50 protein-coding genes and 1 pseudogene (1 of these 51 running past the window's edge) are annotated in these 57671 nt (G+C 37.5%); 10 read left to right on the top strand and 41 right to left on the bottom strand.

Annotated features, from left to right (window positions below):
- Positions 1-445, top strand: the 3' portion of a protein-coding gene (locus E6139_RS18940; protein ID WP_316405096.1) for a Fic family protein. Its footprint begins 605 nt before the window's first position; only the last 445 of its 1050 coding nucleotides appear in the window; the start codon falls outside the window, past its left edge; it ends in the stop codon at positions 443-445.
- 139 nt (positions 446-584) lie between these two features.
- Here E6139_RS18940 and E6139_RS18935 read toward each other — a convergent pair whose 3' ends face one another.
- The 6 genes from E6139_RS18935 to E6139_RS18910 all read right to left on the bottom strand — a co-directional run bounded on the left by E6139_RS18935 (position 585) and on the right by E6139_RS18910 (position 6145).
- Entirely contained in the window at positions 585-890 is a 306-nt protein-coding gene (locus E6139_RS18935; protein ID WP_316405095.1) for a hypothetical protein, read from the bottom strand.
- 24 nt (positions 891-914) lie between these two features.
- Complete coding sequence (locus tag E6139_RS18930) at positions 915-1175, bottom strand: hypothetical protein (RefSeq protein ID WP_316405094.1); 261 nt, start codon at positions 1173-1175, stop codon at positions 915-917.
- A gap of 247 nt (positions 1176-1422) precedes the next feature.
- Entirely contained in the window at positions 1423-1701 is a 279-nt protein-coding gene (locus E6139_RS18925) for a type II toxin-antitoxin system RelE/ParE family toxin (protein ID WP_316405093.1), read from the bottom strand.
- A 4-nt stretch (positions 1702-1705) separates the two neighbouring features.
- Positions 1706-1927 carry a type II toxin-antitoxin system RelB family antitoxin gene (gene relB, locus E6139_RS18920; RefSeq protein ID WP_316405092.1) on the bottom strand — a complete coding sequence of 74 codons (222 nt, stop codon included), beginning with the start codon at positions 1925-1927 and terminating at the stop codon, positions 1706-1708.
- A 386-nt stretch (positions 1928-2313) separates the two neighbouring features.
- Complete coding sequence (locus E6139_RS18915) at positions 2314-4953, bottom strand: glycosyl hydrolase (protein ID WP_316405091.1); 2640 nt, start codon at positions 4951-4953, stop codon at positions 2314-2316.
- Positions 4954-4957: 4 nt separating this feature from the next.
- Complete coding sequence (locus tag E6139_RS18910) at positions 4958-6145, bottom strand: MFS transporter (RefSeq protein ID WP_316405090.1); 1188 nt, start codon at positions 6143-6145, stop codon at positions 4958-4960.
- A gap of 121 nt (positions 6146-6266) precedes the next feature.
- Between E6139_RS18910 and E6139_RS18905 the strand changes: the two genes are divergently transcribed.
- Entirely contained in the window at positions 6267-7241 is a 975-nt protein-coding gene (locus E6139_RS18905; protein WP_316405089.1) for an AraC family transcriptional regulator, read from the top strand.
- A 285-nt stretch (positions 7242-7526) separates the two neighbouring features.
- On the opposite strand, the gene E6139_RS18900 is transcribed toward E6139_RS18905, so the two are convergent.
- The gene (locus tag E6139_RS18900; RefSeq protein ID WP_316405088.1) at positions 7527-8162 is read right to left on the bottom strand and encodes a YczE/YyaS/YitT family protein; all 636 of its coding nucleotides are present in this window, start codon (positions 8160-8162) and stop codon (positions 7527-7529) included.
- The gene (gene melB / locus E6139_RS18895) at positions 8143-9552 is read right to left on the bottom strand and encodes a melibiose:sodium transporter MelB (protein WP_316405087.1); all 1410 of its coding nucleotides are present in this window, start codon (positions 9550-9552) and stop codon (positions 8143-8145) included. Before melB ends, E6139_RS18900 begins: the two co-directional genes overlap by 20 nt.
- Before the next feature lie 119 nt (positions 9553-9671).
- Between melB and E6139_RS18890 the strand changes: the two genes are divergently transcribed.
- Positions 9672-10541: an AraC family transcriptional regulator gene (locus tag E6139_RS18890; protein ID WP_316405086.1), complete on the top strand. Its 870-nt coding sequence runs from the start codon at positions 9672-9674 to the stop codon at positions 10539-10541.
- A gap of 90 nt (positions 10542-10631) precedes the next feature.
- Here E6139_RS18890 and E6139_RS18885 read toward each other — a convergent pair whose 3' ends face one another.
- Positions 10632-12854, bottom strand: a complete 2223-nt coding sequence (locus tag E6139_RS18885) for an alpha-galactosidase (RefSeq protein ID WP_316405103.1) — start codon at positions 12852-12854, stop codon at positions 10632-10634.
- Positions 12855-13180: 326 nt separating this feature from the next.
- Between E6139_RS18885 and E6139_RS18880 the strand changes: the two genes are divergently transcribed.
- On the top strand, positions 13181-14059 hold the full coding sequence (locus E6139_RS18880; protein WP_316405085.1) for an Rpn family recombination-promoting nuclease/putative transposase: 879 nt from the start codon (positions 13181-13183) through the stop codon (positions 14057-14059).
- 187 nt (positions 14060-14246) lie between these two features.
- On the opposite strand, the gene E6139_RS22890 is transcribed toward E6139_RS18880, so the two are convergent.
- The 21 genes and pseudogenes from E6139_RS22890 to E6139_RS18780 all read right to left on the bottom strand — a co-directional run bounded on the left by E6139_RS22890 (position 14247) and on the right by E6139_RS18780 (position 40625).
- The gene (locus E6139_RS22890; RefSeq protein WP_410470553.1) at positions 14247-15473 is read right to left on the bottom strand and encodes an acyltransferase family protein; all 1227 of its coding nucleotides are present in this window, start codon (positions 15471-15473) and stop codon (positions 14247-14249) included.
- Between the two features lie 320 nt (positions 15474-15793).
- Positions 15794-15973 carry a hypothetical protein gene (locus E6139_RS18875; protein ID WP_316405084.1) on the bottom strand — a complete coding sequence of 60 codons (180 nt, stop codon included), beginning with the start codon at positions 15971-15973 and terminating at the stop codon, positions 15794-15796.
- A 189-nt stretch (positions 15974-16162) separates the two neighbouring features.
- The gene (locus E6139_RS18870) at positions 16163-16963 is read right to left on the bottom strand and encodes a HAMP domain-containing sensor histidine kinase (protein WP_316405083.1); all 801 of its coding nucleotides are present in this window, start codon (positions 16961-16963) and stop codon (positions 16163-16165) included.
- Positions 16964-17040: 77 nt separating this feature from the next.
- Complete coding sequence (locus tag E6139_RS18865) at positions 17041-17811, bottom strand: ABC transporter permease subunit (RefSeq protein WP_316405082.1); 771 nt, start codon at positions 17809-17811, stop codon at positions 17041-17043.
- Positions 17808-18728: an ABC transporter ATP-binding protein gene (locus tag E6139_RS18860; RefSeq protein ID WP_316405081.1), complete on the bottom strand. Its 921-nt coding sequence runs from the start codon at positions 18726-18728 to the stop codon at positions 17808-17810. Before E6139_RS18860 ends, E6139_RS18865 begins: the two co-directional genes overlap by 4 nt.
- 102 nt (positions 18729-18830) lie before the next feature.
- A complete protein-coding gene (locus tag E6139_RS18855) occupies positions 18831-19511 on the bottom strand; it encodes a response regulator transcription factor (protein ID WP_316405080.1) in 681 nt (226 codons plus the stop codon).
- 660 nt (positions 19512-20171) lie between these two features.
- Positions 20172-20315, bottom strand: a complete 144-nt coding sequence (locus E6139_RS18850; RefSeq protein WP_316405079.1) for a DUF960 family protein — start codon at positions 20313-20315, stop codon at positions 20172-20174.
- 112 nt (positions 20316-20427) lie between these two features.
- Positions 20428-21072, bottom strand: a complete 645-nt coding sequence (gene pgmB / locus E6139_RS18845; RefSeq protein WP_316405078.1) for a beta-phosphoglucomutase — start codon at positions 21070-21072, stop codon at positions 20428-20430.
- Positions 21050-23608, bottom strand: a complete 2559-nt coding sequence (locus E6139_RS18840; protein WP_316405077.1) for an alpha-L-rhamnosidase — start codon at positions 23606-23608, stop codon at positions 21050-21052. Before E6139_RS18840 ends, pgmB begins: the two co-directional genes overlap by 23 nt.
- Positions 23595-25247: a glycoside hydrolase family 3 protein gene (locus E6139_RS18835; protein ID WP_316405076.1), complete on the bottom strand. Its 1653-nt coding sequence runs from the start codon at positions 25245-25247 to the stop codon at positions 23595-23597. The genes E6139_RS18840 and E6139_RS18835 overlap by 14 nt, the downstream gene beginning before the upstream one ends.
- 40 nt (positions 25248-25287) lie before the next feature.
- Positions 25288-26280: an ABC transporter permease subunit gene (locus tag E6139_RS18830; protein ID WP_316405075.1), complete on the bottom strand. Its 993-nt coding sequence runs from the start codon at positions 26278-26280 to the stop codon at positions 25288-25290.
- 18 nt (positions 26281-26298) lie between these two features.
- A complete protein-coding gene (locus E6139_RS18825; RefSeq protein ID WP_316405074.1) occupies positions 26299-27522 on the bottom strand; it encodes a hypothetical protein in 1224 nt (407 codons plus the stop codon).
- Between the two features lie 14 nt (positions 27523-27536).
- Positions 27537-28517: an ABC transporter permease gene (locus E6139_RS18820; RefSeq protein WP_316405073.1), complete on the bottom strand. Its 981-nt coding sequence runs from the start codon at positions 28515-28517 to the stop codon at positions 27537-27539.
- 16 nt (positions 28518-28533) lie between these two features.
- Positions 28534-30039, bottom strand: a complete 1506-nt coding sequence (locus E6139_RS18815) for a sugar ABC transporter ATP-binding protein (RefSeq protein WP_316405072.1) — start codon at positions 30037-30039, stop codon at positions 28534-28536.
- Between the two features lie 158 nt (positions 30040-30197).
- Entirely contained in the window at positions 30198-31346 is a 1149-nt protein-coding gene (locus tag E6139_RS18810; RefSeq protein WP_316405071.1) for an ABC transporter substrate-binding protein, read from the bottom strand.
- Complete coding sequence (locus tag E6139_RS18805; protein WP_316405070.1) at positions 31333-32823, bottom strand: response regulator; 1491 nt, start codon at positions 32821-32823, stop codon at positions 31333-31335. Before E6139_RS18805 ends, E6139_RS18810 begins: the two co-directional genes overlap by 14 nt.
- Positions 32820-34583, bottom strand: coding sequence for a sensor histidine kinase (locus E6139_RS18800; RefSeq protein ID WP_316405069.1), 1764 nt, complete (start codon positions 34581-34583; stop codon positions 32820-32822). The genes E6139_RS18805 and E6139_RS18800 overlap by 4 nt, the downstream gene beginning before the upstream one ends.
- A 905-nt stretch (positions 34584-35488) precedes the next feature.
- Positions 35489-35617 (bottom strand): annotated as a pseudogene (locus E6139_RS18795) (type II toxin-antitoxin system RelE family toxin); the annotation flags it as partial.
- A gap of 267 nt (positions 35618-35884) precedes the next feature.
- On the bottom strand, positions 35885-36370 hold the full coding sequence (locus E6139_RS18790) for a PTS glucose transporter subunit IIA (protein ID WP_316405068.1): 486 nt from the start codon (positions 36368-36370) through the stop codon (positions 35885-35887).
- A gap of 39 nt (positions 36371-36409) precedes the next feature.
- On the bottom strand, positions 36410-39220 hold the full coding sequence (locus tag E6139_RS18785) for an alpha-L-rhamnosidase (protein WP_316405067.1): 2811 nt from the start codon (positions 39218-39220) through the stop codon (positions 36410-36412).
- A 1-nt stretch (position 39221) separates the two neighbouring features.
- Complete coding sequence (locus E6139_RS18780) at positions 39222-40625, bottom strand: PTS transporter subunit EIIC (protein ID WP_316405066.1); 1404 nt, start codon at positions 40623-40625, stop codon at positions 39222-39224.
- A 232-nt stretch (positions 40626-40857) separates the two neighbouring features.
- Between E6139_RS18780 and E6139_RS18775 the strand changes: the two genes are divergently transcribed.
- A complete protein-coding gene (locus E6139_RS18775; protein WP_316405065.1) occupies positions 40858-41733 on the top strand; it encodes an AraC family transcriptional regulator in 876 nt (291 codons plus the stop codon).
- A gap of 98 nt (positions 41734-41831) precedes the next feature.
- Here E6139_RS18775 and E6139_RS18770 read toward each other — a convergent pair whose 3' ends face one another.
- Positions 41832-42659 carry an AraC family transcriptional regulator gene (locus tag E6139_RS18770; RefSeq protein WP_316405064.1) on the bottom strand — a complete coding sequence of 276 codons (828 nt, stop codon included), beginning with the start codon at positions 42657-42659 and terminating at the stop codon, positions 41832-41834.
- Between the two features lie 379 nt (positions 42660-43038).
- Here E6139_RS18770 and E6139_RS18765 point away from each other — a divergent pair, with 379 nt between their 5' ends.
- Complete coding sequence (locus tag E6139_RS18765; protein WP_316405063.1) at positions 43039-44325, top strand: PTS sugar transporter subunit IIC; 1287 nt, start codon at positions 43039-43041, stop codon at positions 44323-44325.
- 20 nt (positions 44326-44345) lie between these two features.
- On the top strand, positions 44346-44666 hold the full coding sequence (locus E6139_RS18760) for a family 1 glycosylhydrolase (RefSeq protein ID WP_316405062.1): 321 nt from the start codon (positions 44346-44348) through the stop codon (positions 44664-44666).
- A 55-nt stretch (positions 44667-44721) separates the two neighbouring features.
- Here E6139_RS18760 and E6139_RS18755 read toward each other — a convergent pair whose 3' ends face one another.
- From E6139_RS18755 to E6139_RS18710, 10 genes are all read right to left on the bottom strand, one after another.
- Positions 44722-45708, bottom strand: a complete 987-nt coding sequence (locus E6139_RS18755; RefSeq protein ID WP_316405061.1) for an aromatic acid exporter family protein — start codon at positions 45706-45708, stop codon at positions 44722-44724.
- Positions 45709-45934: 226 nt separating this feature from the next.
- Complete coding sequence (locus E6139_RS18750; protein WP_316405060.1) at positions 45935-47065, bottom strand: sodium ion-translocating decarboxylase subunit beta; 1131 nt, start codon at positions 47063-47065, stop codon at positions 45935-45937.
- A 15-nt stretch (positions 47066-47080) separates the two neighbouring features.
- Positions 47081-47425 (bottom strand): biotin/lipoyl-containing protein, encoded by a 345-nt coding sequence (locus tag E6139_RS18745; RefSeq protein WP_316405059.1) that lies wholly within the window; start codon positions 47423-47425, stop codon positions 47081-47083.
- 12 nt (positions 47426-47437) lie between these two features.
- Entirely contained in the window at positions 47438-47728 is a 291-nt protein-coding gene (locus E6139_RS18740) for an OadG family protein (RefSeq protein WP_316405058.1), read from the bottom strand.
- Positions 47729-47736: 8 nt separating this feature from the next.
- A complete protein-coding gene (locus E6139_RS18735) occupies positions 47737-49134 on the bottom strand; it encodes a pyruvate carboxylase subunit B (protein ID WP_316405057.1) in 1398 nt (465 codons plus the stop codon).
- Between the two features lie 72 nt (positions 49135-49206).
- A complete protein-coding gene (locus tag E6139_RS18730; RefSeq protein WP_316405056.1) occupies positions 49207-50475 on the bottom strand; it encodes an SLC13 family permease in 1269 nt (422 codons plus the stop codon).
- Positions 50476-50531: 56 nt separating this feature from the next.
- A complete protein-coding gene (gene ttdB, locus E6139_RS18725) occupies positions 50532-51143 on the bottom strand; it encodes a L(+)-tartrate dehydratase subunit beta (RefSeq protein WP_316405055.1) in 612 nt (203 codons plus the stop codon).
- A complete protein-coding gene (gene ttdA / locus E6139_RS18720) occupies positions 51140-52063 on the bottom strand; it encodes a L(+)-tartrate dehydratase subunit alpha (RefSeq protein ID WP_316405054.1) in 924 nt (307 codons plus the stop codon). Before ttdA ends, ttdB begins: the two co-directional genes overlap by 4 nt.
- A 256-nt stretch (positions 52064-52319) precedes the next feature.
- The gene (locus tag E6139_RS18715; protein ID WP_316405053.1) at positions 52320-53339 is read right to left on the bottom strand and encodes an AraC family transcriptional regulator; all 1020 of its coding nucleotides are present in this window, start codon (positions 53337-53339) and stop codon (positions 52320-52322) included.
- Positions 53340-54025: 686 nt separating this feature from the next.
- On the bottom strand, positions 54026-55141 hold the full coding sequence (locus tag E6139_RS18710; RefSeq protein ID WP_316405052.1) for a tyrosine-type recombinase/integrase: 1116 nt from the start codon (positions 55139-55141) through the stop codon (positions 54026-54028).
- Positions 55142-55797: 656 nt separating this feature from the next.
- Here E6139_RS18710 and E6139_RS18705 point away from each other — a divergent pair.
- From E6139_RS18705 to E6139_RS18695, 3 genes are all read left to right on the top strand, one after another.
- Entirely contained in the window at positions 55798-56490 is a 693-nt protein-coding gene (locus E6139_RS18705; RefSeq protein WP_316405051.1) for a competence protein ComK, read from the top strand.
- 582 nt (positions 56491-57072) lie between these two features.
- A complete protein-coding gene (locus E6139_RS18700; protein ID WP_316403777.1) occupies positions 57073-57276 on the top strand; it encodes a hypothetical protein in 204 nt (67 codons plus the stop codon).
- A 16-nt stretch (positions 57277-57292) separates the two neighbouring features.
- Entirely contained in the window at positions 57293-57505 is a 213-nt protein-coding gene (locus E6139_RS18695) for a DUF2922 family protein (protein WP_316405050.1), read from the top strand.
- Positions 57506-57671: the final 166 nt, after the last annotated feature.

Raw genomic sequence — 57671 nt, 5'->3', positions numbered from 1 at the left:
AAATGGGCAGATGAGCAGGCTGCTTACCTTACTTCTTCTTTATCAAAATAATTACCTTGTAGGTCGCTTCATCTCTATTGAAATGTTGATTGAACGAACAAAAACGACTTACTACGAAGCCTTGCATGACAGTTCAATTGGATGGTTAGAGAACAAACAAGATTATTTACCATTTTTACAATACATTCTGGGAATTATCTTAAAAGCTTATCGTGAATTTGAAACTCGTTTTAAAATCACACACAACATCACAATCTCCTCAAGTGATAGGATTTTGGAAATTATCACTCACTCGCTAACGCCTCTTTCTAAAGCTGATATCGTTATTCTAGCACCTGAGCTAAGCCAGAAAACAATCGAAAGAAGATTGACTGATTTAGTAAAATCAGAACGTATCCAAAAAATTGGCGCTGGCCGCTCTACCGCATACATCAGTAAAAGTTAATACCTCAATAATTTTTTTCTACCTCAACTCAGCTGTTTTGGGGTAGATATTTTTATTCTGAGTCAGATAAATAGGCTTTGTTCGATATTCCTGGCTAAAAACAGTCAATCAGCCATTAGAAGCCTTCCACCCAAAAATTTCACTCATCCCGCTCTTCAAACTCCAGCAGATAATGATCAAAATGACCGTTTTCTATGATATTCATTTCGATCGTATCCCATTCCTTATGGTTCAGAAGTTTTTGAACCAGCTTGTTTTCGATTTCCGCTTTGGTTGTCGTACCTACATCATAATAATCTATATCAGACAGATCGTTGATTTCATTACCTTCTTCATCTTCTGCATAGCTTGAGTAAATGTCGTAATCGACCACAATCTCATTATGTTTTCGCGTATGTCTCACTAATTCATCTAAGCTCGCGATTTCATAGCCAAAATACCTCAATGCCTCTTCTATTTCTTCATCATCCTAGCCGTAGTGAGGCTCATTTTTTTCAAGAATTTGTTGAATATCTTCTTTTTGTTCTTCAGTTAGTGATTCGTAAGTAATCTTACTGTGGATCGGTCCATCGGCATCACTTTTTTGTTCAACTCTATATAAAACGTTTCCATCTCGATCCAATACATTGACTTTTACTGCCCTATGACCGTTCAACAATGTGATCCAAATCGCACGTTCAGGTCGATACCCGCCAAAAGATAATCGTGTTTTTTGATACTCTACCGTCACCTTTTCATCCTCCTTAACAACATCTGTTTTTACCGTCATTATTATACAATGAGGCGATCGATGGGGACTAGCTGATTTCACGAAATAAAAACCCCAATTACGATCTATTTTTAATTAAAATGACTTGTTTTATATGAACTCAAGAACAAAAAAAGAGACGCCAATACCATCAGACATCTCACAAAAAATCCTTCTCAACATTATTTCACCTACACACAACAAAGACCCCTGTCCTGTGACAAGGGCTTCATTCCTTTTCGTAAACCTGCTTTCTACGCCCTGCTGTTAGAGCGAGTACAATTAATTTATCATCATCAATCTCACACAACACACGATAGTTTCCTACGCGATAATGCCGAATCACTTTTTTGTTACCGACTAATCCCTTCCCTCGTAATCTCGGATTGTCTAAGTCTTCGATATTCTTGTCCAACCACTTCAATATTAGTTTCGCTGAGAACTTGTCGATTTTTTTCAAATCCTTTAGAAATCTCTTGATTAATTCGACTGAGTATTCTTTTGCCATCATCCTACAGACCGTATTGTTTCATGACATCTTTTAGTGACGTTGTACTTGGATCTTTTTGGTGTTCTTTCAGGGCTTGTTCAGCAATTTTAATATCATATTGGTCTTCTAACTTTTCAAACGTGGTGTTTCGCATCAAAGCTGACACAGAGACATTTTCAAATTTAGCGAGTGCTTTGAGTATCTCCATTTCTTCATCACTTACTCTTACTGGAATAACAGGCATGGGAATTCCTCCTTCTCGATAATTCTATTATACATATGTATAACGATTTTTAGTTTCATGTCTTCTTTATATCTTTCTAATTCATGCTGACTTTCAGACATTCCAGCAGGGAGACCGAGCAACTATCAAATTGTCATAAATTTCTCTCAATTCATGGCTCCCTGTGAGCTATCAAATAAATGTTGAATCTGCTATGCAAAGGATCGTTTCTAGTATTCGAATCTCTCTATCAATAAATTCTTACTGAAAGCAGGACTGGACAAGTTCACGTATTTTAGTCAATTTTTCAAGAAAAGGACCCTTTTTGCAACAAATGAAAACAAAACAAGCACTAAAAAGCCTGACCATGCTTTCTAATGATCAGGCTTTTCAGTAAATAGAATGCTTTAATAATCGACTTCAACGTCCTCAATACCATAATTCTGTGATTGATACTGTCCATAATAATCGGCTAGCGGAGAGTCGTTCAAGTAATTGTTCAATGTGCTGCCGACGACAATTTCTAATTTAATTGTTTCAGCAAGTGCTTGCTTATCCACATAATACTCACCTGTAAACGGGTTTCCTGATAGAGGATACCCATTCATTCTCACAATTAAACTGCCCTTTGCATTTACAATGCGGATTTTTCTTGGCTTCTTCCCTTCTAGCGAGAGGGTAAGACGATAGGTGCCAATTCCTGAAAGATTTTCAAAATCTGATAATTCATTCCAATAGTTCAGTTCTGTTAGCTGCTGTTGTTTAGTAACCTTATTAATCTCTAATGTTTCAGCAGCGTCCATCTCCCAGCTTTCAAGACTGAATGACCATGCGGATTTTTTTAATGACAAGGTTTGAGGAATCGGAACATCTGGAATCTCCGTTTCTCCTGTTTTAAGAATTTCAAAAACACGGCATTCCTTAGCCAATAATTGATACTCATTGACAGTGTCAACTTCACCTTTCCATAAGTACCATTCACGAAGATTATAGGTTTGGAAGAGCTTTGAAAGTGAAAGCGGCTCTTCCCCTTGGTTATAGCACACAACAAATCTATGCTGATCGTTTGCTCGTTGATAAGTGAGTAAATTTCCAGATTCATTCGCAACCTCTGATTCCCCAAGAACATCAACTAGCTCACGCAAATTCTCAGATTTCTGGAAAACGACCTTCAGCCCTCTATCTTGCCAATCTTTGAGTGTTCTGCGAACATCTTTTGTAAGATACTCATCTTCGGGAATTAGTAGACTGCGATATTCTGCACCTTTTGTTACTAGCAGATGATTCTCAATTTTGACCGGTTCAGAAAATAAGCCCTCGGTCATGACTTGATAACGATATCCTCGTTGAGTTAATGGATTTCCTACCTTCACTTGCTTGTTTTCACTGGCATTATGACCTGACTGATAGACCAAGACATCCAGCTCATTTTTGCCCCATCTCAAAATTTCATGCAGACGTCCCAAGTATGTTGTATAAGAGTATAGGTGATTCCAGATTGGCTGCCGTGGACCCCAAGGCTCAGCAAATCCTCGGCCACCCAACATAGGATTGAAGGCAGAAAAGCCAGGCCATCTAGCACCAGGGGCAAATTTGAAAGGAAAACCGTGCCAATAGGTTTGATTGACACCCGCCATATAATTTTTGTGTAGCGTTTCAAACAATTGTTCTAACGACGTTGCATATCCTTGAAAAAGGTAGGCGCCGGCTTCATCAGATAGAATTTTACTAGCGCCGAAATCACGTCCAGCGGCTAGCATTCGAAAAGCATCATTTCCATCCTCACCGAAGCCTAAAGATTCTCCCTCTACTACATCTAGCTTCGTGGACGCAGAAGCAGAATCAATCGCCCAGCCATAGGGTTGAGCTCGGTAGTTCAATCCCAATGAGTTTGCCCATTTCTTCAAAGGTGCTAAATGATACTCTTGATAGAGCTGGTTTAAAACTTCAAAATAATCATGCCGTAACTCTCCCACAGACTCTTCCTTTTCTTTTTCCGGCTGAAAGCATGAACGTTCAATTCCTAATCCTTTGTCTTGATTTATCCCCAAAACAAACGGTAAAAATGGACGAATATCATACCCTTTTCTAGTTTTGAACTCCTGCAACATATTGTGGGTCCAGTGCCCTACTGATTGTAGTTCTAATGAATCTTCAAAGAAGCAATCACCTACTTCTGATAACAGCTCCTGAAATTCTGAATCAAACAAGAAGTTCTTTTCCCATAGTGATTGGACGAGTGACGCGCCGTCAGGGGAAAAATGATCGACAACATACGCATAAGGTGCCATCACATCTGGTCGATTTGCACTCCCCATCGAAAACATATTTACTCGTTGACCAGTGCCTCTTTCATAAATCGCAATAAGAATACTCTCGGAATGAGGAGAAACAACCGATTCGACTAATCTTCCTTCACTAATCTTACCTGTAATTTCCACCAATGAATCAAATGGAATGTCATCGCTAATCACCCTATAGGTCTCTTCCCAAGGTACCGCCGGCGGCATCTCGACCTCCTTATGTGCAACATGCTCAGCAAGATAAACAGCGATCAGCTTATTATTGATTTTTTCCCCGTTGATTTTTTTATCCGTTGTCAAGTAATGGGGAGGACATAGCGTTTCAATAGAGATACCTTCAGAAATACTATCTGAAAATGAATACGTACCATATACTAGTTCCTTGGCTGTACCGAGATCATTTGGATCGGCCTCATTTGTCGATGCCGGCCAGTGAGGACCAACAGTCAAATCAACCTTTAACCCATATTTTTTAGCAGATTTCATTGCCTGCTTCACTGAAATACGCCAATTATCACTAGTAAATCCATACTTCTCAGGTGTTAAAACCTGAGCGTCTTCTTCAGCTATTGCATCATATACATCAGAAATCTCAACTCCGCCAAATCCAGCCTCTGCGATATCCTTCATCTCTTGATCTAATTCCTCTAGATGATGTGCCACATAGCCACCAGGCCACCAGTACCTTAATCTTGGACGACTTTCATTTGAGGGGGTCATAAATTTCTCTTTCAATGTCTTCATCACTTCACACCTTCTTTTGCTCTAACGAGTTCATGCTTTTCTTCTGAAAATTTGAAACAACGGCTCCAGCCGCAACGATAAACGAAATCACACCACCTACGAGCATCGCTCCTGAGGCAGTCGAACCGATCACTGTTTGATTGATAAGATTGATAATCGCAGGACTTAAAAAACCACCAATAGAATTTGCTGTTGACAATACGGCCATTCCCATAGGTATCAGCATCGGATGAACCAAAATAGTGATTAAAAAGGGGGCTTGGGAAAAGAATAACGCTTGACCAGATCCAGATAAAAAACTACCGATGATTGCCAGTGGTAAATTACCTGCAACAGCTAAAACAAGCAATGATACTCCTTCAATTACAAAAGCAAATGCCACCATATGTGATTTCACCATTTTAGAAATTTTTCCGACACAAAGCCCTGTAATTAATCCACCCAATTGGGCTAACATCGTAACCATTCCTGAAATATCACTTCCGCCGAGATTGTTTTCACTGATTAAAAGAGAGATATTATTATTAAAAGCATTGTTGACCACCATAAAACAGAAGCCCATCAACGCAACAACCAAGACTCGCTTATTGATACTTTCTCTTATTGAATGCTTTTCATGTTGTTCCTTTTTCTCTTCATTACTAGCTTTTGGCAGGCACAGCCAAGCAATAACAAAGACCACTCCTGCAAAAAGATAGGTTAAATATGATTGATACCAAACACTAGTACCTAAGTTTCCTGAAATAAACATTAAAAACATTGTCCCAATACTGACAAAGGAAACTTGTTTTCCCATCGCCCCCTGCCGTTCCTCTACCGGAAAATAGTCAGCGATTAAACCTGGAATAACATTCGTGATGAACCCGACACCCACACCGATCAACCCCGAAGAAATAATTAAAATACTCAAATGACTGTGAAAAAAATAGGGAATGATGCCAAAAATACAGGTAGCCGCTGCTCCAATCAAGGCAATAGTACGTTTAGAGATTGACAAGGCGATCCGCCCTACAGCGAATGCCGCAACAATTCCAGTTAAATTAGCTACAGATAGGATCATCTGAATTTGACTGATTCCATTATCAGGAAAAGCACCCACGATTGCTCCTAAAACTGGTGACATCAGAAGCGTTGCCATTGAAAGCATGCTTAGTGAAAATATTCCTACTTTAATTCTTAAACTCGTTTGCATCTTGCATTCTCCTTTATGTGATTATTGAACTTACAAATTCAGTTTAAACACTAAAGAAAACGGATACAATGTGATGAATTGCCCGAAACATGTGATAATATGATATAAAGGAGAGATTCAAATGAAAAATGAGTACCATTTTAGACCTGTTGAGCAGCTCCCAAGAATTGATCAGGTCAAAGAGCCCTTAAGCCCTTATGTTATTGTTGATCCTACATTTGATCCTTACCGCGAACTTCAAAAAAAGAATGAAATTCATCTGCCATTAAAGAATATCCTTTCAAATTTAGACCTGAATGAGCAATCGCATTTTGCAATCGTTTCTCACTATTTGGAGCTCCCATCAAATTTGCACTACCATGATTACATTGAGATAGTTTATTTACCTGATGGAAAGCTGTTAAATGTTGTTGATCACAGCCCTTTTATTATGGAATCGGGCAGTCTTTTTTTAATCAATCAAGGAATTCCACACTTGATTTCGCGTTTACCTAGTGAAGAATCAATACCTATGGTTGTGAATTTATTAATCCATCCGAAAATTTTTGATGATTTTCAAAAGACGACTCAGCAATCTGATACATTGACAAATCAATTATTCAACTTTGGTGATTATCTCATTTATCACCAATCAGATTTAGAAAATGTTCATTACTATTTACAACGTTTAATAACCGAATATTACCAAGCAAATTATACGTTTTCCTATTCAGCACTCGGTTACCTAATGATTTTTTTAGAGCAGTTGGTTCATCTGCAGCGCCCTTTGATTAAAGCAATGGACACCGTTACCCAAGAAGTATTAGCTCGAATTAAACAAGATCCAGCGAATGTCTCACTAGAACTTTTGACAGAAGAATTTTCCTATAGCAAAGGTTACCTTTCACGCCACATTAAAGAACAAACGGGTAAAACGATTTCTCAATTTATTACAGATGAGAAGCTCATACTGGCAGAAAAATATTTAACAGGAACGACAAAAACAATCGCTGAAATATCCGAGATCGTCAATTATCAAAGTGAAAGTCATTTTTACAGACTGTTTAAGCAAAAATTCCACTTAACCCCTAAGCAATATCGCCTTTTAATAAAGTAAGTATTTCACTCAATTTTTATGCTCTATTAAACGGCTTTTTTTAGGTGAATCTATTAGTTAATGAGCAAAAGGAAAAAGTGCTCAAAAGATTGCTTCCATCAACTTTTGAGCACTCGCTATTTTATGCACCTTTTAATGACAAAAAAAGAGACGTCAATACCATCAGCCATCTCACAAAAAAATCATTCTCAATACTATTTAACCTGCATACAACAAAACCCCTATCCTGTGGTAGGGGTCAGACAGTAGACAAACGATGCCCTATATAGGAACATCGTCTTTTTATCAAATTGTCTTTTGTAATATCTTTGTATTTAAAAAAGTATCCACTGATTTCTTAAAAGAATCGATTAGGGGACCTGTACAGAATGCTGTTAAAATAGTCCCTATCCCGATTGGTGCGCCGAGAGCAACCCCTATCGCCACGCAGCATATATCCGTAATCATTCGAATTTCCTTGTACCCGAGGCTCCTTATCGTTTTCCTTTCCAACACCATGCCCAATGCATCGTAAGGAGAGATTCCTAAATCTGCTGACATATAGACCCCTACTCCGAAACAGCAAAGGAGTAATCCGATCCCCATCGCGAAAAGTCTCCATCCAAAATTTTCAGGAAGAAAGGAAAGAAAGTCTAAGAAAAAATCAGAAAGGTAACCGACAACAACGATTCCTAAAACTGTTCCTAAATGGATTAGCTTAGGAGTCACCTTGGCCATCACTGCTAGTAAGACGAGATTTGACAGCATCTGAATAAACCCAAAATCGACTCTAAAAAATTGACTGATTCCAATATTCATGGTGACGAAGGGATCTGTTCCAAACTGACTGAATCGCATCCAAGCGATACCAAAGCTAATAAGACAAATGCCGAGTATCGTGATCGCTGCACGAATCAGTAAATTATACTTCGAAATTGACATCTTCTTTTAGAACACTTTCATTTATATTTTTGGCTTTTTCTGTTTTTGTGTGAAACTCATTCACCCTTTTCGATAGATCAAGTAAACGCTGTCCTTTTAATTTGTACCACTTCTTGTAAATGACATAGCTAAAAATGACACAGATGATCGGAACAACACAAGTCAATAGTCGGATTCCCAGGACAGCAGTAGCTGACTGAGCGACATTTGGAACATAACCAACCAGTGATAACCCAACACCAGTTAACAATCCTGCTACGGCCTGAGAAGATTTCATCAGGAAGGTTTGAGCAGAACAGATAATGCTCTCATTTCTGGTACCAAACTTTACTTCTCCGTAGTCAATACAATCCGCGATCGAAACTGTTGTGACTCCTAACGATAGTCCGGAGCCAAATTTTAGAATCAAGCCAGCACTCATAGCGAACAACGCACTCTTCGGAGCGACAAAGCCGGCGGTCAATAATATGAGCAGACCGATTACTGGAAGCAGACAGGCTAGGATGTATGTTTTCTCACGGCTGATCTTTCGACTAATCTTCGGAAACAGCATCAGCCCAAACATTTCCGCGAAGATGGTAAAGAAGAATAATGAGAACAACGCTTCATTACCTGTTACATATTTAAAGTAATAGATCATAAAACCGTTAATAATCTGCATAGACAAGTTAAACGTTAGAAGTAATCCAATAAATGCCAAGAGCTGATCGTTACTTTTAATGACTTCAACAGCTTTTTTGATTGTCAGTTTCGGGGCATTTTGTTGATCCAGCGTAGACGATTCTGGAACGTTTGTCACGGTAATTCCAATCAAAATGATGAATGCAATCGCAATAAAAATCGCGAGAAGCTGGAAACCTTTCATTTGATTGCCGGCTCCTAGTAGATTGACCGCTTGAAGACCAAAAGTTCCTGTTAATAAGCCAGCTAAGCTAGCGAATATTCGAGGAAGAACCGATACACGTTCTCTTTCTTCTGGATCACTAGTCAGATTTGGTAACCAAGACCAATAAGGTACATCCATTACAGTATAGGTCATGCCAAAGATGACATACATGACTCCGCAATAAAGATAGAGACTGCTGCCAGTGAGATTAAATGTTGTAAACAGTAAGACAAAAACAATCGCGTTTAACAAAGTGCCGATGACTAACCATATACGGAATTTCCCAAATTTTGTACGAGTATTGTCTATAATCATCCCCATAACTGGGTCGTTGATCGCATCCCAGACGCGAGCGCCAAAAAACAACGTTCCAACAAAAGCTGGGGATAGGTATAAAACATCCGTGTAATAAAAGAGCAGAAAGGTATTTACAAAACAGATCACAGCGTCTTTTCCTAATGCACCTACACCGAATGCGTATTTTTCTCTAAACGGGACTTTCATTATTTGTGACTCCTTTCAGGTTCGGTATGCGCTTACCTATGCCTTTATTATACGATTGTGAAAGCGTATTCCACATAGTATAATGTAATCAAAAACAGTGAAAATGTTAGGTGGTCATTATGGAAAAATCATTCGTAAAAACCTATACCTTTGATACACAAAAGGATCTAAAGCTCTTATTCACAGGAAAAGCCGCCTGTGGAGCGCTTCATAGCTTTGGTCCAGCTGTCCGTCCAAATTTCATCATTCATGTGATTACCGAGGGCAAAGGTGTCTATCAAATCGACAATCAAAAATACCCATTGGCTGCTGGTCAAGGCTTTATTATTCCGCCGGACAGACTTACCTTTTACCAAGCAGACCGCGAAGAACCTTGGAGCTACTATTGGGCTGCCTTTACTGGTGACTTGGCCGCATCCTATTTAGAAGGGTTAGGATTTGACCAAAAGCACCCCGTCTTTTATGTTGAGCATCTGGAAAAAATCAGGACGATTCTAGAAAAAACATTCCTTCTGGATCAAACCTCCATCTATTCCGAACTCATGCTTTCTTCGCTACTGCACGAATTCTTAGCACTCCTGCAGCAATCAAAAGATCACATAGCGACCACGAATCAATCGGCTAATCTCCATGTACAGCACGCAATCGACTATATCAAGTCAAACTACGCAGCCGACATTACCGTGCAAAGTTTGGCTCATGCTTTGTCTTTGAACCGTAGTTATTTATCTGCTATTTTCAGGAAGGAAATGAATCTCACGTTGCAACAATACCTAACAGAATACCGTCTGACTCGAGCAGCCGAACTGTTAAGTATCAGTAACTTTTCGATTGAGATCGTCGCTGAATACAGTGGTTATCACGATCCTCTCGTCTTCTCGAAAGCATTCAAACGAAAGTATGCGTTGACACCTTCTCAGTATCGCAAGAAAATACTGGAAAGGCAGCAACGCTACGATGAAACCGGAAAATCATTTATCGTAGAATAGCGAACAAGAAAAGGACCGCGCCGATCGGAAATGCTCCAAAAACTCAAATTTTGGGAGACACTTCATTCTTCTGCGCAGTCCTTCTTTATGCTATTTTTCTTTTAAAATAATCAGACGCGAATCAAAATCATGCGACGTTTCTCGTCCATCAATTACCTGTCCACAAGACGTGTCGCTTGTTACTAGACCAATGTTCATCAATTCATCTCCATAATAGGATTGTTCATTGTCCATTCGTTGGTAGCATTTTTCCGGTTCTAATCCTTTTAAGTATAATCGCTTAAATGGTCCGTTCACCTCATTTAATAATTTGTAGTACCCTACGATCACGGTTTTCTGATCTTTCGAAACCACCATCCAAGCACAATAATTCCCTTCAAAAGGACTTAGCAAGCGGTAAAACGTTCCCTCTTGAATAACCTTTCGATACTCTTTAGCAAATGCCACCTGTTCACGAACGAGTGCCCGCTCCTTTTCAGACAGCTTATTCAAATCCAGTTCATAGCCAAAAGATCCGAATATCGCAACATTCCCTCGCGTCTTTAGGCACACCTCTCGGAAGGTTTGTTCATTGGGAATCGCGGAAACATGCGCACCCATAGAACTCAAGGGATACACCATGGATGTGCCATATTGAATCTTCATTCGTTCAACAGCATCTGTGTCGTCACTGGTCCATCCTTGTGGTGAGTAATGCAACATTCCTGGGTCAAACCGGCCGCCTCCGGATGCACAAAATTCAAACAAAACCTCTGGAAACCGAGTAGTGAGACGCTCATAGATGTCATAGACTCCCAGCATATATCGATGAAAAACTTCGCCTTGTCTTTCCGGTGGCAACGCGGCCGAATAAGGTTCGGTAATGCAACGATTCATATCCCATTTCACATAGTGAATCTCCGCTTCATCCAAAATTTTCGCGACCATCTGATAGATATAGTCCACCACTTCTGGTCTGCCGAAATCTAATACGTACTGGTGACGCCCATGAGAAACGCTGCGATCAGGCGTCTTGATGATCCATTCTGGATGATTCCGAAAAAGCTCACTGTCTTCGTTCACCATCTCCGGTTCAAACCACAGACCGAATAACAGACCGAGATCCTTTATTTTTTGTGCCAAGCCAGTAATGCCATTTGGCAACAACTCTGTGTTTGCTACCCAATCACCTAGTCCAGCCCGTTCGTGCCTGCGATCCCCAAACCAGCCATCATCCAAGACAAAAAGCTCAATGCCGTCATCAGCCGCTGTTTTGGCAAACGCAAACAATGTTTCTTCTGTAAAGTCCATCCCAGTTGCTTCCCAATTATTGATCAAAACTGGTCGCTCTTTATCCCGCCAGTTTCCGCGAGCAAGGCGTTCTCGATACAGTTTGTGATAGGTCTGGCTCATCCCATTCAACCCTTCATCGCTATAAACCATCACCACTTCAGGCGCTTGAAATGTCTCATCAGCTTCAAGCAGCCAATTGAATTGAAACGGATTAATCCCCATCGTCACGCGAGATACGTCATAGGTGTCGACCTCTACCTGCGCTAAAAAATTGCCCGAATAAACGAAACTAAAGCCCAACACTTCTCCTGACTGCTCCGTACAATCAGGACGCTTTAACGCTAGAAAAGGATTTTGATAATGGCTGGAAGCCCCTCTAGCGCTCTCCACGCTTTGAATACCTGAAACAAGCTTTCTAAATTGAGGAAATCGTTCACGTCCCCATGCCCCAGATAATTGAAGCATTTCATAATCACGATCCGGTAAATCCAAACAGAGGCTCATCACTTGTTCAAGATGAAGGTTTTCAGAACCCTTATTGATAAGTTTGACGGACCGACTAACAGCGGCTTTTTTTTCAAAAATGGTGTAGCTTAGTATGACCTCCAGATTTATCAGCTCATCTAGCAAAGTAAATACAATCGTAGTCGCTTCATCTTTTGATTCTGTATAGGTCGCCGGCAGACCTTCAAGTTTTTCCTTTCCTTGATAAATATAGTAATCAACGAGCTTCAAAGAAGTGATTCGACTCCCATTTTCCTGCAAAACCGAAAGTGCCGGATGACGATAATCGGTTGTTCCATATACCGGATATTCTTGACGAAGATGCTCGCGCGTAAAATCAACCTCTCCCTTATTTACATACGCTGTATTCGGACGATACTCGTTTTCAATCAGATGTTGAAAATCCGCTCGATCAGATACTTTTTTCCCAAAATATAGATTTCCTAAGGTTCCATCTGCTAAAACCTGGATTAAATAACTGATTTTTTGATTAGTTAGATGGAATAGTTTTCCATTCTGATGAACATTGATTGGCATCATTCATGCCCTCCTTTTCATTTCTATCAGAATTGTAACCCCTTTCTTCCTCTGTTATGAGTATCATCAGTTGGAGAAAACAGTCAATTTGTTAGGTTTAAGATAGGTTTTAAATCTCAAAACAAAAAAGAGACGCCAATACCATCAACATGTCACGTACACATTATTATCACCTGCAAAAAAAAATTGTTCCCCCATAGGAAGAACCCTGTTCTGCGTATTTTAGTGTAGAAGAACTTTGATGGCGCGCTTCGTTCCATGCTATAATATAGGCGAAAAAAAGCCTTTCGATGTGAAAGTTTGCGCTATCTGAAAGACGGAAAAATATGCAGAAATATTTACCTACTAATGATTTATTGATGAAGAAGATGCTGACATCAGAAGATTCCCAGCATATCCTAAAAGCGTTTGTGAGAGACCTGTTAGGCATTGAATTCAAGCGGCTGCAGCCCCAAAAAACCTATCATATCGACAGCTACAAGAAGTCCTATGATGAAACGGTTCTGCTTCGCACGGAGGTAGATATCTTAGCTACTTCTGAAGATGGCAGTCATACGACGATCGAGTGTCAGATCCAGTCACATTCCTACTTCCATGAACGGGTGATTTTCTACTTAGCAGAAGCGTTTCGCTCCCCTTTTGGAAATACTGAAACCAAGGAAGCTGAAACCAAGAGCAATTTTTCAAGCCTGCGCCCTGCTTATGGCATTAACATCGTAGATTTCCATTTATTTGATCAAAAGGAACCAGCCCTACAAACATTTCATCTATTGAATGAAGAGACGTACCGACCTTTTGTGAATAGAAATGAGAAGGAACTGTTGACGCTATGCTTTCTCAGCTTGAAAAACGAAAATATCGATAAACAAACCGCTGTCTATCACTGGCACTATTTTCTAAAGACTGGTGAAGTGACCGAGAATGCCCCTGACTATATCAAAGAAGCCAAAAGAAAGACTGATTTTTTAACTTTGGAAAGCGAGGAAAAAGAGATGATCATGAAAATCGACAAAGCCAGAGCTATTCGTGAAGCAGAATTGGAAGAGGCTCAGGAAAAGGGTATAGAAAAAGGCCTGCAGAAAGGAATAGAGCAAGAAAAACGTAGACTTGCTGTTAAATTATTTAAGATGGGATTTACTGTCGAACAAGTTTCCGAAGCTACTGGTTTAGATATTGAGCTTGTCAGAATGCTGAAAGAGAAATAGAAACGCAGTGATTTTCCTGCAATGAATGATCATGATTCGATCTAGCAATTTTCCATTAGCTACAATCTTTCCACATTGAGGATGAAAAAAATGGGCGATATATTTGATCTTGTTTTCGACAAGAGGCAAATGCGTCACCCATTTTTTTCTATGACAATCATTTATCGCTGACGTCTCAGTTCAGCTATTAGTCTTTCAGAAGTTGAACAATGAGTTGTACCCTCCTTGATTCAAACCATTTTTGGATATACGGAGCAATGATTATCGTTGAAAAAATGAGGATGCCTGCAAGAAATTCCGATCGTAACACACTAAATAGATCCACTCGATGGAAGCAAACCACTACTAGACAAGTCAATGATAGGAAAAAACTTGGAAAGTACATCCGTTTTCTCCCATGCCTTTTGATTCTTGCAAGAACATTTGCTAGAGATACTGTTAGTAAACAAATTAGAAAATAGCTGCACCATCCAGATGTTAACGCAGACAGGTGAAAGTGTTCTCCTATTTTTGGAATGATTATGACACTAATGGGATGGATATAATAAAAGTATTCAGAATGCTCCCGAATGCGCAGAGTCGAAAATGGGTATTCAAAATCAACGCTGATAATCCATAGGAAAAAAAAGAAAGAAAAAGGGATCAACGCGAGAATAAAGTTATGATCTAAACTAGATGAATGAATCTGGTAAATCAATGATCCTTCAATAACTAACCCAATAGCTGATACTACTAAAAATTTATGGATCTGTCTTCCCAATTTGATTAATTGCTCTTTGTGATCAAAAATATAAAATCCGATCAGCACGAACACAAGACCATACATCAACCCGTTTCTTGTCGTAAAAAAAAGGGAAATGAAGCTATCAACTGACTGCTTTAATTTAGATTCTGGTAGCAATCCGTAATAGGTCTCTAAACTCCCAAACAAGTAAAAGCATAGTGATAGAGATATGACCAGTTTATAGGAGAAATGTTTAACTAATTTTGTAGCCAGTACTATTGAGAATAGTAATGCGGGGATATACCAAAGATGATAATAAGTTCCAGTATATATCTCTCCGAATAATAATGCCAAAGGATACATCCATCGGCTTACTGCCATACTGTCGTTAAGCCAAGCAAATCCGATTGGAAGATACACGATGCTCCAAATAAGGTAATTTTTGGATAGTCTTCGGATTTTACTTTTCAAATAATGTGGATCAACGCTCATTCTTTCTCTAAAAAGATAGGACGAGCTGACAAAAAAGAAGGGAACAGCGACTCGACAAAAGACATTTTTGATAAAAAAATTAACGAATTCATTATCTACTACTTGATTGCTATGAACACAAATGACCATAAACGTACAAATGAGTTTCACGTAATCAATTAACTGATAATCTCTTGGTTTATTCTCTGAATGATTCATGTAATCCATCCTCCGATTTTGGCAAAATTTATAAATTTCATATAGTCAAAGTCTAAGGATGAGCTATCAATAGTAAGTCAATTGAATATCAAATATTTCTCAAATCGGTGATGAGCGGTCAAAAAAAGAGTAAATCCATTTAACTGGTTTTTGCGAGTGATGCTTTTTGTAGTTTACTGAGTTTGGATGGGATGAATTAGGCTTGTAAATATAGCATTCAAGCTGTTCAGCATAATCGTATGCGAAGCGAAAATAAGACTCCTTTTTCTGGTCTGTGGAAAAATGAAAATCATCTAATGAGCTAGCTCAATCTAGTGGGTTTAGATAAGTGCGGGTTTCACTTCTCTTCTAATCGTACATCTGAGAATTCGTTTTTCATTCGAGTGCGAGGGGTTCTGATCAATATCCAAACTCATCACACAGAAATAACGATCCGCGTGTTCGTAGAGATTGCTTTCTAAACAAACCTCATTTCCATATGAATGATGCTTAGCTTCCATCTTAATCACTCCTTGATCTCTTTCAGAAGTTTTATCGTTCCATCTCTGTTGCATTTTAATGATATCGATCAAAGGACAATCATTCGTCAAGCAATGATAAAATAAATATCACATTTAGAAAAAGAAAGGAAGGATAGAAACCAAGTCGATTACTTGGTCTCTATCCTTCCTTTATGACTTTTGCCGTATCTAGTTCTCAAATTCCACTTGTATAGTGAAAAGTCCTTCTTCTGCTGTGGCTGAAACTGTCGTATTAAGCTTTTCAGCCAGTAATTTTACTATGGATAACCCTAGTCCGTTCCCTTTTCCGCTGCGTGAGCCATCCGAGGTATAAAAACGATCAAAGAGCCGTGAGGAATCAATATCAAGTGAAGGATCATAATGGTTTGAGATCTTTAAGACGGTCTTCTCATTTTTGAATAGAACAAACTGAGCGGTATCTTCACCATGCTGCAAGATATTTGCTAGGATATTTTGAATGATACGAGTTAAGAATTTTTTATCAGCGTATACCCAGCAGTCTTCCTGGATGTCTATTTCTGGAACAATTGATTTTTTCTCAAAGCTTACTGTCTCCCTCAAAATTTCCTCAATCAATAAATGACTAAGATTGATCTGTTCTAAATCAATCTCTACTTCTTTTGACTCATAATAAGAAAGCTCAAAGAACGAATGCGTCAGGTCTCTCATTACTAAAGCCTTCTCTAGAATAATCTGTGTGTATTCCTGTTGCTTCTCAGACATATCTTCTCGTTCAAGCAATTGTAAGTATCCCACGATTGCCGTCAAAGGTGTGCGCAAATCATGTGAGATATTAGAGATCGTATCCTTCAGTTCACTCTCTCTTCTAACAGAAGCAATTCGGATGGATTTTTGCTTCAACAGTTGTTTATTAATCGATTCAGCTAGTGAATTTAATGAGGAATCAACCAGGTTTAACTCAATAAGCTGATTCCTCTCGCTCTCAATCGTTTGAAGCTGATCGTTCATTTTTTTTATATCCCTTTTCAACAAAAAAACATAGAGACTTAGAACAGTAATGGCGCTCATTGAAAGTATTGGTAAAATCATTTAAGTCTACTTCCCTTCTGCTGATTTAAATCCTGTTGATTAAAAATCATGAAGCTTGCTCCTACACAAACGATTGAGGTGATCGCGATTGAAAACAGAACCTGAATGCAGTCTTTTTGAGAGAAGCTTTCACTCACAATAAGTGACAGCTGGCTTGTTGGATAAAATGGATAAATAGATCGAAAAACAATAGAATGGGTTCTCAATAAATCACCAAGCTCTGCAAACAATAGACTGAATACAGAGGAAACAAGCAATGTTTTAGCAATATCTCTACAAATAAAGGAAATCAACAGGTAAATACAAGCGGAAGAGCAATAGGATAAAAATGCCAATAGAATCACTCTCGTAACATACTGACTATCAAAATCCTCACCCCAGCCATTTACATACGTGACTACGCCGGTCGTAAAAAGCGGCGTCACTAACAGAAAAAATGCTGAAAGAGCTGAGTAAACGATCGTTTTCGATAGTACGATATCCACTCGTGTATGCCCATTAGCAATTTTCTCTTGAAGGGTTCGATTCGAATAGTCTGAACCAACAAAAAATGCACTTAGCATAATTGGACCTAACATTCTTACTCCGATATTAAAGCTATTCTCAAAGGTCGTTTTGCCGCTATCTAGAAATGAACTCATCTGGATTTTGGAGGAAAAAAATTGATCCAATATAGCAATGGAAAAATAGGCTGATAACAGGATCATGACAGGAAAAACCCAATGCTTCGAGAAACGATAAAGTTCAATCCGGATTAAATTGATCATAATAGCTCTCCTTTGATTGACTGGACAAAATAGCTCTCCAAGCTTCTTTCGTTAGTAGTTATGGAGTGTATCTCTAGCTCATTTTCGACTAGGCAAGTGACTACCTTATTCACATCATCCACATAATCAAATAACTTAATAGAGTTATCTGGCATAATTTTATAGTTTAATGTTTGAAGCTTCTCCTCAAATAATGCTGCCGTAAGCTCAGGTGCGTTTGTTTTTAATGCGATGTACCTTTGACACTTTTCATGAAGGTTCTGATGGCTAATTGTTTCAATAATTTTTCCTTCATGAATGATGATGAAGTCTGTTGCGAGCTGGTCTACCTCTTCTAAAGTCTTACTGCTTATTAGCATCGTCACATTCTTTTCTTTGTTCAGTTTCAACAGCAATTCTCGAATTTCAATACTACTAACCATATCTAGCGCGCTATTCGGTTCATCCAAAATCAATAGCTCTGGCTCCCCAATCAGTGCTTTGGCAATGCCTAATCGCTGCCTCATTCCTAATGAAAAGTGACGAGCCTTCATGTTACGAGCGTCAAATAGCTTTACTGCTTTCAAGGCTTGGTCAATAAGTTCCTTGTTCGGCAGCCCTCTTGAAAGTCGCATCATATTGATATTCTCGTAGGCAGTCATTTCAGGGTAAACTGCTGGAGATCCTATCACACTACCGATAAATTTTCTGTTTTTTTCTACCCTCTTTTGTCCAGACTCACCAAATAGAACGATCCTTCCAGAATCGCAGTTGACCAACCCGGCAATAATGCTCATAAGAGTCGTCTTTCCAGCTCCATTCAAACCAACTAAGCCATAGATCTTCCCCTGCTCTAAAGCAATAGAAACATTATTAAGAACTTGAACACCCTTAATGCATTTTGATATATTATGAGCTTCTAAGACAATGTTATTCATAGTATGTTTCTCCTATTTGAGGATCGATTTTGATTTTATGATACAACTGAATGATCAAGTACATCTAAAGGAAAAAACAAATAAGTATCAATTTTTTCTCATCTAACTTTTAACTAGACGATACCCTACATTCCATAGCGTTTGAATATAATCCTGATCCGGGTCAGCCTTACTTAATTTGGCTCTGAGGGAATTAATATGAACATTCACGGTGTGTCCATCATCATAGTAGGTCTCCTTCCAAACGCTCTCAAAAATATTCTGCTTTGAAAAGACCTTATTTGGATGCTTCAATAATAATTCTAAGATCAAAAACTCTTTGTTTGTTAATTGAACGAGATGATTATTTAGAGTAACTTTCTTCTCTTCCAGATTCATTGTCAGTTCATTATGTTTTAAAATAATGTGTTCCTCATTGTTTATGGAACCCTGTCTACGTAAAACAGCTTCGGCTCTTGCTGTTAACTCATCAATATCAAAAGGCTTTGTAACATAATCGTCTGCTCCAAGCTTTAATAAATCAACCTTCGTACTGATTAGCTCCTTCGCCGATATCACAATCACAGGTGTATCGGAGAATTTTCTTAACTCAGTCAGGAGGGTGTCTCCGCTCTTATAAGGTAAATTCAAATCCAAGAAAACTAAATCAAAGGTTCCCTTTTTTAAAGCATCCAGACCTTCAAGCCCATTCAACGCTATAGTACTTTCCCATCCATTGTCTTCCACTACCTTCTCTAAAAGCTGACAAATTGTTGGATCGTCGTCAATTACTAGAATCTTCATTACTTATCCTCCTTGAGAATGACTCACAAATTTCGGTCATTGCTTTTCATTTGGACTGATTATAATTTCTCTTAAAAGTTCCCTAACAAAGTAATTTTTAGGCGTAGAGATAATCTCCTCGGGTGTATCATGTTGAATGAACTTTCCCTTGTTTTTCGATCACCTAGCTTTAGCGCTCCACTCCTCTCAGAAGTGACAAATACAACTATATTACTTATTTTATCATGTAAATCTACTATCAGACATGTCCAAAAATAATTACAGAATAAAGTTGAATTGCCGTAGAACTGTTTTCAAAGCAAGGTTCCCCTATTTGTTAATTGGTACTTTATTATTAAATTCTTTCGTTTTTCCTTTCTAGTAAATCATTGAGACCCTAACTATCACTTTTTGTATCTGCTTAAAACCTCTAGCACGAACCACGAATAAAACTTCCTGCGTATTACCCAACACATTCCCTCCAACAAAAAAAAGAGACGCCAATACCATCAGCTATCTCACAAAAAATCATTCAGTTTTCAGTTTCTCCAAGAACATTTTTTCAAATCTATCCTATGTGAATCATTCTTCCCCTTCTAAACATTTACCAGAAAATCCTTCTCAAACACACCTTTACTCAGTCGATAGCCGCTGCCCCAAATGGTTTGAAGCATCTCAGGGTCAAAGCCGGCGATCTCTAGCTTCATCTTGATCCGCTTGTTTCACCTTCTCATCAATCAATTGAAAACAAAGTTGCTGTATTTCCTTTGGTACTTGTTCATTCACGTCCCTCGTGATATAGCGATTTTCTTGTGTATTGAACATTGCTTACTCCTCCTTTAGACACAAAATAGCCTAATCAACGATAGATGATTAGGCTCCAAGTTAATAATATATATTTGTAAATAGGATTGGTTCAAATTTTATTTCCATATAATTATGCATCAATTATCTTCACCATATCAAAATCAACAAAACCTTTAATAACAGTATCCGCCTCAGGTAATTTCACACGTTCTCCTATACCAACACAATACATCTGTGCTGTTTTGGCAGCTAGACATCCTGCACGTGAATCCTCAAAAACGACGCACTTTCTGGGTTCAACTGAGATTCTTTTTGCTGCTGTGAAAAATACTTCTGGATCTGGCTTAGCATTTTCTACATCATTACCATCTACTATCTCATCAAAATAGTCTGATAATTCTGTGGCCTTTAAAATCGTTTGTGCATTTCTACTTGCAGACCCAATCGCTAATTTAATCCCATTATTGTTCAAAAAAGATAAAACAGTCCTTACACCTGGCAATACTTCTTCAGGAGTCATTTCCCTAATTAAATTCAGATAATCAAGATTCTTTTTTCGAAGAAACTGCTCCTTCTCAGCTTGAGAATACTTTTTCTTTCCTAAAGCAAGAAGAATATCTAAGGATTCAACTCTTGATACCCCTTTTAAATTTTCATTAGCCTGCTCATCAAAGGGAATCATCAATTGTTCTGCTAATTCTTTCCAAGCAGTGTAATGATATTTGGCCGTGTCAACTAAGACACCATCCAAATCAAAGATTGCTCCGAGAATCATCTTTTTTCTGCACCTCCAATGTAGTAACACCTGACTTTAAAATACGGGTTTCCTGATCCGAGACCGAATAGATTAGTTGTGTATTGTGCGGAATTTGGACCTTCAACTCGATCATACTTTCACTTTGCCAACGCCATGAAATACTGATCTGACCGTTAGCTGTCTTAAAACCGCCTTTTACCCAATCGAGTCTCCGATCAAAATAAGGTTTTAGCTTCATGCTAAAAATCCTACTACTTTCTTCAAGATGACTAAGTCCCAATACTTTCTCGATAATAAAATCTTGAACAGCACCGTAGGCATAGTGATTCAGGCTATTCATGTCTGCTCCATTGATCTTGCCATTCGGAGAAATCGAGTTCCAGCGTTCCCAAATAGTGGTGGCGCCTTGATTCACTTCATACAACCAACTAGGGCATTCTTCATTCAGTAGTAAGGTGTAAGCCAAATCTGAGCGTTCATTTTCTACTAATGCATGAGTGATTTCTGGTGTTCCAACAAACCCCGTATTCAGAAAATTGTCATTAGCTTCTAGTAACCCAACCAAACTTTTCTGTAGGTTATTTTTGGCTTCTTGTGAAGGATATAATTCAGTTCTTAACAGTAAAGACAGCGCTGTTTGGGTAAGCGGGTTAAGCTGTAGCCGATTATTCTCATAGTATTCATTTAATATTGCTTGACGAATTTCATTTGCTAACTGCTGATAATGTCCCGCTTTTTCCTCCTTCAAAATGGAGAGACATTTGGCTAAATAACTGGTTGAACGATAGTAGAAGATGGACGCAATCAAATTGGGGTCAGTTGCTCCAACAGGGTTATTAGGATCTTCTGTATCCAAGGCTAGCCAGTCACCTAATTGTCGATCAAAATCCCATAAACGTTTAGATCCGTTCTTTATATCTCTTTCATAGAGATAATTGACCCAGCTTTTCATAATCCCTATATTGTTCTTGAGCAGCCCTTTGTCTTTGTAATGTCGAAATAATTGGAATGGCAATACGGTTGCAACATCCCCCCACACAGCGGCCCCAGCTGAAATTAAAAAAGGATTGATGTTTTCATGGGGTACGATTTTGGGATACGGAACGAAAAATGGAACGGACCCAGACAGCTTTTCTTGCTCCAGAGCTAAGTTCCTTAGGTAATTATTATAAAAGCTTCTGGTATTCATATTGTAGCAAGAAGTATTGGCAAAAACGTTTACGTCTCCAGTCCAACCCATGCGTTCATCTCTTTGTGGACAGTCTGTGGGAATATCAAGAAAATTATCTCTCTGACTCCATTGAATATTCTGAACTAGTTGATTTAGTTTTTTGTTACTTGATTCAAATTGGAACAGCTCCTCCATTTCCGAATAAATAGCATAAGCTTTTAACTCCACTGCCTGTTCCATCGAAAGTCCAGTAACCTCAACATAACGAAAACCATAAAAGGTAAAGTGAGGCCGGATATACCGTTCTTTTTCTGACAAAAAAACTATTAATTCTTGCTTAGCCGTTCGCAGATTATCTCGATAAAAACGTCCTTCCTGCATCAGTTCCGAAAAACGTAAACGAATCGGCTGATTAGAAGCAACGACTCCCTCTACCCAACCAGTAATAATTTGACCAAAATCTAAGATGATTTTTTCATCCTGATCAAAAAAAGCTTTCTCAGGTCTCATAACTTTTTGTTTTAAAATGGGAGGATTGCTTCGTTCAGCGAGCAGTTCCTTTTCACCCTGTATTTCGAAGAGTGTTAGGCATTCTGTATCGGATTGGTAATCAAGCACCTCGCCATCATAAATTGAATTTTCCTTCACGAAGGATGTTTCAACTGTCCACGAATTGTCTGTCACAATCGTACTTGACGTTCCATCTTTGTAATCAATAATCAGCTCTGCAATGATTTTTTGCCGATCGCCATAAATATTTTCATAACCGCCTTCAAAAACAAAGCGACCTTTATACCAGCCATTCCCCGTTAAAAACGAGAGCTTATTTTCTTCACGCAGTTGTTCCGTAACATCAAAAGTTTGATACTGATTCAATAAATCATAGCTATGATAGCCGGGAAGCAACACCTCATTCGTAATCTTTACATCATTCAATGATGCCTCATAGAGACCAAATCCGCAGCAATACAATCGAGCATTTTTGATTTCCTTAGTTACTGTGAAGCTTTTTGTAAAAATGACGCTGTCAATCGCTTTATCTTTATAGCTGATCCAATTGGCTTCCCATGGTTCCTTCAGCTTTCCACTTTCAAAATGACTTACTTTTTCAACTATACCTTTCTTTAAATTGGTAATTACCTTCCAGTAATATCTAGTTCGAGGTTTTAAAAACGCACAATTAAATGAAAGAATATTTTGACTGCTTGTCGTTTCCGCTGTTTTAATGATTTTGTTAAATTCCAGATCCTCTGAAACCAGAACTTGCTGCTTCACTAATTGTTCTTCTGGTTGTCCGATTAAATCCCAAGAAAAGGTTAAATGATCAAAATGGTAGCCTATAGGCTGGCTCAAACCATTTACCTGTAAGTTACTTATCTTCATCTCTCATCAGCTCCTTCAACTTTTGATTAGAACATAGAGGATCGATCGGAGAGACTCCTTTAAAGCTGCTCTTACCTATTATTTTCGCCACAACTGCCTTTATAAAATGCTCATAATTACAATAGGTATTGATAATGGTCGGGATCATTGGAACGTCAAAATAGTGGTAGGGATTCCCAACGCTGACTAACATAGTCGGCACTTCTTTGACAAACCAAGGCAGATTGTTTCCTAAACCGAATAATGTGTGCCAATTTATTCGTGCAGTTGTTTGATTACTTGAATTTTCTATATTTGCCACATAGATAACAACATCATATTTGGTCTTAAAGGTCTCAATATTCTCTAACTCATAGAAATTCTCCTCCTTTTGATAGACTTCCACTTCAAATCCTGCTAGAATCAATTCTTTAACAAAGATTTCTTCCACAAAGCGGTTAGACTCAAAACTACCTAAAGTCTCAACAAGTATTCTAGTTTTCTCTATTTTGATTGGCAATAGATTTTGTTCATCTTTAACGAGTGTAATGGCTTGGTCCGCAATTTTTTCCTGCGCCGCGGAAAAATCTTTTTTTTCTGAGTTTTTTTGTTTCGGGGAAGCTTTAAACAAATTCAGAGAGGCTTTTGAGGCTAAAATTCGATACACTGCTTCATTTAGACGCTGCTCGGATAACAGACCTTTTCTTAACCCTTCCTTCATATACCGAATGTCCTCTTCAAAATCTTTATTAAACAGCAGCATGTCACACCCGTTTTCAATACATAAAGGAACAGCCTCACTTCTACGCATTGCAGCAGTAAACCCTACCATAGGTGATGCGTCAGTAATAACTAAACCATTGAAGTTTAGTTCCTTTCGCAAAAGATCCTGCAGTAACGTCTGATCCAAAGTAGCCGGAAGATTCGATTTAGAATAAGCCGGAAATGCAATGTGCCCTACCATAACTGCTTTTGTACCATAATCAATCATTTCCTGATAGATGCATCCAAAACTTTCCCTCCAGGCATCAACTGATAGAGAATTCACCGAAGTCAGCAGGTGCTGATCCCGTTCATCCACCCCATCTCCTGGAAAATGCTTGATAGCTGTCATCATTCCCTGTTCATGAAAGGCTCGGGTATATTCTTTTGCATGATCAATCACGGTATATGGGTCGTCCCCGTAAGTACGCACATTCGTAATCGGATTTCTAAAATTTAAATCTAAATCGACAACTGGAGCAAATGACCAGTTAACGCCAATCTGTTTTCCTTCAAGAGCAGATATTTCTCCTAATTTGTAGGCAGTTCCCCTGTCATTCGTCGCTGCAACAGCCATTTGTGTCGCGTAAGCCGTTCCTTCAATCACTGCCCCATTACCGCCATATTCTAAGTTCGCTGGCGTCAATAAAGGAATTTTCGACTTACTTTGAGCATAGCTAAAGGTCGTCTTCATTTCTTCAAAATTTCCAGATCGGAAAAACAAGCCGCCGATATGATGCTTCAAAAGAGTGTCTAGATAATTCGTATCTGTAGAAAATCCGATAGGCACAAATAACTGCCCAATCTTTTCATCTCGACTCAACGTTTTAAATGTATTTTCAACCCATTCTATTTGCTCTTCTTCTAAATAAAAAGGTTTTTCTTTAAAATTTATCATTGCTTCCCTCCATCTATAAAAAGGTGGTCAAAATGACCACCTACTCCTGACTTGCCACATTTTTTTTACTAAAAAATGATAGTATCTTGTATTCGTTGTTTAGGTAGATCAGGAACATCAAAAGTATAATTGCGTTCCAAAATGACTGCATTTGTGCTGAGATATTCAAGCGCACAAAACCTAAAGTGATCAAAGCGGTCGTAAAAGACCCCACCATTATGCCAAATTTATCTTCGCTGTATCGTCCGATAAAACCACCAATAAATAATGGTAAAAAAGCGACAAAAATTGTTGAGATCGTTCCAAAATTCAAACTCGCTGAAGCTGTTCCTTGGATACTCATAGTGAAACAACCAGCCACAGAGGCAAAGACCCCAGAGAACATGTAGGACAATACTGCATTTTTCTTCTCATTGATTCCCGTATCCACAGCGATTTTTTGCCCTGCTACCAGAGTTCGCCAGTTAAAACCAAAAGTCGTCATATTCGATAGTACATAAATCATCACAAATCCAATAAACAGTACAATCAGCTGATTTTCCATGGAACCAATCTTTGATAAATGCAATGTTCGATTCAGTACAACGCCGCCACCTTCTGTTGCAATAAAGCCTAAAGCTTCATAAATTAAAGTAATCCCTAAGGATGTCACAATTGGTGGAATCTTCAATAGAATATAGACAACTCCTGAGATCATTCCGAACAGTGCTCCGAACAAGGCAATAACCACTAACATATACCAACCATTCATCTTCCATCCTTGTCCTTCCAAGAGCCACATCACTTTGACGCCTAAAATGGAAGACAGCAAGCTGATCGAACCTAATGAGAAGTCAAATCTTCCAGTTGAAAGATTAAAATTCAACGCCCAAGCAATAAAAGTTGTCACCACAAAAGCATTCACAAATGTTCGATAATGGTTCGTTGTATTGAATAGCGTGGTTCCCTGGCTAGCCAGCAGGATGGAGAAGAAAAGAAACACACCTACTGGTATAGCCATCGTTTTTATACTATTTTTCACTCGATTACTCATTTTCTTCTCCTCATTTCATTATTCTCTTTCAGAAATATTCTGTTGAATCGTTTCAAAATCTACATTACTGGCAAACTCTTTGAATTCCTTATAAGTAATATCCTCGTTATTCTTTTTGATTAACTTATCAAGATCCGCTTTATTAATGGCAGGCTCTTTAAAGTCATTGGCTATCTCGTACATAGTGTCAAACTCATCCTTTGATTGCGCATTCCAATAATTCTGAGTAATCCGGAATGCCTGACCATCCTCGCGGAAATCTTTGCTGTCTCCATTCACAGCATTCATCACTGCAGCAAAAGTCGGACCGATCATTGCTGGGAAAGTCCCTGATAAATAATCAATTTGTTGAGGGTTAGCATTAAATCCATCTTTGTAAGCTTCTGTAAAAGCAGAAACTGTAGCTAGCTTGATTTCAGGATTAACATTTGAGATTGTTGCACCAAAAACCTCTAAACCAATCCCCACCGACAATAAGGTTTGCACACCCTCTTCACCTAATTTTTGCTGTGCTTCTGTGTAAAATGCCCCGGCGTCATCTGGGAAACCTTCTAATACTTGAATCGTATACTTATCACTTTCAAATTCCCCAATAAATTTGCCTGATTCCGGTTTCTTATAAGTAACACCAGCCTCTTGGAATGCTTTGACAAACCCTTCAAAACGTTTCCTATGAGCATCCACACCATAGCTCATTCCTCCGGCATAAAGAACAAAATTAGTATTCCCTTCAGCAATGTAATGCTTCGCCATATCATAACCGGCTTTTTCCTCAGAAGCTAAATCAGGACCAATAGTCCCAAGAAAATACTCGTTGTCTTTCGTTTCTTCGTATTGTTCATCTGTCATCGTTCCGACTCCGACAATATAGTACATTTTGGCTTTTGCCGACTCATTAATAGCAGCTACCATATCCGATTGAGTTAACGCAATTACTGCTTTACAATTTTGTGAAGCAAAGTTTTCAATAGCTGATTTTTCTTCTTCAGCCGTTGAGATAGCATCTGAAAATTTAAATTCTACATTATAATTTTTGGCAATATAGTCATTGTAGTATTTTTGAAAAGCTAAAACCTGTGAATCCGAAGGGTCATAAATCAACACGCCGATACTCACTTTTTCCCCGCTTTTAGCTGAGCCTTCATTGTCAGAAGAACCATTTCCACAAGCTCCCAATACCGGAATCAACAATAGCATCATTGTGACAAAAGCAATCAAACCTTTTTTCCAATTTTTTTTCATTACGCTTCCTCCTCTTATCTTGGTAATAATTTGGTTCTGTAATTCAGTGACGCAACAAAAACAACGGCTAGAAACATCACTCCTTTAATCAATTGTGTCATTCCAAATGAAGCCCCCAAGACTAAAAGGACTTGATTAAGCACCGTGATCGACAGTCCTCCTACGATAGAAGCGCCAATCTTACTTCTAGCTCCGCCTGAAACAGACATCCCTCCGAAAACAATCGCGATCAAGACGTCCATTCCGATTGATCCCCCAGTTGATTTACTTAGTGTTGGGGCTCTCAATATAGTTAGAAAAGCGGCTAAACCAACACCTACTCCTGAAAAGCAGAAGGAGTAAATGGTTTGTTTCACGATTGAAATTCCTGTCTGACTTCCAGCTACCGGATTACTGCCCAAAAATTTATTCTTTCTACCCACTGCAGTTTTGTTAAAAAGATAAAACGCTATAGCAAAAAAGCCAATTAATATCACCAGTTTAACGACCAAATTATCAATTGCCATCGTTGAACCTGCTAAACTAATATTGGTATTGCCATCTAGAATGATATCCACTAAGGAAGTCAGGATACTCAACATGGCGATCGTAGAAACGAATGCCGGCAAATTAAAAATTGCTGATAATAAAGAATTCACCATGCCGACCACTCCCCCTGCAAAAATACAGGAAAGAAACATAAGCCCAAAGGATTCCGTTTCATTAAAGACCATCACACCAAGCATGCCGCTAACAGCCATTGATGCTCCTAATGAAATATCAAATGACCCTAATGAAAAGATAAACACAGCGCCAATCGCTACCACAGTCAGAATGACCGACTGATTAATGAGAATTTCTAAATTGTAAAAAGAAATATTGCCGCCTGTGACGCTAAAATAAGCAATAAATAAACCGATCAGCCCAATAAAAGGAGCGCTTTCAAAAATTTTCTTTCTATTTAAACGCTTTTTTCGTGGTTCAACTTCCACATTTTTAAATATAGGTTTCTCCATCCTCAACTTCTCCTTTCTAAATCATGTATTGAATCACTTCAGTATCTAGTAAAGTTTTTGAACGTAAGAATTCGTGATTGATTTCGCCATTTTTCATGATTAGAATGCGATCACTCATTCCCAATAGCTCTGGCAGTTCCTCGGAAATTAACAGAATACTTTTCCCTTCCCGCTTCATTTCTTCCATTAGTCGATACATGGCTGCCTTAACACCAATATCGATCCCCCGTGTGGGACAATCTAGAATCAAAATGTCACAATCACGAGCTAGCCATTTTCCAAAAACCACTTTCTGTTTATTGCCACCAGAAAGAAATTGTACCTCCTGCTCTCGACTAGGTGTTTTGATAGCTAAGTCTTCAATTTGCTGATCAACATAGCTTCTTTCTTTTTTTGTACTGATAAATCCAAACCTGCCTGTTAAAATATCTGTGCCACCAATTGCAATATTATCCTTCACCGATGATTTGAGCGCTAATGCCTCGTGGTCCCGATTCTTTGAAACATAACCGATTTTTGCTTTTATCGCGTCCTTTGTCGATTTGATTTCACTTTTCTTCGAAATTGCTCTGATGCGTCCAGAATCTTTTTCCAAAAATCCGAATAGCAACTTCCCTAGTTCATGCATTCCACAATGAGATAGACCACCGATCCCCAAAATTTCGCCTCGATGAAGCTCAAGAGTTATATTTTTCACTTTGTTCTTATATACTAGCTCTTCGCAGTTTATTAGTATTTCATCTTGATAAGTTGGGATAAAATCCTCGCGGTAATACGCTCCAGTCAGTTCACGACCCACCATCAAATTCTTGATTTTGTTCTCATCAAACTCATCTTTACTTAATACATCAACCAAATGACCATCTCGTAAAACAATCAGTTGATCACAATGCTCAATTAGTTCCTCCAAGTCATGAGAGATGAATATACTTGCTTTGTTTTCCAGCTTCTGTTTCTCCATTTGTTGATAAATAAAATCCCGTCCTTGCTGAGATAGAGCTGTTGTTGTTTCATCAACAATCAATACTTCTGGCTCTTTCATCAAGACCTTGACAACTTCAATGAGTTTGCGCTCTTCTTGGCTATAGTGATCAATCAAGTTCATTGCCGTTATTTCCGACAGTTTGTAGCTATCCAAGATTTCTTGTGCAGCTTCAAACATTTTCTTCTTTGAAATGATTTCTCCTTTGTTAAACAATTTCAGGTTCCCTAAAAAAATATTTTCTGCCACAGTGATCCCCGAGATCGTCCCTTCCTCCTGCACGATCATACCAATTCCCTTTTCCAAAGCATCTACCATGTTCGTAGGCTGGTACTCTTCATTATGTAATTTCAAACTACCTGTAGTCGGTGAAATAATTCCTGAAAAGATCGAAGAAATCGTACTTTTTCCAGAACCATTTTCACCAATTAGCCCAATGGTTTTCCCCGACTCGATTTGAATAGACACATCATTCAATGCGGTAACATCTCCAAATTTTTTGGTAATATGCTTTGCACTTAGTAATTGTCGTTGCTCCATTTTTATCACCTCTTTCGCTTAAAAGAATAAGCGATTTCAGAATCCGTTTACATGGATTAATTTAGAATTGCTCATGGAAAAATTTGGAAGATGAACTTTATCGAATGAAAAATAAAAAAACCACCATAAAGCTAGAACAAGCTTTACGATGGATCTTATTAATGATAAATCAGTTTCAATTCTTCGTCTCTCAGTTGATACTGCTGGATAACTTCATCCGCTGTCAAATTCCCTGTAAAAAAATCGAGCAGCAATTCCGGTAAAACGTCTACTTTGTAATCCATTTGTTGTTCATAAATGATTCTTTCGGGTTTAATTTCAGCAGTTTTCAAGATACCTGGCTGTTCTCTAGTAGATTCTTTTTTTTCAATCTTCTCTTTATAATATTCTTCAAAAAAAAGTTTACAGAGTTTGATCTCTTTTGATTTTTTATTGATATACAGTGAGGATGGTAGCATGTAAATATATTGATTGCCTTGATTAGGGAAAGGAAAGAAGCCTATATCCTCCTCGCTCACCACATGATTAGTCGTCAAATAATTTCTGAAGCTGTATTGCCCTAAGAGATGTGTACTATTTTTATTTCCGAAATCATTCAACCCCATCGATAGGCTCATAGTAAGCAAATTAGGACTCAAAAATTCGTTAGCCCTTAATTGATCAATTTTTTTTAAGATATCTCGGTATTGTTCAATATTGTCTGATGTTGAATTGGCATACTCCGCGACATACCAATAATACTGTGTCAGCCATTGGTCCTTAAATGGCGTTAGAAGCGGAACTATATTATTGTTTTTAAGTGCTTGTAAATTATTTACAAAGCTTTCCCAATCCTTCGGTATAGAGAGATTTAACTTGTCATAGATATCCTTCCGATAGATGAACCCAATCGCGTCCGCATTATCAAGAGGCAATCCATATATTTCATTTTCTACAGAAACCGCCTGACGATAACTTTCAATATACTGATTAACATACGCTTCTCCGGATAAATCGTAAAAATACTCCCGTGGATCGAGCGCTTTAAATAACCCGCCACTGCTAAACAATAAAATATCCGGCGCATTGCTCGTTAATAACTCTGTCATCACTTCGTTTTCACCAGCAATTCCGGAGGGTCGTTTAGCAACTTCAACGTCTACCTTGTACTTAGTTGAAAAAGTATCAATGAAATTTAAAAAATCATTGGTAACCAACCCTGCATCCACAGAAATGATAAAGTCAGGTTTGACTATTTGCGGACTTTTCTCCTGAGATTTCTGATTGCTGGTGCAACCAGTAAAAAGTAGTAGGCTACTCAGTATCAACAGAATCCCCCAGGTTTCGTATCTCCTCTTGAAAAAATGAGGGACTTTTCCCAAAATGCTTTTTGAAAACCTTACTAAAATAAAGTGCATCCTTATATCCCACCTCTTCAGCGATCTGTTTCAAACTTTTAAAGGGCGATTGTCTGATTTTTAGTATCGCCTGTTCCATTCTCACGTGTAGCAGAAATTCTTTGAATGTTTGTTGTTTATACTTTTTAAATAAGTCATTAATAGATGCCATAGATATCCCAAAATGATCGCTAATCAAGGTCAAATTCAAATCAAAGCGATCAAAATTCTGAACAACAAATTTTTCGACTAGTTTGTAAAATTCATAAGAGTCAATTTTCTCAGGAAATTGCTTTGATTGTTCTAAAAAGTGGTCAATTAATTGGTCAAAATCTTGAAGGATATCCGTTAACGTAACACTCGATAGGATAATTTCTTCAAAAATACTGGGATTGATTTGTTTCTTATCCTCCAAATGTTGATTCATAAAAGCTAGAAGTTGATTTCCTCGATTTAACACCTGACGGGTGGTTAGGATATCTATTTTTTCCCGAACGATTGACTTTAAATACTTCTCTAAGTCAACCCATTGGCCTTTTACATAGGCTTCTTGTAATTTTACTGATACGATTGACCAATCCAAAATGTCTTCTTGAGAGATCAAATTATCTTTCAGTGTATTCAAGTTCAGCACTTCTTGAGTCCCCAGTCGATGAGTGAACTCTACCGTGCGAAACATCTTACTGTAAGCACTATTTAACTGCGAAAGAGAAAATGGATTAACTGAATATACCAGTACATACGCATTTTTCTCAAAACTACTTCTAATTTGTTCCATTACTTGTTTCAACTGATCAGATTCTTTCAAGATTAAAACAAATTCGTTTCTTTTTCGACCATTAAGAACAAACCTATGGGTATTCTCCAACAGATAAATTTCATGTTCAATTTCATCATGATCAAAGACAACCATCCCATTATAAGACCCAAAATGCAGGGTCAAAATCCGGTACCGATTTAACCAGTCCTCTTTCATTGAAAACGTACTTTTGATTGCCTTTTCCAAAAGTTTTTTTTCATATTCACGTTTTTTCTTTTCTCGCCTTTCACTTATTCGATTGAGAACCTCTGTCATTTTGTCCAGTTGAACGGGTTTTAAAAGGTATTCTTCGACGCCGAATCGCATGGCCTTTTGTGCAAAGGAAAATTCCTGAAAACCGCTTAATATGACAACATCTAAATCCAAGTTTTCTTGATAAATATATTCTGATAACTCCAGACCATCCATTAGAGGCATCTTAATATCTGTGATAACCATATCTATTTCTGAATGATTTTCGAGTATTTCTTTGGCCGCCAATCCATTTCTTGCTTTTCCAACAATTTGGACCTCGATGGGGATTCGTTCAATCATTTTTTCTAAAATTGCTAAAGCAGCTGGCTCATCTTCTACTAGAAGCAGATTCATTTATACACCCCCTCCTTCTCTTTGTATAAGAATATCTTTGTTCCATTTTCAGAGGATTCGATCAAAAGATTGAATCTTTTCCCGTAAAATAAGCGTAAACGTGCATACGTATTAATGATTCCAAGCCCACCGATTTCGAAATCCAACTGATTCAACGAAGCATGTCTGTCCAAGGTATCCTGGATTTCTGTAATTTTCCGCTCTAAATACTGAATCTTTGCTTCAGATATTCCTGGACCGTCATCAAAAATAGCAATTCGCCATTCTTCAGTTGCTGAATCACTTATGATGATCTGAATCTTAACGGACTCTTTTCCTGCATCAAAACTATACTTAATACTGTTTTCAACAAAAATTTGCAGAACCAATTTAGGGATGCTAACTCTTTTGAACTGCTCCGGTAAATCAACCTGATAATCAAGCATATCCTGATACCTTTTTTGCATTAACAGTAAATAGTTTTTAACATGAGAAACCTCTTGCTCCAGCGTAGCCTGCTTCTCAACATTTGAAGTTGAATACCGTAGCATCTCCGTGATTCCTTGAGCGATTTCTACCGTATCGGTATCCTCGTATTCGATTCCCTTATACGCAACGATATTCATAATATTATAAATGAAATGAGGATCGATCTGTGCTTGCAGAACTTCCATATTCGCTTCAAATTGTTTTCGTTGCGCAATTAATTCGTTTTCAATGGATTGATTCAGTCGATGCTTTAAACCGTTATAGGAATCTGATAATGCAGCAATTTCATCCTCCTCTGATTTGATTGAACTACTCACAGGCAAGTTTCCGATATTAACCGCTTCCATCTCTTTTTTTAGTTCTACAAGAGGATTTAAAATCTTGTTCAATTGGCGCTTAAAGACGAAATACATAAGAAATAGCAGAACCACACTAATTGAGACAATGTAAAAAGATGTGTTCCACATTGAGTTGTTAATCGCCGTAAGTTCTTGAAAAGCAATTATTCGATGTCCATTTTCTAACGAATTCTCATATACCAAAGAACCATTATAGGTTCGTTCAGTTGTTTTTTTCTGTATATATTTTTGTAATTTAGTCAAATCTCCGCTTTTCGAATAAGCAATAGTCCGATTCTGATTGTCCAAGATATAAAAAGACATCTGATTTTCTGTCGATAAATTTAACAATTGGTCAAGTTTCTCCTGCTCATCTTCGACTTGTATGTACACATTTTCCTGATTGGAATACTTTACCTCTCGAGTATAAGAAAACAAATACTTCTCTGTATTCCCCCAAATATCCTGATAATTCGGAAATACATAAATTCCTCCAAAACTGTCACTGTTGGACAAAATGACCTTCATTTTTTGAACTGCATCCTTGTTAAAACTTGAGAGAGTAATGTCATTCGTCAAAAAGTCGTTTCTTGTAGTAATCACATTTACGCGATAAAAGTCAGATAAATTTGAATAATTACTAATTTTCTCTGTAATATGTCGGTAAGATTTCTCCAATGATAATGTGTTAGTCTCATTTCTATCAATATGACTTAGTGTGAGAATATTGTTTAGAAAATCCTTGTCAGAAAGAATATTTGTTGTAGCCTGTTCATAGGTAGAAAGTTGTAATTCATACTGCTGCTTCACTGTAACAGTATAATTTGATAATGTCGCGTAGGCGTCTTCTCTTATTTTTTTATTATTATAGAGAACAATGCTAATTGAGATCAGGATAAAGAGCAGTACCGAAAGAATAAAGTAGATAAATGCAAGTCTTCTTTTAATGCTCATACGTGGTCTCCTTTGCCTTAGAATGAATCTGTAACCGTCCTTCAACTTTCTGACAGGAACTCTATGTATCCTTATTTCTTTTTCGAAGATAATTTGCTTGATAAGTATATTTTACCATTTATTTAAAAAAAGAATGTGATCAAAAAAACTCCATTGTTCTGATTACTTAACTCTTCATTACTTGTGCGCTTCTTTTTTAACCGTTGATTCCTAGTATTTTTTTATTATTCTACACACCTTATTTTTTCTGTCTAGTCTAGTGTAGCCGATTCACACTTATTACTTTAGAACTTAAATAATATCCCCTCTATTTCTCTTTGTTCTTAAACAGCACTTATAACTGACTAGCTGCCCGCCCTCGATGATCTTCATCTCGATTGTATCCCATTCTTTGTATGCCAGAGGCTTTCAGAATTATAGTGCTTTCACCTTCTTCTCTAGTAATCGTACCCACATCATAGTAGTTTATTTCAGATGGCTCTTCATGGCTCCTCGATCTCGTTTCCCTCATCATCCTCGTAGCTTGAGTAAATGTCACATTACTGATCATTGGAGCTTTCTATATCTGCTTAAAATCTCTGGCACAAACCTGGAATAAAACTTCCCACGTATTACTCAACATTTCCTCCAACCAAAAAAAGAGACGCCAATACCATCAGCCATCTCACAAAAAAATCATTCAGTTTTTAATTTCTCCAAGAATATTACTCAAATCTACCCTATGTGAATCGCTCTTCCCCTTTTAAACCTTTACCAGAAAATCCTTCTCAAACACGCCCTTACTCAGCCGATAGCCGCTGCCCCAAATGGTTTGAAGCATCTCTGGATCAAAGCCCGCGATCTCGAGCTTCATCTTGATCCACTTTATCAAGACAGAAGTCTGGGAGAGATGCGAGTTGTTGGGCTCATCGTTTCTTTTCATAAACCTGTTTTCTATGCCCTGTTGTTAGAGCGAGTACAATTAATTTATCATCGTCAATCTCGTACAACACACGATAGTCTGCTACACGATAACCTCTGAACTCGAATATCTGTAGATAATCTAACTGGACATCCTCTTGTTTCCCCTTCTCATCTAATCAACTGAAAACAACGTTGCTGTATTTACTTGGGTACCTGTTCATTCACTCCCCTCGTGATTTTCTTGTGTATCGAACATTGTTAGTTTCTCCTTTAAACACAAAATAGCTCAATCATCAAATTAAGATGATCGAGCTTCATAGTAATATATATCTGTATGATTATTTGATACTGTACAAACTCTCTTTTACTGTTTTCTTTTTTAATACTTAGAGTTTGGGCTAAAAACTCACTTTGCCAATACTTATTGACCTTCTGGATTGTCCATATTTCATATCTTTCAAATGACCATCTAACTCAGCACTGTTAGTCAATACGACCATAATGTCTGTAGATTTTCCATGATCTGTCAAATATGAACGATTAACCTTTGCCAGTTTAGTGTTACTAGTAACTATTTCACCAGGCTCAACGAATAGTTCAAACGGTTTTCCTTGAAGCTCTACTGTATCAATCCCAATGTGAAGAAGAATTTCTAAATCATGTGAAGTTTTTAACGCTATTGCATGTTTGGTAGGAAAAATACTGATCACCTCTCCGTTAACAGGCGAGAACACTTCATCTTTGTTTGGCTTAACAGCGAAACCTTCCCCCATCATCTTACTCGAAAACACTTTATCAGGAACTGCTTCAATCGGGATAATTTCCCCATCAGTTGGAGAAAATAATTCAATGCTCCTCGATTTCTTCTTAAATAAATGACGCATCTTCTTTCTCCTTTTCCTTTTTTAGTTTTCTTATAACAGCTATGACAACTTCGATAACACTCTATTAATCTTCCTTTTACTTAACATAGCTATCCTATTTTTTAAGATGTCCACTGTATCCTCAGAAACAGAAATCACGTCCTGATCCATAAGACCATCAATTGTCTTGTTCGCTAATTTTTCCTGCTTGTATGGTTTTAATCTAAAATACTCTGGTAAAAACTCTTTTAACAATTGGTAAGTCACAGGAATCTGCATCAACTCATCTATAGTTGATTCCATACTTGGAATGTTAAAATTCTCAAATAGTTCGTAAGTAAACGTATGGGTCCCTGGTATTAAGACAATTTCCACACTTCCATTATTTAACTTACATTCATATCCTGTAAAAAAATCTTCTTTAGTATTGTCTAAAATCAGCGCAGCTTGAGTTGAATGTGGCACACTCACATTAATGTTGATTTTATTATTTTCCTTAAGTAGCCACGCCACAGAAATCTTTCCGTGCTGCGTTTGATAATGTCCTGAAGCACTCTGGAGTCGCCAATTGATTCTCGGATTAATAATAATCCTGTTAAATCCGCAGCTATTGTCTTCTTGTCGTATTCCTAACATGTATTCATACATCCATTGAACAATACTGCCATTCGCATAGTGATTTAATGAATTCATACCCTCGGGATTCATTTGTCCATCTGGAAGAACGGAATTCCACCTTTCCCAAATTGTCGTTGCTCCCATATTGACTGCATAAAGCCAACTTGGACAATCCTCGTTTAATAAGATCGTATAAGCTAATTCATCTTCCTGAAATTTAGACAATGCCAAGCATATCAATGGTGTCCCTACAAAGCCTGTTTTAATTGAATAGTTATCCTGTCGCAATAGGTGCTTGAATTGTCTTAACAAAACTTGCTCTTGCCCTTGTTCAAATAACTCAAAATATAAAAGTAGGGTATACGCTGTTTGTGTGTTGACCACAGATCGTCCATTTTTCGATAGATATTCATCTTGGATCGCTTGCTTAATGTTTTCAGCTAAAATACTAAACTTATCAGCGTCTTGCTCATTTAAAATTGTACATGATCTAGCAACGATTGATGCAGAAACGTAGGAATAGATACTTGCTATCAGTGTTTCTTCCGTTCCACCTACGGCTGAATTTGGATCAGCGCCATCTAAAGCTAACCAATCACCGAATTGAAAGCCTTGATTCCATAAATAATTTGTTGAATGATCTTGAATGTAGGTGATCCATTTTTTCATGCTAGGAAGCTGCTTCCTTAATAATTGTTTATCACCATAAAACTTGTAGAGATTCCACGGCAAGATCGTGCACACATCCCCCCACACCGCTGAACTACTCGTCGTTTCTTCATTGCTGAGTGCAGGAATCGTCATTGGGATCGCTCCATTTTTTCCTTGCTCAACGAGTAAATCCTGAAGATACTTTTTAAAAAATGCCAGACTATTCATATTAAAGGACGCAGTTTGGCTAAATACCTGCGCATCGCCAGTCCAGCCCATTCTTTCATCTCTTTGTGGACAATCCGTCGGTACATCTACAAAGTTGCCTTTTTGGCTCCAAAGCGCATTACTAAAAAGTTGGTTGAGCTTTACATCACTTGTTTCAATTTGACCAGTTGTTTCTATATCTGAATAGATAACTTCACCCTTGAAATTAAGTGATTGGCATTCTTCTAACGTTAGACCTGTAACTTTAACATACCGAAAACCAAAGAAAGTAAATGTTGGTCGAATCTGTTTGACTAATCCATCAGAAACATATGAAAAGGCTGCTTTGGCAAATCTCAAGTTATCTCGATAAAACTGACTATCTTGTAAAATTTCCCCAAATTGAAAAGTCACTTTACGTCCATAGGGCAGATTATTAAGAAAAGACAGCCAACCTACCATGTTTTGCCCCATATCAACAATTAACTCTTGCTGCTGATTCAAATAGATTTTTTGTGGACTTCTCGTCTCCATAATTTTTACTGGCGGGCTTAATCGATCAGATAGATTTTCAAAACTCGAATTGTGAACAAGCATCACACCACTATCATTTTTAGCAATTAGAGTATCATCGCGATCTTCTCCATAATAGATACCACTTGCCAAAATAATTGATGTTTCGCACGACCAGTCTTCATCAGTAAATACAATTTCAGTAGTACCATCTTCATACAAAAGATGCAGTTCAGCTATTAATAAGTAGGAATCGCCATACTTATTTTTTTCACCACCACCAAAACCAAATGTCCCCTTATACCAGCCATCTCCTAAATTGAATGAGAGCTCATTTTCTGTAGTGATCGTTTCCGTCACATCATAGGTCTGAACTTGTTGCCAATAGTGGTAATCATGATAACCAGGAGCGAGAACTTCTACGCCTACTTTCTTTCCATTCAACGTCGCTTCATAAAGTCCCAAACCACACGCATAAAGACGCGCTTGTCGAATAGATTTTTCTATCTTAAATGAGGTTGAAAGGACTGGATGAGTAACCTCTTTGTCTTTAGGTGTAATCCATTGCCCCTTCCATTCTTCATTCATTTTTCCAGTTTCAAACCAAGAATAACCTTTGGCTTCACCGACTCGTATTTCAACAAAATAACGCTGTCGACTTCTTAATGAAAGATCTAGCTCAAACGAACTATCTTCTTTTTTAGTCACAACTCCACTTTCATAAACAACATCACTGAAATCTTCTGTCAAACTAACACGTATTTGTGCCGAATGACTTTGTACTGGTGTTGCACTAATTAATTCGTACGTAATAAACAGATAATCATATTGAAAGCCCAGTGGTTCTTGCATCCCATTGATCTGGATTGATGATATCTCCATATCAATTCTCTCCTAACGCAACATCAACTGCTTCATTTTTTTCATTCCCAGTTTCTTTATCCGTTCCAAAAAAATACGTCAATGCAAAACCGAGAACCAACCCTAAAACATTTGCGGCAATGGCACCATAAAAACCATAATCAATTCCAGCAGGATTCATGTAGCCAAATATTCCAAAAATACCTGCGACCGATGCTGACACCCAAGTACTAGTTCCCCAAATCGCGGGAAGTACGGATGCCAAACTTGCTGCAATAATTGCTGTTATCAACGGTTTTTTCTTAGGTACCAAAACACCATATAATGCAGGTTCACTCACTCCTAAGAAACAGGAAATAGCGGTCGATATAGATAACGATTTCGTTTTGCTCTCTTTCGCTCTCATGGCAACTGCCAATACCGCTCCTGCCATCGCCATTTGATTTGCAATTAAAATTCCTCCTAATGGCGCATGCCCTAATGTTGAGAACTGAATCATTAAGACGGTAATTCCAGCCCAATGAAGACCAAGCATCACCAGTAAAATCCACGGACCACCAAGAAGCAGCCCAGTCAATGCAGGACTAAAATTATAAATTGCTTGAATCCCATTTGCTAGCATTTGCGTTAACCAAGAAATAACCGGTCCAAATACTAATAAAGTAATCGGAGCAACAACGACTAACACAATCGCTGGAACAACAAAAAATTTCACAATTTCCGGAATCACTTTCTTTAACCAATTTTCCAATTTAGCCGCTAAAAAGGCCGCTACGATCGCAGGAAAAACAGAACTAGTATAATTAACAACATTCATCGGCAAACCTGCAAATCTTATCGTAGAATCAGCCATTTCAATAATTGTTGGATAGACTAGGCTAGCACCTAGGACAGCACCTAGCCACATATTTCCTTTAAAGTATTTGCTGGCGCTTGCTCCTAAAATAACTGGGAAGAAGTAAAACATCGAATCCGCGATTGCACTAAGAACTAGATAAGTTCCCCCAGACGTATTTAGGATACCAGTCAAGCTAAGTAACGTCAGAACGCCCTTTATTAATCCAGATCCGGCTAATACTGAGATGACTGGCAAAAAGATACCTGATAACATACTTGTTAATCGATCAATTGGCGATTTTTTTTCTAACTCTTTATCATTGTTACTACTTTTTTCTTCAACCATTTCATGTCCCAAAAGTTTTTGGACTTCTTCGTACATTTTTGAAACTTTCGGTCCAATAACTACTTGGTACTGCCCACCCTGTTGCAAAACTGACATGACGTCATCAAGTTTTTCAATTTCCGATGTATTTGCAATAGTTTCATCTTTTAATACGAAGCGAAGACGAGTGACACAATGCGTCAGTAATTTAACATTTTTTGCACCGCCAACATTCTCTACAATCTCTTTTGCGGTCTTTTCCATGATGATCCCTCCATTTATGCTACCTATCAAAAACAGTCTAGATAGTATTTCTATGAACTAATCATACAACCGTTTGAAAAGGGTTACAATATCAGTAACTTTCATCTTGACTAGCGAAAACAAACATCATAAACTAATGATACGGAGGATTAATCTAATGAATATTTCGGACAATCTCTTTAAGCTATCAGACCAAGAATCAAGAAATCGCGAAAAAAAAGGAAATAAAGAATTGGATTTTACTTTACCTCCTTTTTATATTGACACAGAGAAGTACTTTAATCTTCATGGAACGAACTATTATCTCTCTGTCCACCAGCGTTATAGTCCTGTACAGCTTCATACCCATGCTACTTCTGAAGTGAATTATATTTACAGTGGAACCGTTACTCAGTGGATCGATGGAAAAAAATTCATTTTAAAATCAGGAGATGTTGTAGTATTGGATCAATTAGTCCCTCACGCAATTGAAACAACTGGTGAAGAGGATATTATGATCAACTTACAAATGTTTGAGTCTTTTTTTTCCGGGAATTTTATTAAACAATTTACCAGCGAATCGACCATTGCTTCTACTTTCTTTTCTTTACTTGAAGAAAAGAATCAAATGAATTTCCTTGTTTTCCATACAAATGAAAATGATCTGATTAAACAAACAGTTGATAATATGTTGAAAGAACACTTTCAACCTCAAGCAGGCTCCTCAGAAATGATGCAAGCATATATGATCATCTTCTTTGGCGAGCTATTAAGATCTACCGACTTCTATATCAATAAAGAGTACTTAGATTTGGGGAGCTACAGTTATATACCAGATATTTTGAAATATATTGAAGACAATTATAAGGTTGGATCTTTAAAAACCGCTGCAGAAGATTTCTCAATTTCAACTATTCATTTATCTCGATTATTAAAAAAATATGTCGGAAAAACATTTAAGCAACTCGTTCATGAAAAACGAGTTGCTGCTGCACATGCATTATTACTTTCAACAGATCTTCCAATATACGAAATTGCCGAAGAAGTTGGTTACAGTAATCTGAATATTTTTAATCAAAAGTTCAAGGAGACTTATCAAATGTTACCAGGACAATTGAGATTGAAGTAATTTTTAAAAAATTTGTTCAGTAAAAGTATAATGCAAACATTTACCTTTTGATAACTTCTACTAAACTCAAACATCACTAGATAATCTATAATTTTTTCTTAATTGCTACTAGAAATTTCCTTCCTATACTGACTTGGCGTCTTTCCATACTTCTTTTTGAAACAAGCAATAAATGATTTATTGCTTGGAAATCCCACCTCTAATGCAATATCAGAAAGACGTTTCTTCGTATTTGAAACCTCGTATTGGGCATGATTTAATCTAGTTTCAGTCAGATACTTTTTAAAACTCATTTGAGTTCTTTTTTTTATAAGCTTAGAAATGTATGATGGAGAAAAATGGAAATAATTTGATACAGCCTTCAAATTTATATTTTCATTATAATGTTTATAAATAAAAGTCAGTATATGATCAATGCTCACCTCCTCATTGCAAGTCTTCGCAGTATTTTGTTGACTATCCTCTTCCTTCTGAAAGTTTTTTATTAGCAAATAAAAAAAATAAAGTAGCGTGCTTTTAAAAGCTATGTTCTCTATCTCATTATCTTGCTCAAAGTAACGAGCTAGTAATATGTAATATCGGATTAACTCCTGATAATCTTCAAAATTCTCTTTTGTTTGAATTCTTGTTGTATTACATTCAATTTTTGATTGATGAAATTCTGGGATATTCTGTTCAATCACATCACGCTTAATCTGCAACGTTAATTTGCTACAATTCTTTTTTGAAATAAAACTATGAATTTCACTGTAAGGAATCATCACGAAATCGCCATCTGAGATCAAAAATTCATTTCCTTGTATTTGTACAATCTGTTCTCCCGAAAGAATATAAGTAAACTCTAACCAATCATGAAAATGAGAATCTATTACTGTCCCTTTTGAAATAGAATTTCTTATTAATGAAATTGTTTTATTTTTATTCACGGTTCGTCTCACTAACCCTTCAATGTGAAGGTTGGAGTATTGATTTATCTCTTCAAATTTTTTTTCATATATTAATTCATTTTTGAACGAATCAAAGGTAGCATGAGACTTTTTATAAAATGAATCGCTATTTTTTTACTCATAGTATATTTCCTCCTAAGGTAGACAACCAACAATTACAGTATTAAGTATAAAATACTTTTCAAAAAAGATAGACAATAAAAAGCATGCTTCCCGTGAGTGAACCAAAAAAGGAAAGAAGTATTACCGAATTTGGAACGATTTAGTAAGCGTTAATCTTTAGAATTATCATTACTAAGCGCTAGTGTAATCGTTTTCTGAGTTAGTGATCACAAATAAAAGAAAGAGGTTTTTTGAAATGTCAAAAGATATTGAAAGTTTTTCTAGTAAAATCAATGTGTTTGCATCCAAGATTCAAACTAATCGCTACATGCAATCAATAATGTCAGGAATGCTATCTTCCTTGCCAGTCCTTTTTATAGGATCGGTTGCTTCCATAATAAAAAATTTACCCATAACTCCCTATCAAAACTTTTTGACCCACAGTAAAATGAACGTTTTTTTTGATAAGCCCATAACTATAGCTAACAATGTCGTAGCACTCATTGTGGTTTTTAGTATTTCTTATACCTTAGCAAAAAGCTTCAAAAAGAAAATCCCAACAATAAGTGAGTTATTAGCCGGATTTATTTCATTAGTCTCTTTTCTGATCTTAACCCCTTATAACGAAGTATCCGGTGATTTTGGAACAAGTTACTCTCTTCCCATGAATTGGCTGGGAGCACAAGGAATGTTCACTGCAATCATTACAGCGTTTATTTCTTGCAGAATTTTTGTCTTGTTTTATGAAAAGGATTTTAGAATTAAAATGCCAGACAGTGTTCCAGAGTATGTATCAAACTCATTTTCAGCATTGATTCCTGGTCTTTTTATTTTATCACTTTTTAGCATAATTGCCGGGCTCTTTTCATTAACTAGTTTCGAGTCAGTCCATAACTTAATCTACATGCTTGTGCAACAACCGTTAAGCCACTTTGGTTCTGGTATTTGGTCCTTGATGCTCATTTCAATTATTTCACAGCTGTTGTGGCTATTTGGAATTCACGGTGGAATGGTCGTTGTAAGTACAATTTCTGTGGCACTCATGCCTTTAGATATTGCTCAGCTACAAGCGTTCTCTATGGGACAAGCTCTTCCAAATATCACGGGAATGCAATTTTTTTTAATATACACAAATTCCGTTGCCCTTCCAATAACTCTCCTATGCTTATTTTTTGCAAAGAGCAAGAGATATAAAACATTAGGGAAAACTGGAATAATTCCCTCATTATTTGGTATTGATGAACCTATGATTTTTGGGACACCCTTAGTCTTAAACTTTAAATTAGCAATTCCTTTTGTCTTCCAAGGCGCAATTAGTTTAGGTCTAGCGTACATCGTTACTAATTTGAATTTCATTCCGAGGTTAACTGGTGTTTCTGTTCCTACTGGCACACCATTTTTGATAAATGGAATTTTGTCGGGAGGGTGGAAAATAGCACTATTCCAATTCATTCTGTTACTGCTAAGAACAGTGATTTGGTACATTCCATTTAGGAACTTGGATAAAGAAGAATTAGAAGTTGAATCTCTAAATGATAATTAATTTGAAATGAGGATGAAAACATGAAATCTTTTCTTTTAGGAGCAGCAACCGCAGCACATCAAGTAGAAGGCAATAACTACAACAGTGATTGTTGGGCTCAAGAGCAAATGAAATACTCCATTTTTGAAGAACCATCTTTAGATGCAGAAGATCATTATCACAAATACAAAGAGGATATTGACTATCTAAAAGAAAATAATTTGAACTCTTTTAGATTTTCTATCGAATGGGCCAGAATAGAACCCCAGCAGAATTGCTTTTCAGAAGATGAAATTGAGCATTATAAGTCTGTTATTCAGAAACTTACTGTAGTTGCAAAGGATATTTCTCTGGAGAAATAAGAAAAAGAATCACCATCAAAATACGATAGTAATTCTTTTTATGAATGTTTCTATATTATTCGATCGATTCATAAAATCTCTTTTTGAACTTGAGAAAGTCTTCAAAATCTTTCAAAATATGATAGAGTCGAGCCTTGTTGATAAATTCCTGTTTAGATGACGGAACATATTCATCCTGAAGCTCGACGATTAACTCCGATAAATAATCGATTTGTTCGCTACAAAAAAATTGATCTTCAATATGTTTTTTTATCTCATTTACAAACAAACTGATTATTTCAATTGCCTCTTCATTATTTCGGATATTCTTAATCTCATAATGGAGATTATGCAGCAAGCCGCATTGTTGCAAACGCATTTCAAAATAATCGACATAGTAATCATCCTTTACTGGTAATCGATTCTGTTGATACTTCACTGCACATTTTGTTAATTCCATTAAATCATTTTCAAGTTGAATGATTTCATCCCAGATAGTACTTTTCTTTTCTGGTCCTTTGACATAATCGATCATTTTCTCAAAAATGCAAACAAATCTCTGTTCGACACTTTCCTTTGAGCATTCTAAAAATTTTCTCTGGCGAGAATAGTCCTGAAACTGATTAACAATAATAGCAATAGCCAGACCAATCAACAATAAATAAAACTCGTTCAACAGATCATGCACGGTGATTTTGGCACGAAACATCAGGTGTGTGATCGAAACAGCATTAACCGATAAAGTGGACAATAAGTTCTTATAGCTAAATATGAAGGTAATGATTGTTAAAACAATTCCAAAGGTAAACCAATTATTTCCTAAAAATAGATGGAAAGTCATTGTAAAAAACATTGTGATCAAAAAAGTACTTATCCGATTGATCCCTAATCGAATGGTTTCAGTTTTTGTGACAGCTAAAGTAAGGAGAGTAATTATGCCGGCCGAAGATGAAAAATCTAAAGAAAAAAATTCGGCAATCAAGATAGCAATAGAACTGCCAATTCCAGTCCGCAAAGCGTGCATGGTATAATCATTTAAATTTATTTTAGGAATGAATTCCATGATCCTCTCCTTCCAGCGCTTATGTAAAAATTTCCTGTTACGCAGTTTTTCTAAATTAAAGTTGAAGTATTATTGTTGAAAAATATGTATTTAGTCATAAAACCTTGATTGTTGGCGCTCAAGAAACAGCCTCTCGATCATAATCTTTTTCTTTCACAAATACTTGCCTACAAGAAATTCTCTCTTATTTTCGAAGATAGCTGTTTCTATAGCACGATCGCTTAAATTAACTAAAGAATGCCAACAATACGCCTGCCGCTACCGCTGACCCAATAACTCCTGCTACATTGGGACCCATTGCATGCATTAATAAATAATTATTTGGATTTTCATGTTGCCCCACTTTTTGAACGACACGGGCTGCCATCGGAACTGCCGAAACGCCAGCTGCTCCAATCATCGGATTTATTTTACCACCAGAAAGCTTATACATTACCTTTCCTAAAAGAACACCCGAAGCAGTTCCAATCGCGAAAGCCAATAGACCCAAAACGATAATTTTTAAAGTAACTGGTGAAAGAAACAAGTCTCCATCTGCTTTTGCACCAACTGTTACGCCCAAGAGAATGGTTACAATATACATCATTGAGTTTGTCAAAGTTTCAGTTAGTTTAGGTACGATACGAATCTCTTTTATCAGATTCCCTAGCATCAAGCAGCCAATCAGCGTCGTTGCGCTCGGCACAATTAGACTGATAAAGATAGTGGTCACAATCGGAAAAAGAATCTTCTCGGTTTGTGAAACTGTCCTGACTTGAGTCATTTGGATTTTTCGTTCTTTTTCTGTAGTCAAGAGACGAATAATTGGTGGTTGAATGATTGGCACCAAAGCCATGTAAGAATATGCAGCAAGTGCGATTGCCGATAACAAGTGAGGCGCTAATCTTGTGGTAACAAAAATCGCAGTAGGTCCATCTGCTCCTCCAATAATCCCCACAGCCCCTGACTCTTGTGGTGTCATTCCTAGAGCCGTTGCTAAGAAAAATGCGGCGAATATACCAAATTGTGCGGCACCGCCTAAAAGAATCGTCTTAGGATTAGCGATTAGCGGCCCAAAATCTGTTGACGCTCCTAAACAAAGGAAGATCAGTGGGGGATAAATACCTAAGTTAGTCCCTTGATACAAGTAGTAGAATAGCCCTCCTGGATTATTATTTGCGGCTTCACTCATTAAACCAGCCAAAGGTAAATTGACAAGTAAAATTCCAAAAGCAATTGGAACCATCAAATAGGGTTCATACTCTTTCTTAATTCCCAAATACAAAAATATACAGGCTAAAACGATCATAAATAGATTGTTGAATGACAGATTTGCAAAACCTAATGTTTCAATCATCTGCTGAAAAATCTCTAACATAGTATCCCTCCATTGTTATAGTACAACCAGTAATTCACCTGATTCGACTGTTTGATTTGATTGAACAAGGATACTTGAAACGACTCCATCGGTCGGTGAAACAATTTCATTTTCCATCTTCATTGCTTCTAAAATAACCAGAGTATCGCCAGCATTCACCGTATCTCCTGTCTTTACATTAACCGATAAAATGTTTCCTGCCATTGGTGCTGGAACTTCTTTTCCACCACCACTCTTAGGTTTTTCCGATGGAGAAATCTCATTTGAAGTCTTAGCTACTTGAGTCGATTCCTCTTCACTGATTTCCCTTAATGTCACCTTGTATACTTGCCCATCCACATTAATTTCATATTGTTTCATTTGACCTTCTCCTTATTTAATTCGTTCGATTTTTTCTACTTGATAGTGTTTTCCTTGTTTGTTTTCACTTGCTTCTGCTAATGCTGTCAGCAAAGCTACGCGTTCTAATTCAGCATTTGGTTGAACCATCGTTGACTTTGCAACTGGGGATGATTTAGATACTTTTTCTTTTACGCCACCATCCGATTTGTTCACAAGTTTTGCTGTTATCTGCATCAAAACCATTAGTCCCGATAAAATAAGAAAGACTAGCGACATCGCTACAATAGTCAGGCCTAGTGAATCCATAATTGTATGTTCCATTAATATAATCAGCTCCTTGTATAGGCAAATATTTTAATCGGTTGTTCTGAATCAGCTGCATTGACCTCTGATCGTTCTGGTCCTTCTAAATAGCTTTTTCCTACCTGAGGGAAAAGAGCGTAGATCAATACCTCTTCATCATTCTTAGCAAGTTTGCCGATTTCTTGTTTCAATACGTCAAATTCTGGCTCAATATGATTTGCAGGACGATCGGTAATTCGTTTTTTGTCGCCTACTATTGATGTAATAAATGCTTCATCAATTGGAACAGGTGCTTTTCCGTACTCACCTAAAAGATACGATTTTACCTCATTTGAAACCATCTTATAGCGCTCACCAGTCAATACATTCATTGCTGCTTGGGTTCCAACCATTTGGCTCAATGGTGTAACTAAAGGCGGGAAACCTAGATCCGCTCGCACTTTTGGCACTTCCTTCAGTACTTCCTCATAACGATCGGTTGCGCCAGCTTGCTTCAGTTGAGAGTACATATTGGAAAGCATTCCACCTGGCACTTGATATAGTAGTGCTCTTGGATCAGGAGTTAACATTTTAGGATCAAGCAGTCCGTTTTCAAGATATTTATCTTTGATATCCCGAAAATAGTTTGCCGCTTCTTCCATTTTTTCTACATCGATAGATAGCTCATAGTCGTCATCTTTTAAGCTCAGGACCATTGATTCTGTCGCAGGTTGACTGGTTCCTTCACTAAATGGAGAAAGCGCAGTATCGATACGATCTGCCCCTGATTCAATCGCAGCTTGATAAGTCAGCTGAGCGATACCGCTGGTACAATGTGTATGGACAATTATTGGTAGATTAGTCGCTTTTTTTAACCGTTTGACTAGTTCGCGGCATTTATTTGGAGTCAATATTCCTGCCATATCCTTCACACAAATAGAATCAGCACCCATTTCAGCAAATTCTTTTCCAAGTGATTCGTAATAATCCATGGTATGAACATCACTGATCGTGTAAGCAATGGCTAATTGGGCTTCTTTCCCCGTTTTCTTTACAGCATTCAAAGCAGTTTGAAGATTCCTTGTATCATTTAACGCATCAAAGATTCTAAAAATATCTATGCCATTCTCTGCCGAAAGTTTTATAAACTTTTCAACAACATCGTCTCCATAATGTCGATATCCCAATAAATTTTGTCCTCTGATTAACATTTGCAAAGGGGTATTAGGAACCAGACGTTTTATTTTTCTTAATCGGTCCCATGGATTTTCATTTAAGTAACGTATACAAGAATCAAACGTTGCTCCGCCCCAACACTCAAGCGATGAATAGCCTATTTCGTCTAACAGTGGCAACACTGGTTCCATATCTTCCATCGACATACGGGTAGCCATTAAGCTTTGATGCGCATCCCGCAAAATCGTATCAGTAATCTCAATTTTCATTTTTGAGGTCCTTTCTAATTTTAAAGATAAAGCCTCCCTTATTTTCAGATAAAGGAGGCTGACAAAGAATTTCTATGGATAAAACGGAAACAAGATCGGTAATAATACTAGACTTACTATCGTCGATACTACGATCAAAGGTAGTCCCGCTTTCACATAATCCATGAACTTGAAGCCACCTGGAGAAAGTACCATCGTATTTGCCGGCATTCCAATCGGTGTTGCGTAGGCGCAAGAGCCGCCGATAACCGTTGCCATCAATACCGCTCTTGGATCAGCACCCATTCCTGTTGCAATAGACAAACTAATTGGAACCAACAACGCCGTAGTAGCTGTATTTGACATGAAGTTAGTTAACACCGCAGATAATAAGAAGATAGCAGTCAGTAATGCGAATGGAGAAGCATTTTGACCTAATAAACCGATTACCGCATCTGCGATCATTTCCCCTGCACCAGTAAGCTCCAATGCATTGGCTAAAGCTAAGGTTCCACCAAAAAGAAAAATCGTCTGCATATCAATGGCCTTATATGCTTGCTTTTCAGTAATAACACGGCACAGCACCAGAAGAATGGCCCCTACACAACCAGCAACATACAAGGGAATTCCTGTTTGATTCTCAAAAATCATACCAAGAATAGTCATGATCAAAATAACTAAAGACAAAGTTTGTTTCCATTTAGGAACGTGCGAATAATCAACATCATCAGAAAAAGCGCCGTCATCGTCTGTGTTAGTTTCATTGGGCAAAAATCGATAACCAACCAAGCTGAAAAAGATGATACCGATAATTAAGATCGGTAATCCAACATAACCAAACTCAAAGAATCCAAAGCCCATATCCAGTTCTTGCAAAGCAGACTGAGCAATCAAATTGCCCGGTGCGCCGATTAAAGATAAGTTTCCTCCCATCGCCGCAGCAAAAGCTAGAGGCATTAACAATCGACCTCTGGAATAACCGGACTTAGATGCAATACCGATAACAACAGGAATTAAAACAGCAGCGGTTCCCGTATTTGAAAGAAAACCCGACATGACACCCGTTATAACCATGATTGCTACAATCAACTGTCTTTCAGATTTCGCAAATTTAGAAACTACGGCACCAATCTTGTTGGCCATACCTGTTTCAAAAAGCGCACCACCCACTACAAACATCGCCACAAATAGAATCACATTGGTATTTACAAAACCATTGAAAGCTTCTTTCGGGTCCAATACTTTCGTTAAAATCAATCCGATACAGACAATCATCGATGTTAATGCCAAAGGAATTTTCTCCGTGACAAACATCACAATCGCAAATACTAAAAATAGAAGTGTGATAACAGCAGGACTCATTTCTTTACCCTCTTTTCCTTCATTTCGATGGAAGCCACTAATCAGGCTCCCACTCCCTATTTAATAAACCCAACTTGCTTGCTGATTCGTTCGATTTCTTCTTCTTTACGTCTATTGAACTCTACCTTATTGTTTTCAAAAAGATTAGACCCTTCAGTATCTATAGAAACAATCAATGGACCATAATTTTTTACTTCGTTTACCCATAATGTTTCAGGCATTCCTAAATCTTTCCACTGAGCATCGACAATTCTCTCGACTTTTTCAGCAGCATAAACCGCATTCCCCGCTGGATAAACCAGATGCAGCGCCTTGTTTTCTTTACAACCTTTTACGGTTCCCGGACCCATGCCGCCTTTTCCGACAATCAAACGAACACCCGTCTCTTTGATGAATTCTTCTTCAAATTTTTCCATCCGCATACTCGTTGTCGGACCGACAGAGATCATTTCGTATTCATTGTTCCCATGGTCCTTGACGATTGGACCTGCATGTAAAATCGCCTTATCTCTGACATCTACCGGCAATGGGCGACCTTCCTCAACGACTCTACGGTGCGCAACGTCTCGGCAAGTCACTAAAGTTCCTTCTAAATAAACAATATCACCAATTCGGATATCCTTAATATCCTCGGCACTAACAGGTGTTTTTAAATGATATTCTCTCATAGCTCTACTCCTTCATGTAATGGCAACTCATAGTTCAAATCACGATCAAAGTTGATTTTTCCGCGACGATGAGACCAACAGCCAACATTCACTGCTACTCCAATCACAGATGGATGCCTTCCAGTATTAATGATATTGACACCCATAACAGATTTTTTACCACCAAATCCTTGCGGTCCCAAGCCAATATTGTCAATTCCTTCCTCTAGCAACCGTTCCATCATCGCTGCATTTTCATTAGGACTGACGCTATCAACCTCTCTCATCAAGGCAAGTTTAGAATTCATCGATGCCGTTTCCACAGAGGTTCCAATGCCAATACCTACTAATAGAGGAGGACACGCATTGATTCCATAACTAGTCATTTGATCCATTACAAAACGAACTACCCCTTCATATCCTTCACCAGGCATCAAAACTTTTGCAGCTCCAGGTAAGCTGCAGCCCCCACCTGCCATATATACATACATTTCGATGTCATCGCTGTCCCCGTCAATTTCTGTGTATACCGTTGGCAGCCCAGTCCCGATATTCAAACCAGTATTATACTCATCAAATGTTTGAACAGCATTGTGTCGTAGCGGCGCTTTTTGTGTTGCGAGATAAACAGCTTCTTTTAAAATATCTTTCAGCTCACTGAGCAGTGGAAATTTCGATCCAACTTTGATGAAAAATTGAAGCGCTCCAGTATCTTGACAACTCGGACGATTTAATTCTTCTGCCAACAGCTGATTTTCCTTCATCGTATCGTAAACCAATTGTTGTAATGGATCGACTTCAATTTTTGAAAGCTCATCCAATTTTTTTGTTACATCATCCGGTAATCTTCTCCCAACGACCGCAATATACTCAACAAGAATATCACGCATTTTTTGAGCTTCAGAAGACAATGTCTTTTCTTCATAAGCATATTTAAGCATTTCTTGTACCTCCTAGTTTTTTCTTTATTATGCCTTTCGAACCATTGACTATCTATCCATTAATTAACGAATCAATTAACGATAATTAAAGCTTCCTCTCATAACTAATGAACGAGTCATTTAATAACCCATTAAAAAATGCTCCTAAAGAAACCCTACATGCAGAAGTTTGGTCGCGCTTTCAATTGATACCTATATTAAAAAAAGGGTAACCACATTTTTGTGATTCCCCTAATTAGAAAATTTAACTATATTTTTATTCAACTATACTTTTTATATTCTCTACTAAGTCATTATACTTATTCTCGTACTCTTTACTTGTACAAATCTCACACAGATTTTGATGGTTTTGCGGCGAAAGATCCTGATAAGAAAGAAGTTTTTCCTCAATTTGTTCATTTTCTTCCACATCCAAATCATTCTTAAATATTCGATCGATCTCTTGAATATGAGGATTGATTTGTTTTCTATACTCAGAAGGTGTCGTCCCAAAATGTTTTTTGAACATTTTGTTGAAGGCTTTAACATCACTAAAACCATTCTCAAAAGCAATGGTAGCTACTTTTTTTTCAGTTGTTGCTAGTAATCTAATAGCGTGTTGTAATCGACATCTGGTTAGATATTCATAAAAATTGATGCCTAATTCCGATTTGAACATTCTAGATAAATAGGGAGTCGAATAATTGCAATGTTGGGCAAGTATCTCAAGAGTAATATCCGATTTAAAATTATCCTCGATATATTGAATGGCAAAATCTAAGAATTCTTTCTTTTGTCCAACAGTATATGTACTTGTTTTACTTGTATTCGCTAAAAAGAACTTGGTCATTTTTTCTGCAATAGTAAAGAGTAATCCATTATGGCTTAATTGGTTGGCAGAATTAGCTTCAGAGAGAAGCTGCAATTTAGCAAGATCACGTCTTAATTCGTCATACAAGGGATTCATTCTTTCTTTTGCGGCATTCATTTCAAATCGTCCCTTAGATAAATCCAACCCTTGGGAAGTAAAGAAATCGGGTGAAATATACAGTCGCATAGCTATACTGTTAGGGACAGAAGCAAATGTCGCATGTCCACAATTAGAATTAATGATCAATAGATCTCCTTCTTCTAACCCAAAAGTATCTCCCTCAACGTTCACCTCAATTTTACCTGTTAATAGCCATAGTAACTCGATCTCATAATGCCAATTGTAGTGGTAACTTCCAACTTTATAAATCAATTGATCATAAGAAATATCTATGTTTTTGAACTCGTACTTTTTTCGGACTTCCATTGGATCACCTTCTTTAATTGTGAGATAGTGTTCAAATCATTCACAGTTAATTTAACATACAATTGTTTTGAAATACATGAATTTTTTGTTGGATAGTCCCGAAATAGTTGATAGGCTCTCCACGATAAAATGAGTTCTCAATTCATTTTTATCAGCTCACATATAATTTTTCCCTGTAAGTGCTTTGTCTTTTCTTGATAATTAAGAGGAAGATTGATTTTTCATTATTTGACTGCTCCAAGAACACTATTTATCAAATACGCCCTTCGTCAGTCGATAGCTGCTGCACCTGCCAATCGAGAGAAAGGAAGATCACCGGCAATATTCGAAAAAGAAGTGGTACACTTAACCATGGGATTTATTTTCTGATGTTTGAGAATTTCTTGTTTTAATTAAAAATAAGTAGTAATTCAAAAAAAGGATATCCGCATGGCTTATAACACTTGACGGTTGATCTTGACGGCTTTTCACGATCATGAGGTCGATGATTAAATAACGAAAACAATAAATTTCCGGAAAGCATTCTTAATATTTTCTTAATAATTATCGGGTCGTCAATTATAAATTAAGTTTTATTATTTTCTTGAAAATATTAGCGCTTACTTGAGGAGAGCAAAAATATACTTCTCCAACGACAAGATTTCGATGATTTTTTTATTATTTATGTGACATTTACTAATTTTTAATTAGCTAGCTATTTCCTCAATAGCATAAACAGCAGTAACGCGATCTTCCATCATAGAATCGGAGTACACATCCAGTGTCATCTTGGTGGAGGAGTGACCTAGCAAAGCGCTGACAGATGCGATTCCGACCTTTGCTTCTAAACATCGTGTAGCAAAGGTATGGCGCAATTGATGAAAATGAATATTCTCAAGTTTTGCTTGTTTTCGCAGCTGATGAAAATGATAGGTCAGCACCCTTGGTTCACATCCTTTCTTTCCTATTGAGAAGACAAAATTACTCGTACTCTCTTCTTTTATCCTTCCTAATAACCGTTGAACCTTTTTATTCATCGGAATAATTCGGTGTGACGCTGCGCTTTTTACCGCATCATAATTGACTATCGTTTGTTGATTTTCTATGGATTGAATTCTATTGCAGGTCTGGTTAATAGAAATAATTCCTCTGGAAAAATCGATATCCTCCCATTTCAATGCTGCAACTTCACCAATCCGCATTCCAGTATTCAATGCCAATGCGACAGCCTGTGCTTTGTCGTTCTCACTTCTTTCTACTGCTTCTAGAAGATTTCGTTGTTCCTCGATCGTTAATGCACGAACTTTTTTAGTGTTTCGCTTCGGCAGCTGTAAGGTATCACAGGGATTCTTAAATAATAACTCTCGTTTCTTAGCATCATTCAGTGTCTTCTTTAATAGACAAATGATTATGTGAACACTACTAGGCGATAGTCCTTCTTCTATATAATAGTCGACCATTTCTTGAATGCGTTCTGAAGTAATTTGATATAACGGCAAGCTTTCCAAATTTGGTAATAAATATCGATAAATTTTGTAGCAATAATCTGAAAATGTAGACATTTTGATTGTTTTTTGAATTTCCTTTTTCCAATGAATGATCCATTCACTATAGGTCATCAGACTTTTACCGTATAGCTCGATCATTCGCACCGATTGTTGCTTCAACGGAATTAATTTTTCTCTGACGGCATGATACGTTTTTGCGTATACATAGCCGTACTTTAGCCTACCATTGCTCTTTCTTCCGATCGCATAACGCCCTTCCCATCGACCATCTTTTCTGTGATAGATGTTTTCTCCTTTTTTTGGTTGATCCTTCATAAAATAACCACTCCTTCTCTCTTCGTTGACGAGTATTCTTGACGGTTCATGCAAATATTACTTTCCACTAAACTTTCTAGGTTTTTTCCACCACAAATTAATCTCAACAGATAAATGGCAGCTAAAAAATTTCAAGACATTGCTAACCTTTTTTACAAAAAAACTATTTTCGCAATAGAATACTAATGAAAGCCAAATACATGAGGATCTTCTTCTAACTATTTGTCCTTTTTCTTATTTTTAATTAAAACAAGAAAGAAGAATTATTACTATTTAACAATTCATCTTTCGTTTCAATTCTTCTCTTTACATGCAATCCTATAGTAACCAATCACCAAAGGAAATCTTTCTTTAACAGTCTTTCCGTTGTTCTTTAACTCACCCCGTACTGCTCATAACTAGTTAGTTAATGTCATATTCCTTTTTTTTAAATAAAGATACATTTTAAATTAAATAACAAATACAATCAATATATTTTTGCCAAACAAGAATAAATTTCCATCTATATAAAACGCTGATAGAATGTGTATTTGATTTATATAAGTCTCCATTCTGCATAAAGTACTTCTAGTTGCGTTATCTTTAATATTAATTAAACAATTTGAATTGTTATTTTTATGTATACTGTAGTTATTAAGAATTGAGGAGTGATGCACATGTCAAATGAAGAGTTTTTTGAAAGGATTTTATTCAACAAGAAGATGTCTGAGGATTGGTTAGCTTTGCTGGAGAATGCGCCTGATTTTAATCGATTTGATTTGAAACCGATTGCAGCGCTATTGGCGGCACCCTGCGATGTAGGAACAATCATCATCCGTGAAAATCAACATTCCTTTACCGATAAAAGCACCTTTGATACATTGAGCACTTTCCATCAAACCCATCGTTTTTTTGATTATTCGGTGACACGACACTGCTTTAAGACAATCGACGGACTTCCATCATATAAGGTCCCTTTTGTGAATTGGCACTTTGTCTTATGTCCGCTAGAATCAACGGATGATTGTTCGTGGGTGAACCCACTGGACATTTATGAGCTGCAAACAATCGAAAAGTCTACCTTTGTGGAGCTTATTAATGGGTTAGTGTTAGAAATCCCCATGCAAAAGCGCAGCTTCTTAGAGCAAGCCGAAAGAGCTATCTATTCTTTATGCTATTTAAGGCGTGAGTATTCGATCACGCTTAACTATAAAGGTGATCCGCTGAATTATATTCAGCTGCCAGTCACCCCTTTCATGCGGACATTGCGCAAGCGTTCCTTTTTACAACAATGGATCACTGACCGCGGAGCCTTTCATCAGAGATATATGATGGAACTATCGGAGAAATACAAGGATATTTACCTATAGAATTCAAGAAACCCTGCGCGACTCGTTTTTGAGACTCGCAGGGTTCTTATTTGTGTAGGTGCATTCCTTCATATTTTCTAATTTAAGTAATTCCTTTCGATTCCTTGATGACTGAGCCTGTTCCAGAAAACGATTTGATACCAAAGACAGTTCTTAAGGCTGGAAAAGTCCCTCCAATGAAAATGTTAATCCTTCACTTTTTGATCACCCTAGTTGTTAAATTCTGATTCTTTGCTCAATTACATCACGCACAGTGTCATTAACTTAATTTTTAACTGCTATTTATTAAGAAAACCTTAAGCTGAACTAGGATATTTGGATTTTTTTGGAAGAGATAATTTGCCTAATCCCCCGTCAAATCAACGATTGGAATCAAATACTACTATTTAAAATTTATCAAATTAACAAAATTGCATTTGTACCCTCAAATTTGCCACCTTATCGCCCACAAAGCCTAATCTTGTGTTCAAAGCCTGCAAATTTGAGGGGTAAAATGCAAATTTGCGATTCGCATTCTTTTTTGAAACCGTTTATATTCTAGTCACCGGCCGGAACAATAAAATCAAACAGGAGGAAACAATGATGATTCAACACATCGGAAACAAATTACAAGTAGAGATCGACGCAGGTGGAGAGAAAGTGAAGAAAATCAGCTTCGCGAATGTGATTGAAGAGCCCAGCGAGGAAAAAGTTTTGGAGCTAGGCGAAATCATGAAAGAACTATCAGTAGAAGGCAGCGAATTGTACGGAGTCGTCTTGACTAGCCAATCGCGCTACACCAAGTAAGAAAGGAGGAATATAGATGCTAAAAATCGTCGCAACATTCAAAAATAGCTTTGGCAAGAACCAGATCTGGAGCTTCAACGATCCAGACACTACCAAAACAGACACAGAAATCAAAGGCCTGCTAGAACGCATGACCAGCGTGAAGCTTTGTCAGAAAGATGGCGCGGAGCTCTTCCACACCGTGGAAAGCGCAAAGTACGTCGAAACGATTGAACGAATCATTTTTTAGTAAAAACATTGAGGAGTGGCGATAACACGGCCGCCCTCCTCTATTAATTTAAAGAAGGGAAGAGAACCAATGTATGTACAACCTCTGTCGTTCCGGCAGCTATTCAACCTAAAACCAAAAACACTAGAAACACGCATCACCGATTTTTATCACCAAACGCAAAACA

Origin of the sequence: Enterococcus sp., assembly GCF_032555305.1 — a bacterium.
Classification (GTDB): Bacteria; Bacillota; Bacilli; order Lactobacillales; family Enterococcaceae; genus Enterococcus_A.
The sequence above is the reverse complement of the archived record's forward strand: the minus strand, read 5'-3'. Positions and strand labels throughout refer to the sequence as shown.

Bases quoted from the DNA above. Each gene is read 5' to 3' on its own strand.
- E6139_RS18905 (WP_316405089.1), top strand. From the start codon at position 6,267: ATGAAAAATGAGTACCATTTTAGACCTGTTGAGCAGCTCCCAAGAATT.
- E6139_RS18880 (WP_316405085.1), top strand. From the start codon at position 13,181: ATGCAGAAATATTTACCTACTAATGATTTATTGATGAAGAAGATGCTG.
- pgmB (WP_316405078.1), bottom strand. From the start codon at position 21,072: ATGATTCTCGGAGCAATCTTTGATTTGGATGGTGTCTTAGTTGACACG.
- ttdB (WP_316405055.1), bottom strand. From the start codon at position 51,143: ATGAGAGAATATCATTTAAAAACACCTGTTAGTGCCGAGGATATTAAG.
- E6139_RS18765 (WP_316405063.1), top strand. From the start codon at position 43,039: ATGTCAAAAGATATTGAAAGTTTTTCTAGTAAAATCAATGTGTTTGCA.
- E6139_RS18900 (WP_316405088.1), bottom strand. From the start codon at position 8,162: ATGTCAATTTCGAAGTATAATTTACTGATTCGTGCAGCGATCACGATA.
- E6139_RS18755 (WP_316405061.1), bottom strand. From the start codon at position 45,708: ATGGAATTCATTCCTAAAATAAATTTAAATGATTATACCATGCACGCT.
- melB (WP_316405087.1), bottom strand. From the start codon at position 9,552: ATGAAAGTCCCGTTTAGAGAAAAATACGCATTCGGTGTAGGTGCATTA.
- E6139_RS18915 (WP_316405091.1), bottom strand. From the start codon at position 4,953: ATGAAGACATTGAAAGAGAAATTTATGACCCCCTCAAATGAAAGTCGT.
- E6139_RS18870 (WP_316405083.1), bottom strand. From the start codon at position 16,963: ATGAACGATCAGCTTCAAACGATTGAGAGCGAGAGGAATCAGCTTATT.
- E6139_RS18825 (WP_316405074.1), bottom strand. From the start codon at position 27,522: ATGAAAAAAAATTGGAAAAAAGGTTTGATTGCTTTTGTCACAATGATG.
- E6139_RS18735 (WP_316405057.1), bottom strand. From the start codon at position 49,134: ATGAAAATTGAGATTACTGATACGATTTTGCGGGATGCGCATCAAAGC.
- E6139_RS18855 (WP_316405080.1), bottom strand. From the start codon at position 19,511: ATGAAGATTCTAGTAATTGACGACGATCCAACAATTTGTCAGCTTTTA.
- E6139_RS18815 (WP_316405072.1), bottom strand. From the start codon at position 30,039: ATGGAGCAACGACAATTACTAAGTGCAAAGCATATTACCAAAAAATTT.
- E6139_RS18695 (WP_316405050.1), top strand. From the start codon at position 57,293: ATGCTAAAAATCGTCGCAACATTCAAAAATAGCTTTGGCAAGAACCAG.
- E6139_RS18865 (WP_316405082.1), bottom strand. From the start codon at position 17,811: ATGATCAATTTAATCCGGATTGAACTTTATCGTTTCTCGAAGCATTGG.
- E6139_RS18705 (WP_316405051.1), top strand. From the start codon at position 55,798: ATGTCAAATGAAGAGTTTTTTGAAAGGATTTTATTCAACAAGAAGATG.
- E6139_RS18790 (WP_316405068.1), bottom strand. From the start codon at position 36,370: ATGCGTCATTTATTTAAGAAGAAATCGAGGAGCATTGAATTATTTTCT.
- E6139_RS18820 (WP_316405073.1), bottom strand. From the start codon at position 28,517: ATGGAGAAACCTATATTTAAAAATGTGGAAGTTGAACCACGAAAAAAG.
- E6139_RS18850 (WP_316405079.1), bottom strand. From the start codon at position 20,315: ATGTTCAATACACAAGAAAATCGCTATATCACGAGGGACGTGAATGAA.
- E6139_RS18710 (WP_316405052.1), bottom strand. From the start codon at position 55,141: ATGAAGGATCAACCAAAAAAAGGAGAAAACATCTATCACAGAAAAGAT.
- E6139_RS18730 (WP_316405056.1), bottom strand. From the start codon at position 50,475: ATGAGTCCTGCTGTTATCACACTTCTATTTTTAGTATTTGCGATTGTG.
- ttdA (WP_316405054.1), bottom strand. From the start codon at position 52,063: ATGCTTAAATATGCTTATGAAGAAAAGACATTGTCTTCTGAAGCTCAA.
- E6139_RS18760 (WP_316405062.1), top strand. From the start codon at position 44,346: ATGAAATCTTTTCTTTTAGGAGCAGCAACCGCAGCACATCAAGTAGAA.
- E6139_RS18830 (WP_316405075.1), bottom strand. From the start codon at position 26,280: ATGAGTAATCGAGTGAAAAATAGTATAAAAACGATGGCTATACCAGTA.
- E6139_RS18925 (WP_316405093.1), bottom strand. From the start codon at position 1,701: ATGGCAAAAGAATACTCAGTCGAATTAATCAAGAGATTTCTAAAGGAT.
- relB (WP_316405092.1), bottom strand. From the start codon at position 1,927: ATGCCTGTTATTCCAGTAAGAGTAAGTGATGAAGAAATGGAGATACTC.
- E6139_RS18910 (WP_316405090.1), bottom strand. From the start codon at position 6,145: ATGCAAACGAGTTTAAGAATTAAAGTAGGAATATTTTCACTAAGCATG.
- E6139_RS18740 (WP_316405058.1), bottom strand. From the start codon at position 47,728: ATGGAACATACAATTATGGATTCACTAGGCCTGACTATTGTAGCGATG.
- E6139_RS18890 (WP_316405086.1), top strand. From the start codon at position 9,672: ATGGAAAAATCATTCGTAAAAACCTATACCTTTGATACACAAAAGGAT.
- E6139_RS18800 (WP_316405069.1), bottom strand. From the start codon at position 34,583: ATGAGCATTAAAAGAAGACTTGCATTTATCTACTTTATTCTTTCGGTA.
- E6139_RS18745 (WP_316405059.1), bottom strand. From the start codon at position 47,425: ATGAAACAATATGAAATTAATGTGGATGGGCAAGTATACAAGGTGACA.
- E6139_RS22890 (WP_410470553.1), bottom strand. From the start codon at position 15,473: ATGAATCATTCAGAGAATAAACCAAGAGATTATCAGTTAATTGATTAC.
- E6139_RS18875 (WP_316405084.1), bottom strand. From the start codon at position 15,973: ATGGAAGCTAAGCATCATTCATATGGAAATGAGGTTTGTTTAGAAAGC.
- E6139_RS18715 (WP_316405053.1), bottom strand. From the start codon at position 53,339: ATGGAAGTCCGAAAAAAGTACGAGTTCAAAAACATAGATATTTCTTAT.
- E6139_RS18700 (WP_316403777.1), top strand. From the start codon at position 57,073: ATGATTCAACACATCGGAAACAAATTACAAGTAGAGATCGACGCAGGT.
- E6139_RS18785 (WP_316405067.1), bottom strand. From the start codon at position 39,220: ATGGAGATATCATCAATCCAGATCAATGGGATGCAAGAACCACTGGGC.
- E6139_RS18860 (WP_316405081.1), bottom strand. From the start codon at position 18,728: ATGAATAACATTGTCTTAGAAGCTCATAATATATCAAAATGCATTAAG.
- E6139_RS18780 (WP_316405066.1), bottom strand. From the start codon at position 40,625: ATGGAAAAGACCGCAAAAGAGATTGTAGAGAATGTTGGCGGTGCAAAA.
- E6139_RS18750 (WP_316405060.1), bottom strand. From the start codon at position 47,065: ATGTTAGAGATTTTTCAGCAGATGATTGAAACATTAGGTTTTGCAAAT.
- E6139_RS18840 (WP_316405077.1), bottom strand. From the start codon at position 23,608: ATGAAGATAAGTAACTTACAGGTAAATGGTTTGAGCCAGCCTATAGGC.
- E6139_RS18805 (WP_316405070.1), bottom strand. From the start codon at position 32,823: ATGAATCTGCTTCTAGTAGAAGATGAGCCAGCTGCTTTAGCAATTTTA.
- E6139_RS18885 (WP_316405103.1), bottom strand. From the start codon at position 12,854: ATGCCAATCAATGTTCATCAGAATGGAAAACTATTCCATCTAACTAAT.
- E6139_RS18835 (WP_316405076.1), bottom strand. From the start codon at position 25,247: ATGATAAATTTTAAAGAAAAACCTTTTTATTTAGAAGAAGAGCAAATA.